This window comes from Neobacillus sp. 204, from assembly GCF_046562815.1.
Classification (GTDB): domain Bacteria; phylum Bacillota; class Bacilli; order Bacillales; family Cytobacillaceae; genus Neobacillus.
This window is the reverse complement of sequence record NZ_JBJORY010000018.1, coordinates 1-57671: the sequence shown is the minus strand read 5'-3', so window position 1 is coordinate 57671 and position 57671 is coordinate 1. Positions and strand designations below refer to the sequence as shown.

40 protein-coding genes and 1 pseudogene (1 of these 41 running past the window's edge) are annotated in these 57671 nt (G+C 40.2%); 3 read left to right on the top strand and 38 right to left on the bottom strand.

All coding sequences use genetic code 11. The features are described from left to right. The 24 genes and pseudogenes from glpK to ACJ004_RS26105 all read right to left on the bottom strand — a co-directional run. On the bottom strand, positions 1-435 hold the start of the coding sequence (glpK, locus tag ACJ004_RS26220; RefSeq protein WP_410896049.1) for a glycerol kinase GlpK. Its footprint begins 1056 nt before the window's first position; 435 of the gene's 1491 nt are visible here — the first part of the coding sequence; it begins with the start codon at positions 433-435; its stop codon lies off the left edge, out of view. Between the two features lie 24 nt (positions 436-459). Then, entirely contained in the window at positions 460-1284 is an 825-nt protein-coding gene (locus ACJ004_RS26215) for an MIP/aquaporin family protein (protein ID WP_410896048.1), read from the bottom strand. Positions 1285-1579: 295 nt separating this feature from the next. Next, positions 1580-2149 (bottom strand): glycerol-3-phosphate responsive antiterminator, encoded by a 570-nt coding sequence (locus ACJ004_RS26210; RefSeq protein ID WP_410896047.1) that lies wholly within the window; start codon positions 2147-2149, stop codon positions 1580-1582. A 124-nt stretch (positions 2150-2273) separates the two neighbouring features. After that, positions 2274-3491, bottom strand: a complete 1218-nt coding sequence (locus tag ACJ004_RS26205) for an anaerobic glycerol-3-phosphate dehydrogenase subunit C (protein ID WP_410896046.1) — start codon at positions 3489-3491, stop codon at positions 2274-2276. Further along, on the bottom strand, positions 3484-4635 hold the full coding sequence (locus ACJ004_RS26200) for an FAD-binding protein (protein WP_410896045.1): 1152 nt from the start codon (positions 4633-4635) through the stop codon (positions 3484-3486). Before ACJ004_RS26200 ends, ACJ004_RS26205 begins: the two co-directional genes overlap by 8 nt. Then, a complete protein-coding gene (gene glpA, locus ACJ004_RS26195; protein ID WP_410896044.1) occupies positions 4628-6247 on the bottom strand; it encodes an anaerobic glycerol-3-phosphate dehydrogenase subunit GlpA in 1620 nt (539 codons plus the stop codon). Before glpA ends, ACJ004_RS26200 begins: the two co-directional genes overlap by 8 nt. A 297-nt stretch (positions 6248-6544) precedes the next feature. Then, positions 6545-7582, bottom strand: a complete 1038-nt coding sequence (locus ACJ004_RS26190; protein WP_410896043.1) for a sensor histidine kinase — start codon at positions 7580-7582, stop codon at positions 6545-6547. Further along, positions 7579-8253, bottom strand: coding sequence for a response regulator transcription factor (locus ACJ004_RS26185; protein ID WP_410896042.1), 675 nt, complete (start codon positions 8251-8253; stop codon positions 7579-7581). Before ACJ004_RS26185 ends, ACJ004_RS26190 begins: the two co-directional genes overlap by 4 nt. A 23-nt stretch (positions 8254-8276) precedes the next feature. Next, positions 8277-10025 (bottom strand): ABC transporter ATP-binding protein, encoded by a 1749-nt coding sequence (locus tag ACJ004_RS26180; RefSeq protein ID WP_410896041.1) that lies wholly within the window; start codon positions 10023-10025, stop codon positions 8277-8279. Positions 10026-10211: 186 nt separating this feature from the next. Then, entirely contained in the window at positions 10212-11780 is a 1569-nt protein-coding gene (locus ACJ004_RS26175) for an ATP-binding protein (RefSeq protein ID WP_410896040.1), read from the bottom strand. A gap of 177 nt (positions 11781-11957) precedes the next feature. Then, on the bottom strand, positions 11958-13379 hold the full coding sequence (locus tag ACJ004_RS26170; protein WP_410896039.1) for a sigma-54 interaction domain-containing protein: 1422 nt from the start codon (positions 13377-13379) through the stop codon (positions 11958-11960). 128 nt (positions 13380-13507) lie between these two features. After that, positions 13508-14293 (bottom strand): 3-hydroxybutyrate dehydrogenase, encoded by a 786-nt coding sequence (locus ACJ004_RS26165; RefSeq protein ID WP_410896038.1) that lies wholly within the window; start codon positions 14291-14293, stop codon positions 13508-13510. A 43-nt stretch (positions 14294-14336) separates the two neighbouring features. Beyond that, positions 14337-15776 (bottom strand): GntP family permease, encoded by a 1440-nt coding sequence (locus ACJ004_RS26160; RefSeq protein WP_410896037.1) that lies wholly within the window; start codon positions 15774-15776, stop codon positions 14337-14339. A gap of 311 nt (positions 15777-16087) precedes the next feature. Next, positions 16088-16750, bottom strand: coding sequence for a 3-oxoacid CoA-transferase subunit B (locus tag ACJ004_RS26155; RefSeq protein WP_410896036.1), 663 nt, complete (start codon positions 16748-16750; stop codon positions 16088-16090). Beyond that, a pseudogene (gene atoD, locus ACJ004_RS26150) lies at positions 16747-17399 on the bottom strand (acetate CoA-transferase subunit alpha). Before atoD ends, ACJ004_RS26155 begins: the two are co-directional and overlap by 4 nt. Before the next feature lie 209 nt (positions 17400-17608). After that, a complete protein-coding gene (locus ACJ004_RS26145; RefSeq protein WP_410896035.1) occupies positions 17609-18331 on the bottom strand; it encodes an SGNH/GDSL hydrolase family protein in 723 nt (240 codons plus the stop codon). A gap of 319 nt (positions 18332-18650) precedes the next feature. Next, positions 18651-19886: a Zn-dependent hydrolase gene (locus ACJ004_RS26140; protein WP_410896034.1), complete on the bottom strand. Its 1236-nt coding sequence runs from the start codon at positions 19884-19886 to the stop codon at positions 18651-18653. Between the two features lie 315 nt (positions 19887-20201). After that, a complete protein-coding gene (gene mglC, locus ACJ004_RS26135) occupies positions 20202-21224 on the bottom strand; it encodes a galactose/methyl galactoside ABC transporter permease MglC (protein WP_410896033.1) in 1023 nt (340 codons plus the stop codon). Between the two features lie 12 nt (positions 21225-21236). Continuing rightward, a complete protein-coding gene (mglA, locus tag ACJ004_RS26130; protein WP_410896032.1) occupies positions 21237-22742 on the bottom strand; it encodes a galactose/methyl galactoside ABC transporter ATP-binding protein MglA in 1506 nt (501 codons plus the stop codon). Positions 22743-23143: 401 nt separating this feature from the next. Continuing rightward, on the bottom strand, positions 23144-24205 hold the full coding sequence (gene mglB, locus ACJ004_RS26125; RefSeq protein WP_410896031.1) for a galactose/glucose ABC transporter substrate-binding protein MglB: 1062 nt from the start codon (positions 24203-24205) through the stop codon (positions 23144-23146). A 236-nt stretch (positions 24206-24441) separates the two neighbouring features. Beyond that, the gene (locus ACJ004_RS26120) at positions 24442-26028 is read right to left on the bottom strand and encodes a response regulator (RefSeq protein ID WP_410896030.1); all 1587 of its coding nucleotides are present in this window, start codon (positions 26026-26028) and stop codon (positions 24442-24444) included. Continuing rightward, entirely contained in the window at positions 26003-27484 is a 1482-nt protein-coding gene (locus ACJ004_RS26115; protein WP_410896029.1) for a histidine kinase, read from the bottom strand. The genes ACJ004_RS26120 and ACJ004_RS26115 overlap by 26 nt, the downstream gene beginning before the upstream one ends. Next, a complete protein-coding gene (locus tag ACJ004_RS26110) occupies positions 27484-28473 on the bottom strand; it encodes a sugar-binding protein (RefSeq protein WP_410896028.1) in 990 nt (329 codons plus the stop codon). Before ACJ004_RS26110 ends, ACJ004_RS26115 begins: the two co-directional genes overlap by 1 nt. Before the next feature lie 199 nt (positions 28474-28672). After that, the gene (locus ACJ004_RS26105; protein WP_410896027.1) at positions 28673-31069 is read right to left on the bottom strand and encodes a beta-glucosidase; all 2397 of its coding nucleotides are present in this window, start codon (positions 31067-31069) and stop codon (positions 28673-28675) included. A gap of 396 nt (positions 31070-31465) precedes the next feature. Between ACJ004_RS26105 and ACJ004_RS26100 the strand changes: the two genes are divergently transcribed. Both ACJ004_RS26100 and ACJ004_RS26095 read left to right on the top strand, forming a co-directional pair. Beyond that, on the top strand, positions 31466-33820 hold the full coding sequence (locus ACJ004_RS26100; protein WP_410896026.1) for a glycoside hydrolase family 3 C-terminal domain-containing protein: 2355 nt from the start codon (positions 31466-31468) through the stop codon (positions 33818-33820). Between the two features lie 85 nt (positions 33821-33905). Next, a complete protein-coding gene (locus ACJ004_RS26095; RefSeq protein ID WP_410896068.1) occupies positions 33906-35195 on the top strand; it encodes a prolyl oligopeptidase family serine peptidase in 1290 nt (429 codons plus the stop codon). A gap of 98 nt (positions 35196-35293) precedes the next feature. On the opposite strand, the gene ACJ004_RS26090 is transcribed toward ACJ004_RS26095, so the two are convergent. From ACJ004_RS26090 to ACJ004_RS26025, 14 genes are all read right to left on the bottom strand, one after another. Next, positions 35294-36283, bottom strand: coding sequence for a LacI family DNA-binding transcriptional regulator (locus ACJ004_RS26090; RefSeq protein ID WP_410896025.1), 990 nt, complete (start codon positions 36281-36283; stop codon positions 35294-35296). Positions 36284-36286: 3 nt separating this feature from the next. Next, a complete protein-coding gene (locus ACJ004_RS26085; RefSeq protein WP_410896024.1) occupies positions 36287-37345 on the bottom strand; it encodes an aldose epimerase family protein in 1059 nt (352 codons plus the stop codon). 114 nt (positions 37346-37459) lie between these two features. Continuing rightward, on the bottom strand, positions 37460-38944 hold the full coding sequence (gene galT, locus ACJ004_RS26080; RefSeq protein WP_410896023.1) for a UDP-glucose--hexose-1-phosphate uridylyltransferase: 1485 nt from the start codon (positions 38942-38944) through the stop codon (positions 37460-37462). A gap of 11 nt (positions 38945-38955) precedes the next feature. Further along, complete coding sequence (galE, locus tag ACJ004_RS26075; RefSeq protein WP_410896022.1) at positions 38956-39945, bottom strand: UDP-glucose 4-epimerase GalE; 990 nt, start codon at positions 39943-39945, stop codon at positions 38956-38958. Beyond that, positions 39946-41127: a galactokinase gene (locus tag ACJ004_RS26070; RefSeq protein WP_410896021.1), complete on the bottom strand. Its 1182-nt coding sequence runs from the start codon at positions 41125-41127 to the stop codon at positions 39946-39948. It lies immediately after the preceding gene. A gap of 333 nt (positions 41128-41460) precedes the next feature. Further along, entirely contained in the window at positions 41461-43695 is a 2235-nt protein-coding gene (locus tag ACJ004_RS26065; protein ID WP_410896020.1) for an alpha-galactosidase, read from the bottom strand. Between the two features lie 94 nt (positions 43696-43789). Then, a complete protein-coding gene (gene lacZ / locus ACJ004_RS26060) occupies positions 43790-46822 on the bottom strand; it encodes a beta-galactosidase, LacZ type (protein ID WP_410896019.1) in 3033 nt (1010 codons plus the stop codon). Positions 46823-46859: 37 nt separating this feature from the next. Continuing rightward, positions 46860-47684 (bottom strand): carbohydrate ABC transporter permease, encoded by an 825-nt coding sequence (locus tag ACJ004_RS26055; protein WP_410896018.1) that lies wholly within the window; start codon positions 47682-47684, stop codon positions 46860-46862. After that, the gene (locus ACJ004_RS26050) at positions 47677-48528 is read right to left on the bottom strand and encodes a carbohydrate ABC transporter permease (RefSeq protein ID WP_410896067.1); all 852 of its coding nucleotides are present in this window, start codon (positions 48526-48528) and stop codon (positions 47677-47679) included. Before ACJ004_RS26050 ends, ACJ004_RS26055 begins: the two co-directional genes overlap by 8 nt. A 239-nt stretch (positions 48529-48767) precedes the next feature. After that, positions 48768-50057 carry an ABC transporter substrate-binding protein gene (locus tag ACJ004_RS26045; RefSeq protein WP_410896017.1) on the bottom strand — a complete coding sequence of 430 codons (1290 nt, stop codon included), beginning with the start codon at positions 50055-50057 and terminating at the stop codon, positions 48768-48770. Positions 50058-50302: 245 nt separating this feature from the next. Next, on the bottom strand, positions 50303-52066 hold the full coding sequence (locus ACJ004_RS26040; RefSeq protein ID WP_410896016.1) for a sensor histidine kinase: 1764 nt from the start codon (positions 52064-52066) through the stop codon (positions 50303-50305). 13 nt (positions 52067-52079) lie between these two features. Beyond that, on the bottom strand, positions 52080-53633 hold the full coding sequence (locus ACJ004_RS26035; RefSeq protein WP_410896015.1) for a response regulator transcription factor: 1554 nt from the start codon (positions 53631-53633) through the stop codon (positions 52080-52082). 261 nt (positions 53634-53894) lie between these two features. Then, positions 53895-54566 carry a hypothetical protein gene (locus tag ACJ004_RS26030; RefSeq protein ID WP_410896014.1) on the bottom strand — a complete coding sequence of 224 codons (672 nt, stop codon included), beginning with the start codon at positions 54564-54566 and terminating at the stop codon, positions 53895-53897. Positions 54567-54681: 115 nt separating this feature from the next. Then, entirely contained in the window at positions 54682-56055 is a 1374-nt protein-coding gene (locus tag ACJ004_RS26025; protein WP_410896066.1) for an alkaline phosphatase, read from the bottom strand. A 387-nt stretch (positions 56056-56442) separates the two neighbouring features. On the opposite strand from ACJ004_RS26025, the gene ACJ004_RS26020 reads away from it, so the two are divergent. After that, positions 56443-57645 (top strand): MFS transporter, encoded by a 1203-nt coding sequence (locus ACJ004_RS26020; protein ID WP_410896013.1) that lies wholly within the window; start codon positions 56443-56445, stop codon positions 57643-57645. Positions 57646-57671: the final 26 nt, after the last annotated feature.

Genomic DNA, 57671 nt, shown 5'->3' with positions numbered 1-57671 from the left:
ATCAAGAATCCATTTTACTTTTGTTCCTGAGAAATATGCATCAATTAAAAGGCCTGTTTTGTCCCTGAATAATTGATCATAACCTTTTGCTTTTAATTCTTCACAAATCTCCGCCGTTTGGCGGGATTGCCAAACAATGGCATGATATACCGGTTGACCTGTTTCTTTATCCCAGACAACGGCAGTTTCCCGTTGGTTTGTAATCCCGATTCCGGCCACTTGTTCTGGCTTTACGTTAGCCTCTGCTAAACAGGAAGCCATTACAGCAAGAATCGAACCCCAAATTTCATTTGCATTATGCTCTACCCAACCCGGTTGAGGGAAGAATTGTTGAAATTCCTGCTGTGCGACTTGGACAATCTTCCCTTCTTTATTAAAAAGAATGGCACGTGAACTTGTTGTACCTTGATCTAAGGATAAAATGTATTTTTCCATATTTAAACTCTCCCTTTAATTTAATTATGCACTGATTTTTTCTACGCCGACCATTTCTTGAGGCTTCTTTCCAATTACTGAAGCTGCTGCTAGAACCACGACAATTGCTCCTATTATAAACCAAAGACTCGTTTCTGTTTTACCGAGAAAGGCAGCTTTATAGAATAATCCTCCTAAACTACCTCCAAGGATGGGACCTACAATGGGAATCCATGAATATCCCCAGTTAGAACTTCCTTTTCCCGGAATAGGAAGAAGGGCATGTGCTAACCTTGGACCAAAATCACGAGCAGGATTAATTGCATATCCTGTTGTTCCCCCGAGGCTTAAACCGATACTAACAATCAAGAAGCCTACCACCAATGGATTTAGTCCATCAGTAAATTTATTTGCACCAATCGCTAATATTCCTAAAACAAGAATAAATGTACCAATGATTTCACTAATCAAATTTGCAAAAGTATGCGGAATGGCAGGACCTGTTGCAAATGTACCTAATTTTGCTCCTGGATCTTCTGTTACTCTCCAATGTGGGAGGTACTGGAAATATATAATCGTAGCCCCAATCATTGCACCAATTACTTGTCCGAAAATATACGTTGGGACTTCTTTCCACGGAAGATCACCGGTAAATGCCAGCGCCACGGTTAAAGCAGGATTTAGATGGGCACCACTAAATTTACCTACGGAGTACGCAGCAACAGCTACTGCAAATCCCCAACCAAACGTAATCACAATCCAACCGCTGCCGTTAGAAAGCGTTTTCTTCAGATTCACACCTGCACACACGCCAGCACCTAACGTAATTAAAATTGCCGTGCCAATTAATTCACCCCAAAAAGCTGTCATAATAAACCTCCTCTTTTATAAAAACATCTGAATCGGTTGAAAATAATCCTGAAAAAAGAAAAAAGACACACAGAAATATCCCCAAAAAAGGGAAATTCCGTGAGTCTCTCGCTCTTCTTCACATATTATCAACTTAATTACTAGTATAATGTGTACCTGAAAACGCTGTCAATACATTCACAAAATCTTCATATTTTCCTCCTTCATTTCTATTACTATAGCAGCTGAAAAACAACATAAAAAGGCATTCTCCATGTAATAAAGAATGCCTTTTGTGTTCCAAATTAGTATTCTATTATTTTTTCTTTTCAGGCTCAAAATGTTTCCATAAATCTTTTTTGGATGTTGTTACTGTAATGGCTCCTGCTGCAAATGCTTGTTCTACCTCTTCAATCGTATCGATAAATCCTCCGGCAAATACTTCCCTTTGGGTTCGATTGCGTATATCTTTAATAATTTTCGGCATTATGCCTGGTAACACTTCAATGAAATCGGGCTTGGTCCGTTCAATTAACGCGAAGCTCTTTTCGATCGAACTCGTATCTAATAAAAACAGACGCTGCACCGAAATAACTCCTTTTTGCCTTGCTTTCAGAATAACGCTCCCCTTAGTTGAAATCAGTCCAAATGGTTTAAATTCCTGACAAATAAATTCGGTGGAGTATTCATCACTTTTTAACCCATGAATTAAATCCATATGGATAATTAACTTTTTATGGTTGGCCTTAGCCATTTGAAAAATGGGTTTCAGTCTGGAAACATGCAGATCCAAAATAACAAGATATTCATAATTGCTTGACATCATTTTCTCGACATCTTCTATTTTTCGAATTGCTGGTAACACCTTTTGTCCAAAGAAGCTCATCCCCATTGTTCACCTTTCATCTTCGATCTCTTTTTCTATTATCTTATAACACTTTTATCCTTTGAAACAGTCTTTAGTTGGATTTACTTAGATTGGTATTGTCGAAACTGTGAAAAAGTGGATATCAAACCAATACTTTTGCCCGTTCATATGATTCTGCTACGATTTGCATAGGGTGTTTAACCGCTTTTTCAGTCAGTTGGTCGAGTTGATTTTTACACATTCCACATTCTGTAACGGTGTAATCTGCATTCAATTCTTCCACTGCCTCAGCCATCGGTTGGCCAATTTTCATCGAAACATCATATTTTTCCGTCTTAAAACCAAAAGTGCCACATTGACCACAGCAGCCTGCTCCTACGTCAGTAATTTTATAACCAGGAATAAGTTCTAAAATATCCATCGCCGGATTTCCGATTCCTTGTGCTTTCATATGGCATGGTGAATAGTAACCTGCTTTTGCATTCATTGGCGCTAAATTCATGTTCATTTCACCATTTTCCATTAGCATAAGCAAATATTCATCCGCATCATAGACATGTCCGGCCAGCTCTTTTGCTTCCTCTGTCTTTACATATGCTATATACTCTTTTTTAAGTGCAAGGGTGCAACTTGTACAGGTGACGACAATGTCATAGCCTTGTCGGGTATATTCTATAAAGCTATTAATATTATCGTTTGCATTTTTCAGCCCTTGTTTCATTTGTCCGTTCGCGAACATTGGTACACCGCAGCATTTTTGGTTGGGCTTAACCACCTCAATGCCATTATGCTCCATCACCTTAATGAAGCTTTCTGCCACTTCAGGTGCATTATAGGTTGCATAACAACCAACAAAATAGGCGACTTTCCGTTTGGTATAGGCGTACTTTCTGTTATAGACACGGTTAAAATTATTAAAACGATACTTGGGAAATTGCCGCTCTGCAGGAATTCCCATGACGATCTCCATCACTTTTCTTACAGGTTCCATTCCCATGGCAAGATTCGTAACAGGCGCAAATGCGGAAGCAAGTTTCCCTACCATTTCCGCATTACTTAGCACCAAGTCACGGAATTTGGTTCCCGACTGCTCCGAATGAATCGCTTTTAAATAAGCGGTCAATGTCGATACATGGACATTCTCCGGACAAGACATGTCGCAATTGCCACATAACGTACATAATTCGATTCGTTTATCGTCGATGAGTTGTTGATTGTCCATAAGCCGTTTTAACTCAGGACCTAAATGTTTAGGGCCGCCGAATTCCAATGACGCATTGGAAACAGGACAACTTGCAACACAAGCATTACATTTAAGACACTTATCATAGGTGGAATCAGCAAATTGCAACTCAAGCACTACGTGTCCCCCCTATCATCATTTGCTGGTGAAGTTGGTCGATCATTTCATGGATTGATAAAAGGGTAAAAATGCCTCCGGTAATACCATTTTGCGTTACCTGAATACCCCTGCTTGCTCCTACTTGGTAAAGGTTGGATAGACAATGAAGCAGTACTCCCTTTTCATCTGTCTCCAGCCGCAATGCCGTTTCCTTTAACCCTTCCGGTGTTACTTCCAACCCACCACCTAGAATCCCTCCGGTTGCGAGGATAAATTGTTTCCCGTTAAGATTTGACAATCTATTTGCGGTTTGAATAGTCAACGATTTGATATCTTCTCCGTCAATGGTGCATCCAGTAACAGTGGTGTCAGCATAAAATCTCACACCTAATTTCACTGCTTCTTTTTTCAAGCATTCATAGAGACGGATGGCTGTTGTATTGGGCGGCATGCCTGGAGCCTCGGTGATCTTTGCGTTTAACTCAAAAGAGAACTGATCCTTTGTCTCTTTCCAGTCTTCTACCCCAAGTGAGGCTGGAAAAATAAACATATCGAGCTCCCTGATATTTTTTTCAACAATAAGCCGTTTAATTTGTTTGATGCAGCTATTCCGAATTTCCTTTTGATCCAATAGCCGTGCAGCATCTAATTGTGTCATTGTCCGTTGCGAGCGATTTCCTAACTTAATTTTTAACACATCAATGGTTAACTGAGGTCTTGCCTTTTGTAAATTCCCTTTAATGTAAGCGGGCTGAAAATCAACTACTTCCTCGAAACCAACGATCACAATATGACCTTTCTCTGGAAGGGGAGAAATGGTCTCCGGAAAAAGTGCTGTCTTTTTCACATGTCCGGAGCCGGTAACAATAGAAGAGAGTTTCTCGATTTCACCCTTGTAAGGATACCCTATTTTTTTCGTTAAGGCTTTAAATTGTTCGATAACTCCTGTCAATTGTCCTAGTTGTAAATGACTCATTTGATAAAGCTCAACCCACTCATTTAATCCTCCGGCTGTTCCAGGAATGAGGTCCATCACCCCGGTTGATTGAATAATTTTCCCTGTTCCAGTGGCTACTACTGCTGTACTATATCCATGTTCTTTTGCCCAAATGGCAGAAAGCAATCCCGATAACCCTTGACCAATAACAATCACATCATACATATTGATTCTCCCCCTCTCCGAGTCCTAAAGAAACTTTATAAATCGTTTCCATTAGCTGCACTTGCTTCGCGGTTTCACCCGTAGCAACCACGTCCATACCTTTTTTCCTTTCAAAAACAGCATGGTGAATTGCCCATTGTGCTTCCTCAATCGTTGCCTTCCCTTTCTCAACAGCTAGCGCCGCTGCCCGGTGATTGCAAAAGGTTCCTTGACATGGACCCATACCTAGGCGAGTTCTCCGCCGAATATCTCCTAGATGAAAACGGCCCTCTTCCGGTATAACTGACTCAATTTCTGCCCAGGTTACTTGCTCACACTCACAAACGACAACATTCGAATCCTTCTCTTTCAAGGCCGATTCGATTTTCTGTGCTTTCGTACCAGCCCAATGAAATAATTTGTGTTTCGCAGCAGGAGCCATATCCACTTCTTTGAAAAACTCATCAACTTTTCGATGTGGAACCATTTCCTGGTCCGTGGTGCATGTTGCCTTTACCCCGAGCTTTTCGCAAATTAAATCGACTGTTTTTTCCGCCATAAAGCGGAAGGTCGTTAACTTCCCACCTGTAATCGTGACTAATCCATCCATACCATCCCGTATATGATGGTCTAATAATGCAACTCCACGGGTAACATTTCTCCCACTTGTATCAGCCACATTCGATTCTTGATATAATGGACGGCTGCCGCTAAAAGCGCGAATCAACCTAAATTCATTAATCTTTGGAATTAGCTTCTTCCCTTCTGCTAACATACCCTCAAGTTCTTGTCGGTTTAAGGAAAAATCATTTGGATCATCGATATTCATTCCAGTTGTACCAAAGATTGTCACATTATGGGCTGGAACGAAAATGTCAGCATCTCCAGGCATCCGCAACCTATTAATGACTTGCATATTGATACGATGGCTAAATATCGCGAGCATCCCTTTATTATTAATCATTCTTAAGGGAATGCCTGCTAGCTGTGCAATTTCCGCCCCCCAAGGGCCTGCTGCATTGACAACCAATTGAGCGAAAATTTCCTTTTTCTCCCCTGTAAAAACGTCACGAACCTGTACACCAATGACCCGGTGTTGTTCCGTTAATACATCAACCACCTCATGATAAGTCAACGCCTTTGCACCATGTTTTACCGCGTCGGCCACCACGTCAACCACCATCGTAAAACAGTCGACCGCACCATCTGGGACTCGATACACAGCTTGCAAGTCCTTATTTAAATAAGGTTCCTGATGTAAGGCCTGGGCAACAGGGATTTCTTCAACAGGAATCCCCACCTTCTCACAAGATGTCAGCCATTTTTGAATATATTGATCATCATCTTCAGGTACTTTTACGAATAAACCACCCGTTTGCTCGATTGAACCTGGAATTGTTTTTTTTAAAATTAGGTTTTCTCGATAACTTTCAATGGCTGCTTCCTCATCACGAACAGCATACCGTGCACCCGAATGAAGCAAACCGTGATTTCGTGTGGAGGTTCCATGGCCTAAGTCCTGCTGCTCGATTAATATCGCTTTTATGCCACGTAAGGAAAGATCCCGAAGCACTCCTGCTCCCGTCATTCCTCCGCCTATTACAATTACTTCTGTTTCTAGTTTTTGTCCCATATCCTAATTCCCTCCCATCCTCATTCTTAAGGGTTATTTTTGCACACAAAAAAGCCATAAAAACGCATAGGAATAGTAACAACCATTCCCCATGGTTTTTATGGCTTTCTCCAAGTCTCTAAGCCTGCTATTATATTTTCTACTTAAGCATATACCAAAAATTTTCCTTTGCACAGGTAAATAGCATGTCTAAATTGTGAATTTTAATAGAAGTATCACATAAAGGGTGTCAGGCACCGTTCGTGGACATTTGTCCACGAGCGGTGCCTGACACCCAAAACAACACCAATATGGTTTTTATAGTGTAATGGTGAAGGTGGTTCCCTTTCCTTCTTCGCTTTCCACACAAATGGTTCCTTCGTGCATTTCGATGATTTTTTTTACGATGGAGAGTCCTAAACCGCTTCCCCCTTTAGATCGGTCTCTTGCCTTATCGGCTTTGTAGAAGCGTTCAAATACATGGATTTGGTCTTTTTTTGAGATGCCAATCCCCGTATCGGAAATTTTCACGATCGTTTTGTCATCTGCCTTTTCTAGCTGAACACGAATCATCCCTTGGTTTGGAGTAAATTTAATACTATTGTGAATGAGATTGGTCCAAACCTGGCTCATCAAGTCTTCATCCGCAATGATATGGGCCTTCTCTAGGGAAACATCCAGTTCCAATTCCTTTTCCATCCAAGTAGGTTCACAGGCCAGAATAATCGTCCGTAGTTGCTGATCTAACCGATAGCTATGTCGCTCAAAAGGATGATGTTGCGATTCTAGTGAGGTAAGTTTTAGGAGATTATCACTTAATTTCGATAACCTTTTACTTTCCGTTTCAATAATACTTAAGTAATGGTTTCTTTCCTCACTGGTAAGTTGGTCATATTTTAGTGCCCTCGCAAAACCCATGATCGACGTCAGCGGCGACTGAATTTCATGAGAAACATTAGATATAAACTCCTGGCGCATCTCTTCCAATTGTTTTAACTGCTTGGCCATATGATTGATATGATCAATCAGTTTGGTAAATTGATTTTCTCTCCCAACATTTAAATCGAGGTACACATTAAAATCTCCTTTAGCAATCCTGCTTAATGCTTCAAGTACTTCATGAAAGAGATTACGACGCCTAGAGTTCATCAATAACGACATAAGAAACCCAACTATCACCATAGTTAATACACCACAGATCACAGAGGCCAAATGTCGAAAATAATCTGATGTATGAAAATTGTATATTTCATAAGTCTTGGAGACAATGAAATATCCTGCAGAAAAGCTAAGCGAAACAAATGTAAGAAAAAAGACAACTCCAAATAGATGCTGAAAAAAACGTTTGATCTTCATTGTTTTACCTCAAAGCGGTAACCTAATCCCCGAATCGTCTGAATCCGAAACGGGAATTCTTCTTCTGAAAACCTCTCTCTTAACCTTTTAATATGAACATCGACCGTTCGTTCGTCGCCTTCATAGTCGTAGCCCCAGATATCTTCAATCAGTACCTCTCTGGAAAACGTTTTTCCTGGATAACTTGCCAATTTAAACAACAGATCAAATTCTTTCAACGGAATTGTAAAATCCTTATTTTTAAAAGAAATCTCATGTGTTTTTCGATTCAACATAAATTCGTCAATCGTTATTGTTTGGGAGACCGTTATTTTATACCGTTTTAATACGGCTTTGACTCGTGCCGTTAACTCCATTGGATCAAAAGGCTTAACCAGATAGTCATCCGCTCCAAGTTCAAAGCCTCTTACCTTTTGGGATGTTTCCCCTTTAGCGGTCAACATTAAGATTGGCATATTGCTGAACTCCCGAATCTCGCGACATAATTCCCAGCCATCCATATTTGGCATCATAATATCAATAATGGCTAAATCAACCTTTACTTTTTCGAGCAGCTGTAATGCCTTCAAACCATCAGCTGCTTCATAAAGTTCAAATCCTTCCTTTTTTAAAAAAAGCAGGACCAGTTCACGAATATTGGAATCATCATCAACAATTAGAATCTTCGTCATCTATCCTCATCCCTTTCCATCTATTAAACAGGTTCGTTAATCCGTAATTGCTGTTCGGCAAATTCACGATATAAGGAGTGAGTGTGTACAAGTTGTTCATGTGTGCCGCTTCCGGTAATTTTCCCTTTGTCTAAAAAGATAATTTGATCAGAATCAATCACGGTGGACAGACGATGGGCAATCACTAGTGTGGTTCGTCCCTTCATTAAATTCTGTAATGCCTGTTGGACAACGTGTTCAGATTTGCTATCAAGACTGGAGGTTGCTTCATCTAACATTAAAATTTTCGGGTCCCTTAGAAAGGCACGAGCAATCGCAATCCTTTGCCGTTGACCACCCGATAATTTAATGCCTCTTTCACCCACCTCTGTATCATATCCGTTCGGCAGTTCCGCAATAAATTGATGAGCAAAAGCCATTTTCGCTACCCTTTCGATCTCTGTATCCGCAACAATTTTATCCATTCCGTAACCAATATTATCACGAATGGTGCCCGCAACGATCGGGCTTTCCTGTGATACATAGCCAATTTGGCTTCTCCAAGAAAACAGGGAGAAATCATTAATAGGTTCCTGCCCAAGGCGAATCATTCCCTGTTGCGGTTGATAATACCGTTCCAATAATGAAAATAGTGTCGTTTTCCCGCTGCCACTTGGACCGACAATCGCTGTCACTTTACCGGCTTCTGCGGTAAAGCTAATATCCTTTAATACTTCTTCCCCATTTTTATATGAATAATGTAGATGCTTCACCGTTATCGGTTGATCCATGTTTTGGACATCCTTCATGGAATCATCTTGTTCCCCGGTCATATCCATAATTGCGATAATTCGTTCTGTTGCACCGGTTGCCTTTTGAAATTGGGTAAAGAAGGCGGCTAATTGTCCCATTGGCATGACGATTTGAAAAAGATACATGATAAAGGCCACTAAATCGCCCGCTTTTAAGGCGCCTGATGATACTCTCATCCCACCGAATCCTAGAATGACAACTAGTAATACCATGATCACTACACCTATTAACGGAGTGATTAGCGCTTGAATTTTCGCTTCCTTCAGCCCATATTGAAACAATTGGGTAATACCGTTTTTACCGTTCTTATATTCGACCGCCTCTGCATTCGAGGCTTTGACTAAGCGTATTTCTGATAACACTTGCTGAACGACTGAGGTAAACTGTGCAGTCTCCGTTTGCATCCCTTTTGACACCTGATGCATCTTTCTTCCCAATGTCATTAATATGACTGCTGCCAGTGGCAGGGCGATAAACATTAATAATGCCATTTTCCAATCCAATAGCAGTAAGACAATAATCGAACCAATGATGGAAATGGTCCCTGATAGGAAATTGGCGAGATGGTCGGTGATTAAGCCTTTGACCACAGCTGTATCATTAGTCATTCGACTGACCGTTTCACCTGTTTGATTTTCATCATAGAACGGAATCGTTAAGACGAGCAGTTTTTTCCATAAACGGTCTCGAATCCCGGCAACCACCGATTGACCGATATGATTTAATAAATAGATTGATATACCGCTGGCTACCGCTTGGATTAAGATGGCGGAAACAAGGAGAATGATTCTTCCTGTACTTAAGGAACTAAGGGAAAAATCATTAATAAGATTTTTGGTGAACAGTGGGACTAATAGCCCCACTAAGGTGGTCCCTACACTTAATAAAAGGGCAATACCCAGGAGCAATTTAGATGGTTTGGTATGTTGAACCAATCGAATAAACTGGCGCCACCCCTTCTCGTTCTTCACAGCTGACATATTTATTGACATCCTTTCTATCAAACACAAGCTTCAATAACGTTTCACTAGTACAAAATCGATTATACAAAGAATATATGAATTGTATATGAACTTCTACTATAAATAAAAAAGGGTGTCAGGCACCACTCGTGGACATTTGTCCACGAGTGGTGCCTGACACCCAAATCACTAAAATCACTATTCTCAACTTGCCATTGGGAGTTTTATTTCGACTTTGGTTCCTGCGTTTTCTTTGCTGGTAAATGTAATGCTGCCATGGTGTTGTTTGATTATTTTGTGGCTAATCATTAATCCAAGGCCGGTGCCTTTTTCTTTTAGTGTATAAAATGGTTCACCTAATCGAGGAAGCAGTTCTTCCGGGATTCCACAGCCTTGATCTTGCACAGAAATAATACACTCATCTTCTGATCCCCTGCGAAGGTTGATTTGAATTTCTCCCCCGTCTTTCATAGCCTCCATGGCATTCTTTAATAGATTAAGGAAGACCTGCTTTAATTGATTTCTCTCACAGGTAATAAAGTATGAGGGCTCCTCAAAATCCAGTTTAAATTGGATATTACTCATTAAAGCCTCTGGAGCTAGAAGTTCAAGCGTACCTTCAATTATTTCAAGGATATTCGTTCGGATAAGTTGAACTGCTTGTGGTTTCCCCAAAGTAAGCAGCTGGCTGGTTATGGTTTCAATACGCCCCAATTCGTTAAGAAGCAATTCATCAATCGAACTATCCTCTTTTTTATAAAGCTGCATGAAGCCTTTTAGGGTGGTGAGGGGATTCCTAATTTCATGGGCCACACCTGCCGCTAACTCTCCAACAATTGATAATTTTTCCGATCGGAGGAGAATTTCTTCTGCCTGCTTTCGTTCAGAAATATCTCTGCTAATAATAACAATATTCCCGATAAGTTCATTCTCTCGCTTTACTGGCACACAGCGTGACTCAAATTCAATCCAATGCCCTTCTTTGTGTTTTAATCGAAATTCCATTGATTGTGATTCTTTATTATCAAACATCAATTTAATGGTACTTCGAAACCCTTTCACATCCTCAGGATGAATGAACTTGCATAATTCTAAACTCTCAAGCTCACAGCATTGAAACCCTAAAACAATCTCGTGCGAAGGAGAAAAGTAACTGACCGCCTGTTTTTCATCCATAACCATAATCAAGTCCGACGTATTCTCAGCAATAAGGCGGTATTTTGATTCACTTGCTTCAACCATCCTATAAATATCTGTTAATCTAGTATTTAATCTATGTAACTTCATATATGACTCAATCAGAAATGCGCCAATGATAACCCCTAACATCACAAATAATATATATTGGATATGAAAGACAGGTTTATCCACTAATATGTTAAAAGTAAAGACAGTTATTCCGTAAATCACAATATAGGCAGCAAATAATATGAAACTTCTTTTAATGGCAGTGAGGCGTTTTGTATAGAAGTAAATGACTGAAAAACCAAGCATCAAGAATCCCCATCCAGTAATAGCTGGGTACCATTGACCACTTGTGTATAATCTTGTAAGTAATGAAAAAAGACCAGTAATTAAACCCGCCGTTGGTCCAAGATAGGCAAAAGTGAGAATAATAGGGGCATACCTGATATCATATGAATATCCCTGTTGTTGGAATGACAGCATAACAAGGATAACTGAAACTACACCCGCATATAAAGAAGACCAAAGGTGAATCAGCTTAATGGGTCTAAATTTGATAAATGAGATGACGACTAAAGGTGTACTCACCAAAAGCGAAAAAATTGCGAGATTAACAATATAGTCTAACAAGATCAACTTACTTCCACCCACTCTGAACGATATTCGAAATATTTCCTCTTATCATAAACTAGAGTCGTTACTATTACCATATAAATAATTTTCTTTTCTAAATGGGAGTGCCCCCCTCTAAAATAAGTAATTTTGCTATTTAATAGCATACAATTTGCACTTTTCATAGAAACTTGTTTTCCCAATTCCCAGCACCTTAGCGGCTTCCTGCTTATTGCCATTTGTTATGTCTAAAGCATGTAAAATGGCTTCCTTTTCCGCACGAGCAAGAGTTTCTTTCAATGAGTCGATTGGTAATTGCGCTTTTGGTGCCGGCATTTTATTCGGCGATAGGGGAGTATTAACAAAACTAGTCTCGGATTCCATGTCACGTAAATATAATGGCAGGTGAGCCACTTCAATTGTTTTGCCATCTAGAACATTGATGGATCGTTCCAGTACATTCTCAAGTTCACGAATGTTTCCTGGCCATTCATGCTTCATTAGTCTTTCTTCTACTTCAGCCGATAGCTCAATTCCTTTACGGTAAAATTTTCTTTCTAATTTTTTTAAGAGACTTTGAGAGATTAGTGGAATATCTTCTTTTCTTTCTCGAAGAGGGGGAATTTCTATTTTAATCACATTTAATCGGTAGTATAAATCCTGGCGAAATTTTCCTTCCTCCACCAATTTCTCTAAATCCCGGTGAGTTGCTGCAATGATTCGTACATCTATAGAAATAGACTTTTGACCACCGATTCGCTGAACCTCTTTTTCCTGCAAGACCCTTAAAAGTTTACTTTGCATCGAGAGTGGCATGTCTCCAATTTCATCTAGAAAAAGTGTCCCATTGTTGGCAATTTCGAACTGCCCCTTCTTGCCACCCTTTTTTGCTCCTGTAAATGCACCGTCATCATATCCAAATAGCTCTGATTCTAGCAAATGTTCAGGTATGGCAGCACAATTGATCGCAACAAGGGGCAAGGAAGAACGCATGCTACTATTATGAATGGCATGGGCAAATAATTCCTTGCCTGTTCCAGAATCGCCCATCAATAAAACGGATGAGTTGCTACCAGAGATTCTTTCTGCAAATTTTTTGGTTGCTAGAAAAGTAGAGCATTTTCCAATTAAATCGCTGAATCGGTACTTACTTTTCAGCTCTTTTTCGAGTTTGGTTTTATAATACTTTAATTCTTCGACTAGTCCTTGTATTTTTGTTCGATACATCCGCCATTCCTCAGGGGAACGAAACATGACTGTTCCCACCGCTCCGACTATTTTCCCATCCTCAATGATAGGGAAACGGTTTGCAATCATTTCACTGCCATTAATCGGATGAAGAGCCGCAAGTTCTTTTTGTCCTGTGTTGGCGACGATGTGCATGCGTGTATTTTCAATGACATCCTGTACAGGCCGGTGGACGGCATCTTTAACGGTCGTTCCTAAAAACTCGCAATATGCCTCATTTATGTAAAGAATAATACCATCATGATCGACTACGACAATTCGTTCAGCTAATAGATTAATAATTTGTTCTTGCCAATTATCAGGGATTCCTTTTAATCCTTGGTACATTCTCCCCCCACCTTTGCACAATAGATTTTATTATTATACCAAATGAAGGCGTCGGTTTGAATGAATGGAAGCATTTTCATACAATATGAAAATCCTATTCGAAGACTCGAATAGGATTCTATTTGCAATTATTGGGCCGTGTATCCGCCATCTAGAATGACTGCTTGACCTGTGACTCCTCTTCCTTTATCACTTGCTAAAAAGACAGCGTAATCCGCAATTTCATTTACCGATAATAGCCTTCTTTGCGGAACCAGTGGAAAGATCACCTCTTCAATAACACGATCTAAACTAACATTCCGTGTTTTAGCCAGATCTCCCAATTGGTTTCTTACAAGCGGTGTATCGACGTAACCTGGACAAAGAGCATTTACGGTGATTCCATCCGCAGCACCTTCTAATGCTGCCACCTTTGTTAAACCAATGACTCCGTGTTTCGCACTATTGTAGGCAGCCTTGCCGGCAAACCCGATCACACCATTAATGGAAGCCATATTGATGACTCTTCCATAGCCTTGTTTCTTCATGATTGGGAAAACATTTTTAATCCCGATAAACGGAGCCGTCAACATGATTTTAACAAGTAGTTCAAATTTTTCAGTAGGAAACTCTTCGATCGGAGATACATACTGCATTCCTGCGTTATTGACTAAAATATCAATCCGGCCGAATGTTTTATATGCTGACTCAAGACTATCTTTAAAGGCTTTCTCGTCGGTAACATCACATGGCGCCGATAGTGCCTCGAATCCTTGCTCCCTTAATCCAGCGGCTACTTCTTCGCTTTTACTAGCATTTAAATCGGAAATAACCACTTTTGCTCCCTCTTGTGCAAAAGTCTTTGCAATTTCTAATCCAATACCACTTGCCGACCCTGTAATAAATGCTGTTTTTCCTTCTAATAACTTGCTCATACGAGCATCCTCCTTAGTAACTAGAAAACTATTTTTCAATAATTTAGACAATCCCAAATAAAGTGTAGAGACCAATAATAAAGAAAACAGCTACTGTTTTAATGATCGTTACAGCAAAAATGTCGCGGTACGATTGTTTGTGAGTTAATCCTGTAACAGCAAGCAAGGTAATGACCGCTCCGTTATGTGGAAGTGTATCCATACCACCTGATGCCATAGCGACAACACGGTGCATGACTTCTGGTGGAATATTGGCTGCGGTAATCGCCTGATTGTATTTATCAGCCATCGCGCCTAATGCAATCCCCATACCACCTGAGGCAGATCCAGTAATCCCTGCAAGGGAACTAGTTGTAACCGCACCGTTAACGAGTGGATTTGTAAAGGTACTGGAAATTCCATCACTAATTTTTGTAAAACCAGGAAGGGCGGAAATAATTCCACCAAAACCATATTCAGCCCCTGTATTCATCGTTGCAAGCAAGGCCCCGGCAATACTTAGGTTTAATCCTTCTTTAAAGTTTACCCTTACTCGCTTCCAATCAAAGGCGAGTGAAGTGATAATCCCCACGACTAGCGCCATTTCAATCGCCCAAATCGCTGCGACAGTCGGTACATCAACTGTATATGCCTTTAAGCCAATCGCAGAAAAATCGAACCCATTCGGATACCATTCTGGTATATAAGTAATAAACAGTTTATTTGTAACCCCTACCAACACAAGCGGCACAAACGCCAGAATTTGTTTAAAAACAGATTGATTAGTCGTTAAATCTGGAACCAATACATCCTTTTGCTTTGCTTCAGCCAATTCCAAGGCAACAGCAGTCTCTGATTCGAATCCATAATAGCCTTCTCCAGCTTTTGCCGCCTTCTTCCTTCTCATCTCTAAATAAATCAAACCGAGTGTAAAGACGAAAATTGCACCAATAATTCCAAGAGTTGGAGCCGCATAAATATCTGTTTTAAAGAATGGAATGGGAATAACGTTTTGAATCTGTGGTGTTCCTGGTAAAGCATCCATTGTGAATGTGAACGCACCAAGGGCGATCGTTCCTGGAATTAGACGTTTAGGGATATTAGCTTCTCTAAACATTTGTGCTGCAAATGGGTAAATAGCAAATACCGCTACAAATAAGCTTACGCCGCTATAAGTTAAAATAGCTCCCAATAAGATGATCGTCAGCATAGCACGTTTTGCACCAAGCCAGCGGACAATCGTCTTCGCAATTGATTCAGCAATCCCTGACATTTCAACCACTTTCCCAAAAATCGCTCCTAATAAGAAGACCGGGAAGTACGATTTAATAAATCCGACCATCTTTTCCATGAACACTCCGGAAAAGAACGGTAATACGTGGCTCGGGTCAACAAGTAAAACCGCTAAAAGTGCACAAATTGGAGCAAATAAGATAACAGAAAATCCTCGGTAGGCAACAAACATTAACAGCCCAAGTGACAAAAGAATAATAAATAATTGCATGTAAATCCCCCTTTGTTTTTTATGGAAGCTTCAGAATCCCCCCCATAGGTAAGCGTTTACAACCTAAAGCTCACTTTATAAAAATGCAAGTTCCATGCCAAATTGGTTATTAAATTCAAAAAAATATAAATTTTCTTTATTATCATACAAGTATTATACTATACCCTTCAATTGTTATGATTCGTCAATGCAAATCTAGTGTGTTTATTCTCGTTTATCCATTCCGGAAATTCGGAAATTTACTATTTTCTGATTCCGCAAATGCGGAATTTTCCGTCTTTTCGGAAAATGGATTCCTTCTGATTTAATAATTAATTTGTTGCTTCTAAAATGGTTGGGTTTATTTTGAATGCAGCATCTGTTTTTTCCTTTACCGTTTCAAGTCCGACACCAGCTTGGAGTTCTTCTAGTACCAATCCTTCTGGTGTTACACGAAAAACGGCTAGTTCTGTCACAATCAGGTCAACAACACCTTTCCCAGTCAACGGCAATCGGCATTGTTCTAGTATTTTTGATGATCCATTCTTTGCGACATGTTCCATTGCGACAATAACCTTCTTGGCGCCGGTAACCAAATCCATGGCCCCACCCATGCCAGGCACCATTTTTCCAGGAATCATCCAGTTAGCCAGGTTGCCCTTTGCATCAACCTCTAATCCTCCCAGAACAGTTACTTCCACATGGCCTCCACGGATCAATTCGAAAGAGAAGAGGCTGTCAAAGAATGCCCCGCCAGGATTAATTCCAGATGGCTGCCCGCCAGCATTGACCAAATCCGGATCAATTTCTCCATTTAGAGGGCCAAGACCGATATAACCATTTTCCGATTGAAGAATGACCTTAACATTTTCAGGAAGGTAGTTCGGTACCATAGTTGGCAGCCCGATCCCTAGGTTTACGACATCCCCATCTTTCATTTCCTTTGCCACACGAGCAGCGATTACTTGTTTTGGATTAACTAACGTTTTAATCATGGTCGACTGCCTCCCTGAACGAAAATTTTATCTACCAAGATTCCTGGAGTCATGACTTCATCTGGATCAATTTCTCCAATCTCAACGATCTGTTCTACTTGAACAATCACGAGGTCGGCTGCTAAGGCCATCAACGGGTTAAAATTTCGTGCAGAACGATGATAAATCAAATTGCCGGCTTGATCCGCTTTATATGCTTTAAGAAGGGCCACTTCAGCGCGAAGAGGTTTTTCGAGTAAATATTCTCGACCATCAACGGTGATTTTTTCTTGCCTTCTTCGACAACGGTTCCAACACCAGTTGGAGTCAACACACCGCCAAGACCAGAGCCTCCCGCCCGAACACGTTCAGCAAGTGTCCCCTGTGGAACTAGTTCCACTTCCAGTTCACCCGCAATCATTTGTTTGCCTGTTTCTGGGTTGGTACCTATATGGGAGGCAATGACCTTCTTTACTCGTTTGTTTACAATCAGAGGGCCTACACCCGATTCCGTGAAGGCGGTATCATTCGCAATCAAGGTTATATCCTTCACATTTGCTTCAAGCATGGCAGTTACGAGCTCTTGTGGTGTACCGACCCCCATAAACCCGCCGGCCATTATTGTCATTCCATCTGTCAGAATGGAGGAAATTTCCTCTAATGAAATCATTTTATTCACTTAAAAAGCACCTCCTGAATGAATGTTACCTACATCTTTTTAATATGCAAGAAGTATGCCAATAAGAGTGATTTTCATGAATCTCACGAAGACCCCTTACAACCACTAAAAGTTCCCAATAAAAAAAGAAGCATCAAAGATAAAACTGTTCTTTGATACTTCATTTTTATTTATGAAAGTGTTTATTTACTATTAGTTTCTTAATCCTTACTTTTATCAATATTTTTCCAAAACTCTTTTGCAACTAGTTGATATCCTTCTAAGCTTAAATGGACATTATCTTTTGGAAGATATGTTTCATAGTCCTTTGCGATGATTTCGGCTGTGGGCACATAGGTATTGCCATATGCGTTTGCACTTACTTCAATTATTTGATTCAATCTATTCAACAACGGTAATATAGCTGCTTGTTGTTCTTGTGACCTATATGGAAATGGATTATAATAACCCATCACATAGACTTTAACGCTTGGATTTAGCTGTTCAATGGCAGCTAAGATCGTTTGCAAATTCACTGCAACTGAATTAAATGCAACTGGAATTCGTGCAGGATTATTCATTACTTGAAATAAATCATTTGAACCAATATCAATTGTAATAAACTCCGCCTCTTTAATTTTTGTTTGTACATCATTTTTTGTAAGAACATCCTGTTTTAATTGTTCTGAGGTATAACCGGGAAAACCGTAATTCTTAAAACCCACAGTATATTGTGATTGTTCAAACCGGTTAACAAGGTAATCAGTATAACTTAAATCTCTAGTCAGACCACCCTCAGGTGTTATCCCGTACGCTAAAGAATCACCAAGCGCAACATAATCTATGACCTTTTTGGCTGGACCATTGGCAAAAGTGGACATCGGCAAAGAAACGAGTAAAGCACCAGTGAGTACTAAACTTGAAAATTTTCTACTAATTTTCATACAACCATTCATCCCCCTTTTTGTTCGTTATAACGACCAAATTAATCTTAACAAAGAAATTTCATTCTGTAAATGATTTTTCTGAATATTCATGCACCTTCCTATGAGGACAGTTTTCACAAACAACAAGCACTTTTTTTCCTCATAGGTGTGCATAAGGACAGATCTCACATACAACAGGCACTTTTTGTCCTCATGAACTACTAATTAAAATAACATCCACCAGCTTCCCATAAATTAGCTCCACTAAATAAAAAGAGACCCTTCCGCATTGCGAAAAGGTCTCCCTTAAAATCTACTCATCTATAATTCATATTAACTATTTTGACAGCATGGTTAAAACGGTATCTAATAAAACATTGATTCCCTTTTCGCAGTCATCCCAAGTCGTTAATTCTTCTTCACAGTGGCTTTTTCCGTTAATACTAGGAACGAACAGCATCGCCGTAGGAACGAAGCTAGCAATGAACTGGGCATCATGGCCTGCTCCCGAGACCATTCTTTTATTGGAATAACCAAGCGATTGGGCGGATTCTTCTAGTGCCTTGCAGACTTCAGGTTCAAACCAGACGGTGTCCCGCTCCCATAATTTTGTTGTTTTTACCTCACAGCCCTCATTTAATGACGTTAAACTTGGGAGTGCTTCAATGAAGTTTTTAACCGTGCGGACAATTTCCATGTCTTTATGGCGTGCTTCAAGAGTAAAAACAACTTTATTCGGAATGACCGTATGGATGCTTGGGTACACGTTCACTCTTCCAATCGTGAAGACTAACTCCTCATCCAATCCGCTTAACCGCCTGCGGATTTCATTGATTAAGTTATTGGTAGCAAACAGAGCGTCTTTTCTCATATTCATTGGGGTGGTGCCGGCATGGTCGGATTCACCCGTTACTTCAATTTCATAACAGGCCATACCCACTACACACTCTACCACACCAATTGAGAGCGCCTCTTTTTCAAGGATTGGGCCTTGTTCAATGTGAAGCTCTAAAAGGGCCGTTGCCTCTTTCAATCGATTCTCCACTTCACCTTCATAGCCGCTCGCCTTTAAAGCTTCCCCAAAAGTAATTCCCTCTGAATCTACCTTTTTTAACATAACTTCCTTATCAAATTTACCAGAGAGCACCCCTGATGCCATCATGGATGGTTCAAACCTAGCCCCTTCTTCATTCGTGAAATTAACAATTGTAATTGGGATTTGTGGTTTAATTTGATTCTCAACCAATGTTCTGACCACTTCTAAACCAGCCACTACTCCTAAGACACCATCGAAGCGGCCGCCTTTTTTCACCGAATCCAAGTGAGAGCCAAGTAGAATTGGCGGCTTATCTTCAGTGCCAGCTAATGTCGCATACATACAGCCCATATCATCAACCGTGACGGACAGCCCTAAATCCTCGCAGCATGAACGGAAATAATCCCTTACCCGGATATCTTCCTTTGATAAGGACAGCCTTGTGACCCCATTGTTCTCAGTCCGGCCAAAGTTTGCAAATTGTTCTAAAGTCGTTTTCAGTCTTTCCCCATTAATCACTAACTTTTGTCGTTGCATGATTAAACACTCCCCTTTTTATAAATGAGATGCAGGTTATCTTGTTTAATAGATCACATGGAGGATAAAAACGTAGAGATTTGCCGGTGTTCGATGGTAAGCAGCTCTTAGACCCAAAGGTAGCTACTATGAGATTTATGCAAATATTCAGTCAATATATTTATTATACACCACTGGCATGGTCAGTCATTAGACAAAACATCAAATCCTGCCCATAAATTATTTGATAGTTTGTCTATAAAATATAAGCGAAAAAAAGGTGTCAGGCACCCTTCGTGGACATTTGTCCACGAAGGGTGCCTGACACCAACTCACTTATTTTTTCTTTGCGTGTTTACGCATGTCGAAGGCTACTGCTACTACGATGATTAATCCTTTTACGATGAATTGGATGTATGGGCTTACTCCAAGGAAGGCTAGACCGTAGTTGATGATTTGGAATATTAATACCCCTGTTACTACGCCTGGTACAGATCCGATACCACCGGATAGTGATACACCACCAACTACGCAGGCTGCGATAGCATCAAGTTCGTACATGTTTCCTGTATTGTTTGTCGCACTACCAACACGACCAGCTTCAAGCGTACCAGAGAAGCCATATAAAAGACCTGCAATCATATAGATAATAATCAGGTTTCTTGCAACGTTAACACCAGATACTTTTGCAGCTTCTGGGTTCCCCCCAATTGCATACATGTTTTTACCTAATTGGGTTTTATTCCAAATAACCCAGATAACCACAGTTGCAACAAGTGCATAAATAACTAGATATGGAAGTTCATATGATCCAATGGGAATCCCACGTTGGGCAAATGTTGTAAATTTTTCGCTTAATCCACCGATTGGCTGTGCACCATATGGCGGGCGGTCAAAGTAAATAGAAGTGATTCCGTACACACCAATCATCATACCTAATGTAGCAATGAACGGTGGCACATGTAATTTAGCCACAATCACACCATTTAATGTAGCAATTAAACCTGTTGCAAGCATTGCAATCAAGATTGGTATAATCAATGGTAATTCTGGAAGGTTAGGATACATTTTATAGGCATAATCACCAGCCTGCAGCATAGACGCTGATACAACGGCTGCAAGTCCGACCATCCGTCCAGCGGATAAATCTGTACCAGCAGTAATCAGAATCCCTGCCATCCCGAGTGCAATAATGATCCGGGAAGAGGACTGACTTAAGATATTGATAAGATTGGTTACTGATAGAAAGTCAGGAGAAGCAATTACGATTCCAATGACAAGTAGGATTAAAAATACATATATCACATTATCAAATAGCAATTTGGTTATACTGCTTTTTTGTGTAGCTGAATTTTTCATTTGCATCTCCTCCTAATACAAAGCTGCTAAGCGCATGATTTCTTCTTGGGACGTTGTTGCGGTTTCCACAATCCCAGCTGCTTTTCCATTACTCATAACTAATATTCGATCAGAAACGCCTAGAAGTTCTGGCATTTCTGAAGAAATCATGATAATTCCTTTTCCTTCAGCAGCTAACTCGTTAATTAACTGATAAATTTCAAACTTTGCTCCAACATCAATTCCTCGTGTTGGTTCATCAAGTAATAAAATTTCTGGTTTTGTTAACAACCAGCGCCCGATAATAACCTTTTGCTGGTTACCACCTGAAAGACTGCCGATGGAAGTTTTTTGCGAAGGGGTTTTTACGTTCATAGAATCAATAACCCATTGCGTATCGTCGGCAACTTTACGGTCTGATAAGAACCCGCTTTTTGTTTTGTATTGTTTCATGTTCGAAATGATCGAGTTAAAACTGATACTCAAATCTGGGAAAATCCCAGTCGATCTTCTTTCTTCTGTCACAAGTGCAAAGCCGTTTTTGATGGCATGCTGCGGCGTATGGTTTTTAACCACCTTGCCATTTAATTCAATCGTTCCAGATGATAATGCCCTAATTCCAAATAATGCTTCCACAACCTCAGTCCGCTTAGAGCCAACCAAGCCAGCAATCCCTAATATTTCGCCTTTTCTTAGTTCAAAGCTAACCTTTGAAAAAGAAGGTTGAGTTTCTGCTGTCAGATTAGAGACTTTCAAAATGACATCCCCTGGCTTGTTTACCTTAGCAGGGAAGCGCTGTGATAAGTCACGGCCCACCATCAGTTTGATGATTTCGTCAGTGGTCAAGTCTTTCGCACTTTTGGTTGCGATATACTGACCATCACGCATGATGGTTACTTCATCAGAAATTTTTAAGATTTCTTCCATCTTGTGTGAAATATAGATAATTGCTACATTTTCACTTTGAAGCCTTCTGATGATTCGGAAGAGATGATTTACTTCAGTCTCTGTTAGAGATGAGGTTGGTTCGTCCATGACAATAATTTTTGAATGGTAGGAAACAGCCTTTGCAATCTCCACCATTTGCATTTCAGAAACGGATAGCGACCCCACTTTACTACGAGGGTCAATATTAATGTCAAGACTTTTAAAAATGGCTGCTGTATCCTCATACATTTTCTTTTCATCTATGAAAATACCTTTTTTCGGATAACGGCCCAGCCAGATATTATCCATAACGTTCTGTTGACGAACCTGATTTAGTTCTTGGTGCACCATCGAAACGCCGTTTTCAAGTGCTTGCTTTGAATTGGCAAAGGAAACCTCTTTTCCATCAAAAAGAATTTTGCCCTCATCCATCGAATAAATTCCGAATAGACATTTCATTAGTGTCGATTTTCCGGCACCGTTTTCGCCCATTAAGGCATGTACCGATCCGGGTTTTACTTTAAGGGACACATTATCTAATGCAAGTACCCCAGGAAATCGTTTAGTTATGTTTAGCATTTCAAGTAAATTGGTAGTACTGGATTCTGACATGAGCGAACCTCCTTGTTAAACCATTTGAAGATATAAGACACTGCTTTAGGCGTGTCATCTGAATTTGTTATAAGTAATTATAAAAAGAACGGTGTCCAGCTCCAGTTTCAGGTGGAGTCATCCTCCGAACGAAAGAAAAGCGATCCCTTTTCCTTCGTTCGAAGAGCGCCCAGGGACTGATTCCAGCCCCTAGGAAAAAATGAATTCCCTGGACAAGGCGCTTCGACTACTGCTTCTTACTGTCCTGCTCAAGCTCCTAGGGGCTCGGGGTCATAAGCCAATCCGTCAAGAAGGTTAAAGAGCAACCTTCTCGCCGGCTCGTCTTATGCCTGTCGCCCCTGGACAAGGCGCTTCTGCTTTTCTTACTGTCCTGCTCAAGCGCCTAGGCGCTTCCACTTTTCTTATTTATAAGCGTCTTTACCAACTTGGATATTATCTTTTGTTATTTCAATGTAAGGAACACGAACCGCTTTATTGTCGTCAAGTTTCCAGTCTGTTCCGTCTAATACGTCTTTACCTTTTGCTGCATTTGCTGCAAGATCAATTGTTGCTTTACCTTGGTTTTTAGCATCGTTCAAGACTGTACCAACCATTTTGCCTTTTTCAATCATTTCAAGTGCTTCTGGAATCGCGTCAACACCTACGACTGGCATAAACTTGTCTCCAGAGAAGTAGCCAGCTTTTTCAAGAGAAGCAATCGCACCTAATGCCATTCCGTCGTTGTTAGCAATTACAAATTCAATCTTGTCGCTATACTTAGCTATCCAAGCATCCATTTTTTCAGTAGCTTTTGTTGCATCCCACATCGCAGTATCCATTGCTAATTCTTCCACTTGGATACCTTTTTCTTTTACAGTGTCCACTGCATATTTTGTACGTGCTTCTGCATCTGGGTGTCCTGGCTCACCTTTTAATAATACATATTGAAGTTTGCCATCTTTATTTTTGTCATATTTATCTTTGTTAGCTTCCCAAGCTTTTGCAATCAGTTGACCTTGAAGAACACCTGATTCTGAAGATGTTGTTCCTACATAGTAAGCCTTATCATAGCCTTTTAATACGCTGGCATCTGGCTCTTTGTTAAAGAAGATAACAGGAATATTTTTTGGTTTCGCTTTGTCAATAATTGTTTGTGCTGCTTTTGGATCAACTAGGTTAATCGCTAGAGACTTAGCTCCTTTGGCAATAAGTGTATCCACTTGCTCAATTTGTTTTGCCTGGTCATTTTGAGAGTCATTCAGCATAAGCTTAACGCTGTCTTTAGCTGAAGTTTCCATGGCACGGCGCACATAGGACATGAAGTTGTCATCAAATTTGTAAATGGTGGCACCAACCGCTGGAAGACTGCCGTCCTTGCCTGACCCAGAATCCTTACCGCTTGTTGAATCACTGCAGCCTGTTGCTAATAGAATACTAGATGCAACTGTCAAAGATAGAATTAACCCTTTTTTCTTTTTAAACATGTTGTCATTCTCCTTTTACTATTTAGTAAAGACTCTGGTAAGCTTCAAATCTGCTTAACATAGCCTCCATGTAAGCCCTTACCTTTATGTTAGCACCGGACGGAACTTTGCAATAGTTCAAAACTCTAGCACATATTTGTGATTATCTAGATTATTTTGCAAACGTTTGCAAAATAAATGTAATAATTGTAAAAAAGAGACCAACCCGCATTGCGGATTGGTCTTATCGTAAATTATTAACCTACAGACGCCTTACGGAATTCAGAAGGCGATAAACCAGTATGCTTTTTAAAAACACGGCTAAAATAATTCGGATCTTTATAACCGATTGAATAGCAGATTTCCTTTAAGCTTTTTCCGGGGTCTGCCATTTCCGTTTTTGCCTTCGAAATCCTTATCTCTGTCAAATAATCGATAAACGTCAAACCGAACCGATCCTTAAATAATTTACTAAAATAAAAAGGACTAAGTTCCACATATTCGGCAACCTGTTCCAATGTAAGAGAATCGGCATAATGAATTTCGATATATTCCTTTGCTTTATGCAGCATTCCCTTAGCATGATCGTTACGCCAGACCTGTACATGCTGAACTACCGCCAACAGATGGGCTTTTCCCTTTTCTAGCATCTTCGTTACTTCTTCGGTTTCATCGATGGATGGTAGTTGTTGATAGCTTATCCCTAAATCATGGAGCATTCGAGATATCAGAACAAACAATTCATCAAATGACTTTTTAAGCAATGGAGCTTTTAATTCTTTATTTCCCGTAGGCATCCTGACAAACGAATCGAAAGTTAACAGGACTTGATTCACATCTCCCCGCCGTAGGGCATCAAGAAGCTTTTTCTCAATCTCAAGAATCCCTGATTGATCTGACCGTTTCATTGATTCTTGTTTGTCCGAAAAAAAGTACCTTTGGTTCGGACTTTTTAGCAGTTGTTCTAATGCCATGACTGCTTCATGATAGGATTGATTCAATTCATGTGCATGATGGTAAGGGCGGCCAATTCCAATCCGCAGTTGACCTTTGAAAGATTCTTTATTAAAAAGCGTAAATAACCGTTCGAAATTGGTCCGTGTGCTTGATTTAAACTGACTTTTTTCGATTGTTTTTTGGGATAGGAATATAACAGGAACTTGGTTGTCCGTCAACGGGCCAAAAATGGCCTCCTTTTCTTTCACCAAAGATTTTACGGTTTCCTTAAGCCACAAATACCAACTTTGTTTATCGTTTGCAGTTGTTTCGCTTTCTTGTAATGGCTGAAAGGAAAACAGCACCATATATCCGCTTGTAATTTCTACTCCCAATAATTGGCCCCACTCATCAAATGTGATGTCCTGTACTTGATTTACCAATAGCGACGACACCCATTCCTTTTGGGCAATGGAAACTGCACGGTTAAGATTTTCCCTCAAGTTTTCGTGCTCTTCTCTAAGCTTCCGTTCTTCAAAGATTTCTCCTGACACACGGTTTAAGCTTTCAAGAATATCTTTTTTACTGCTCGGCTTTAGGATGTATTCCTTAACTCCCTGCTGCATGACTTCTTTAGCATACTCAAATGTATTAAACGCCGAAACCATGATAAACCGAATACCGGGGGCGAATTTTCTAATGGCTTTTACTGCTTGGACTCCATCAATTCCAGGCATTTTTATGTCCATAAACATAATATCAGGCTGATGTTCTCTAGCCATTTCAATCGCTATTCTTCCATTGGGAGCCTCTCCTATGACCCTAACAGTATCCGAAGAGCTGTTAATGATTTTCGTTAATGCCTTCCGTTCCAGAATTTCGTCATCTACTATAAGTAATTTCAACAAACTCTTTTCCCCCTTTAACTACGTCAGGAATGGTGAGTCTAAACTTGGTCCCTTTCTTTAACTCTGATTCAATTTCCACTACGTCGTTTCGCTGGTAATAGAGCTGCAGCCTTCTAATCACATTTTTTACTCCAATCCCGTTAGAATGGCCTTTTGATTTTTCAGGCTCAAAGGACTCTGTTGCTGCTGTTCCTTCCATAAAATTAAGAAATCTATTTTTAGTGGCTTCACTCATACCTGCACCGTTATCGATTACTTCTACATAAATTCGGTCTTTGTACCGATAAACATTCAGCCGGATCACTGCATTTTCTTCGTATTCCTCAACCCCGTGAATGAAGGCGTTCTCAATGAGCGGTTGCAGAATTAAAACTGGAATCTCAATATCCAAACAGTCTTCCTGTATGTCTGTAATAAATTGGATCCGCTCTCCAAATCTCGTTTTTTGAATAAAAAAGTATTCACTTACAATTCTCACCTCATCACGAAGGGTTGAGGCCTTATTTACATCTCCGAGATTGTACCGCAGTAATGCCGCAACAGCTTCAATCAATCTGGACGTTTGTTCTGCTTCCTCTAAATATGCCATTTTTGAAACCGTATTCAATGTATTGAATAAAAAGTGTGGATTGATTTGATTTTGCAGACTCCGCAGCTCCAATTCCTTTAACAGCTTATCCAATTCCGATTTTTGTTTGATTTCCTTTACCAATTGCCTTAGATTCGTGCGCATTTGGTTAAAGGTTTCCGTTAGTGGCTTTAACTCGTCTTTTGTGGTAATTTTTATATCTTCCCCTGATAGATTCCCTTTTGAAATTTCCTTTGCCGCTTTTGAAAGCAGACTAATTGGCTTTGTAATCCCGCCGGAAATCCATAACGCTAACAAGGTGCTAAGGAAAAAAGCAGCCGCAAAAAGTGAAATGGACATCAATTTATAATAATGTTTTTGCTGCTCCATTTGGCCGTAAAATTTTTGATAGTCTGTCAGTTTATTATTTAACAAAGCCAGTGTGCTTTCCTGAAGAAAACCATTAATTTTTAAAACTTCATTAAAATGATTCGAATATTTGTTAATCTCATCCTTTTTAAAGGCCCCTAGAGTTGCATCACTTTCATCTATAAAGCTATCGATCATATTTTTATAATTCGTGAGCTTAAATTCATTTGTATGAATCACCTCATACAATCTGTTTTGATCATCGATAAGGTTCAGCTTTTCTTTTTGATAATCTCTTAGATAGGAAGGCTGCTTATCTAAAATATATGCATGCAGCTTTTCCGTCATTAAATTAGTTCTTTGGGAGATATCATTTAACAATAGAAAGCGTTCAAAGCTGTCGTCATATTCTGTTACTAGTTTTTCACTGCTGTTAAAGAAAAAGAAACCGACAGAAGATAATAAAACAACAAGGACAATAAAATATAAAAGCAGCTTCGATCTGATTCGAAATAACATCACTTGACCCCCATTCCACTAACAGGAAGATCCTCTACTCTTATAATTCGCGTATTTGTATGGACGATAGGAGGTACCTTTTTTCCCTCAATAATATTAATCATCATTTCCACGGCACCGTAGCCCATTTCATATGGCTCTTGAACGACCGTTGCTTTAATGGTACCCCGCCGAATGTATTTTATTGTTTCAGGAAGTGTATCGAATCCGATAATGTATATTAGATTCTGCTTTTTATATTTTTCTACCACATGTGCTATTTCGATGCCATCCAGAGCGCTAGTTCCAAAAAATGCATTCACCTCAGGGTGTTCCTGAATGATTTGGTTAGCCTTTTCTGCAGCTTTCACCCTGCTAATCTCTGATTCTTCCAAAGCAATAATATGAATCCCTTTTTCGGCTTGAACGGCATCCTTAAAGCCTTGGACCCTTTGAATCTGGTGGTTCCTAGTAAAGCTGCCGGTAATAATAGCTACATTTGCTTTTCCATTTGTATCTTTAACTAAGGCTTTTCCTGCCAAAAATCCAGAATAATAATTGTCTGTCCCAATATAGGCCTGTCTTCTGCTATTTGCTGCATCTGTATCAACGGTAATGACAGGTATTCCCTTTTCAACTACCTTGTTGATAAGTGGGATAAATTGGTTATCGCTCAATCCCTGTGTCATAATTCCGTCAACCTTGGCTGCCGCCGACATTTCAATTGTTTTTAAATGATCGTCCAGATTGGATTGCTTTGGTCCAGCATATTCCAAAAGCACATCGTAATTTTTAGCAGCGGCCTTTGCCCCTTCCTCAACAAGCTTCCAATATTCGTTATCTAACTCTTCGGGAACAAGAACAAGATGGTAGTTATACTTTTTTACTACCCTTTCCTCTTCAGGTAAATGATGGGTAATTACCTTATAGCCGTAAAATATTGCAAATGAGCAACTTACAAGAAAAAACAAACTTCCAACTGTGTAGGCAACGATGGATAACCTGCTCATATAACATCTCCAATCCCAAAGCATGGTTAAGCCTATTATACGGAACTTGCCATAAATCGACAATCTCCAAAAAATGAAAATATTTTGATCCATTTTAAGTAAAACTTTAATCATAGGAACCTCATATTTAACCCTTTTACCATTAAAAAAACAGCCTTCACTTTCAATGAAGGCTGTTCATCCATGTCTTTTTTCTGATTTATTTGGTAAGTAATTCAAAATCAACTTTAGGTGCCAATGCCTCGTTAACCTTTTCAACGACCATATCGTGATCTACCGTAAACGTTGCCGTTCCTTTAATGTTTTCTGAAGACGCCCCAACTTTTACTGTATATGTGCCTTTTTCAAGTACCCATGCATTTTTGTCTTCATCGAAGGAGGCAAGGTCTTTGGCATTTAAATCGAATTGGAGCAGCTCACGTTGAAGTGGCTTAAGTTCTTTTGTTTTACCAAAGGCCTTTAGTTCTAAAGCAGGCTTCACAAGCTTTCCATCCGGGGCGGAAACATAAACTTGGACGACCTCTCTTCCAGAAAGCTTGCCCGTATTTTCGACCATAGCGGATACCTTAAGCTTGTCCTTAAATTTCTTGCCTTCGCTAATATTTACATGGCTAATGTTGAAGCTTGTATACGACAAGCCATAACCAAATTCATAAGCAGGCTTTACATTAAAAGTGGTATTGTAGCGATAACCGACATAAATGTCCTCGTTATAGACCACCTGTGTTGGGTTCACTGCAGGTGTTCCAGGGAAACTATTTGCCGAAGCAACATCGCTGTATTTTACAGGGAGGGTCGTTGGCAGTTTTCCTGACGGATTAACTTTACCGGAAATAACATCAGCAACAGCATAACCTGCTTCTTGGCCTGGTTGCCATGCTAATAGGATAGAGTCGACTTTATCCCGCCAGCTTGCTACCTCGATAGGTCCGCCAATATTCAAAATAACAGCTACTTTTTTACCCTGCTTATGGTATTCTGCTGATACTTTCGAAATCATGTCTTGTTCAACATCACTTAATAGGTAATCCCCTTTTACCACTTGACGGTCTGCACCTTCTCCAGAATTACGGCCGATAACGATAATACCAATATCCGATTCTTTCGAAGCAGCGGCAATTTCATTATCTGCCAGAGGCTTTTCAGGAATAGCAGGGATTGACTTACCAAAATCTTCACCCCATGGACTTGGTTTAATTTTATACTGTTCCTGCGAGCGTAAGGTATCGATATATGTCTGGTATTCCTGAAATTCAGTTTGATTTAATTGGTATCCTGCACTCTTTAAGCCATCTGCAATCGAGGTAGTGTAAGCGGCATTCACATCACCGCTTCCTGTTCCACCTTTTACCGTTTCGATTTGTGTATTGCCAAATAACGTGACTTTCTGATTTTTGCTGATCGGTAGCGGCATCTTGTCATTCTTTAAAAGAACCATCCCTTCCGCAGCTGCTTTTCGAGCTGTTTGTGCATGAGCAGCTAAATCAGGCATATCAGAGTTTTGGTACTTTTTAAACTCAGGTGTCTGTATGACGATCTGGAGAATATTCTTAATATTGCGGTCTAGCACCTTTTCGTCCAAATTCCCACCTTCAACAGCTGTTTTAATTAAATCGGATTGGTACGATGCACCCGGCATAATCATGTCATTGCCAGCCTTCATTTGCTCTACCGGATTATCTCCGCCAAACCAGTCTGTCATGACAAACCCAGTGTACCCCCAGTCCTTACGCAAAACAGTTGTTAACAAGTCAGCATTTTGGGAAGTGTATGTTCCATTAAGTTTGTTATAGGAACTCATAACAGACCATGGATGGGATTCCTTAACAGCAATTTCAAAGCCTTTTAGATAAATTTCCCTTAATGCTCGCTCAGAAACTACGGTATCAATGCTATTCCGGTTTGTTTCCTGGTTATTAGCAACAAAGTGCTTGATTGTTGCGCCAACACCGTTCGATTGTACCCCATTCACCATCGCCGCAGCTATTTTCCCTGAAATTAAAGGATCCTCTGAATAGTATTCGAAATTTCGCCCATTTAATGGATTACGGTGGATATTCAGTGCCGGTGCTAATAAAAGGTCGACACCATATTCTTTTACCTCATTTCCCTGAGCTTTACCTACTGCTTCTGCAGTGGCAGGATCCCAAGTGGATGCCAGCGCGGACGCAATCGGGAAAGCGGTTGCATAATAAGTTTGAGTTTGTCCAGGTCTGGTTGGACGAATCCGCAGTCCTGCCGGGCCGTCGGCAAAACGCAGTTCAGGGATCCCTAACCGAGGAATTCCGTAGGTGCCGCCTACTGCTCCGGTAACTTCAAATGAAGGCATACCCCCAAATCCAGGCATTCCTACCCCGACAACAAATTTAGCTTTTTCGACTAAGGTCATCGCTTGAATTACACTGTCAATAGATGCTGCGTCTGTTAAGAAAGGTGCTGTTGTCTGTACTGTAGTAGTTTGGTTTTTTTGTACGGTTGTTGGATTTTGAGTCTGAGCGGATGCAATATCAAAGGTGAGTCCTGAGAGCAGTAATGAAGATGTGAGAGTAATAGCTAGTAATTTTGACTTCTTCTGTTTCCTTAGTTTTTTTAACATAATTCTAATTCCCCCTCAAATAGTTTTAAACTCGTAAATTGAAACGCTTTCATTTGCTAGTTTAACTTAAATAAAGTTTCAGACTATTATTAATTTTCTGGATTATATTGCGAATATCTTCACTATTTTGTTTTGATTAAAAAAACATTTAGAACCGATTGAAAAGAGTTCCTTTACAGTTCTAATAAACCTATATCTTAACTCCATGTCGGATAATGTCTAAGGAATGTGTATAATTCCTCTTGATTTTTTAATAATTAATTGAATATTCAGTCTACAACAAATTAATCTAGTAAATCACAATTTAATGCTACCTCTTGTAACTTATCGGATTACACTCTTCATGTTACCTTCATGAATGTAAGGGTTTTCATTTAAATAAAGGGGTTGTTAGGTATGAAGGGTTATTACAAAGTTCTAAGTTCCTCGATGTTTAGTCTATTGCTATTGTCATCAGGTACTTCAGGAGTTCTAGCAGCAGAACAGCCACAATCGCAAGTTAATGCAACGGCTGTTGCTACAGACAATAGTAGTGCACAAACTGGTGCTGTTGAGGAGCAAACGCCGATGTTAGTCGACCAAGCTTCCATTCCAGCAGTTATTCGGGCCATGACGCTGGACGAAAAGGTAGATTTGATTGGAGGATCTGGAGCGGCAGTAACTGGGGCTGCGGGCGGAACGTTTCTTATTCCACGGCTTGGAATACCGAAACTTACTTTTGCCGATGGTCCAGCCGGGCTCAGGTTTGGATCAACAGCAAAAAAGTCGACAACTGGTTTCCCAATTCCTTCGGCGTTATCTGCTAGTTTTAATAAGAAATTAATGTACCAGGTTTCAAGTGCGATGGGAAAAGAAACTCTTGATTATGGAGTGGATGTTATATTAGGGCCAGCCTTGAATATCCACAGAGACCCAAGGGGCGGAAGAGACTTCGAATATTATTCGGAAGATCCATACTTAAGTGGTGAAATGGCAGCTGAGTTTACAAAAGGCGTACAAGACCAGGGTGTTGGCGTAAGTATGAAGCACTATGCAGCAAATAATCAGGAAACAAACAGACAGTCAGTAAACGAGATTATTTCTGAACGTGCCTTAAGAGAAATCTATTTATCTGGATTTGAGAGGGTGGTTAAAGAAGCGCAACCATGGACAGTGATGAGTTCCTATAATTCTATTAATGGACCTTTCTCTGCTCATAATTCTTGGCTGCTAAATGATGTTTTAAGAAGTGACTGGGGCTTTAACGGAATGGTTATGACAGACTGGGGCGGCTCGAAACAAAATGGAATAGCTATGTTAAACGGCGGAAATGATTTGTCGATGCCAAGCTTGAATGCTGCTGGGAAGGCAGCTGTAAAAGCAGCCATTTTGGACGGTTCATTAAACGAGGAAACACTTGATACGGCAATTGAGAACATTCTTAACTTAGTAGTCAAGTCCCCAACATTTAAAAAATTAAGTACCGTTGACAATACGAAACTAAGCGTAAGTTCTGACCTTGCTGCTGCCGATGCAAAACTTTCACGAGAAGCAGCACCAGAAGGCATGGTTTTATTAAAGAATGAGAATACCACGCTTCCTTTCGATAAGAAAGTGAAAAAGGTTGGAATTGTTGGTAACTCATATACGATGCCAAGCTGTGGTTTTGGTACTCCTGCTTCTGCGTGTACTACAGATAATGCTGCTTCAAAAATGTTCTTGATGGGAACCGGAAGTGCCTATGTAACACCAACTCATACCGTTCAACTTCCAGAAGGCCTGAAAAATGGAGGATATATACCTGTTAACACGAACGCCAGCGGTTCTGAAATTAATGAAAATCTTACCGCTGAAGATGCCGCATATATGGCACAGAATTCAGATATTGGTGTGATTGTGATTGCTAGAGGGTCTGGAGAAGGGGCAGATGGAAATGCAACAACCTTTGAACCGTTAGCAAAAGAATCAGAACTAATCAAAAAAGTTACTGATGCCTATCACGCTGTTAATAAAAAGGTAGTAGTAGTCTTAAACGTTGGTGCTCCGTTTAACACCGTAAGCTGGAGAGATTCTGTAGACTCCATTTTATTATCTTGGCAGCCTGGGATGGAAGCAGGTAACGCGCTTACAGATGTTCTTTCCGGTAAAGCTTATCCATCTGGTAAACTTCCGGAAACCTTCCCGGTCCGATTAGAGGACGCGCCAAGTTATTCGAACTTCCCAAGCTCGGACGGCAATCCAAACTTAGTAAATTATAAGGAAGATATTTACGTCGGTTACCGCTACTATTCTACCTTCAATAAACAAACAGCTTACGAGTTTGGTTACGGACTCTCCTATACTACGTTTGATTATAGCGACTTTAAATTAAATAAAGATACCTTATTAAATAAAATCAAAGTCTCATTTAAAGTAACCAATACAGGTTCCTTTGTTGGAAAGGAAGCTACGCAGCTTTATGTAAGTGCGCCTGACGGCAAGTTAGAAAAACCAGCGATTGAGTTGAAAGGGTTCGGAAAAACTCGTGAGCTTAAGCCAGGTCAAAAAGAGACGTTCAACTTCTTTATTAATCCAAAGGATATTGCTTCATTTGATGAGTCTACTTCCTCTTGGATTGTTGAAAAAGGAACCTATAAATTTAAGATTGGAGCTTCTTCTTCCGATATCAGAGGGACGCTGGATTTTAAAGTCGACAAAGAGATAATTGCAGAAGTTGACAATGACTATGGACCAGATGTGCAATTAGAAACACTATCAAAGTTCAATCAATAGAGAATTATTGACTTTCCTATAAATAACATTTTGGAGGTAAAGGAAAATGCTTAAAAAAATGAAAAAAAGGGCTATATTGGCCACAATGGCTGCAGCTATGACCTTATCTCTCAATACAAACGTTTTCGCTAAGGAAATCAATACACAACCGACATCCTATCAAACCGTGACAGAGATTGAAGATTGGGGAGCAGTTACCACGAAAATAATTGTCAACGTTGGAAAACCAATACCAAAGGACTCTGTTACAACAGATACCTTCAAAGTACATGTGGCCAGAATCGATAAACGGTTAAAAACACCGTTTCTAGAGGAAGGCGACCGCACAATTACTAAGGCATACGTATCAGATAAAGACGGTAATCATGCTGTCCAAACAGGTAAATATGTCGTCTTAGAAATGAAAATTGGCCCTGATGTATCCCTAGGTTCACCTCTTAACTATGATTGGGCTACTACTGGTTTTAATGATTGGATTGATATGAAATATACCATCACACAGCAAAAAGATATTGAAACAAGTGCAGGAACGATTTCAGGATTAGTTGTCGACCAATTCGCAGGGGAAGCAAGAGAACTAGTAGATGATTTTTCAACGGGAAAGGGAATCTATGACAATGTTAATTTAACATATGCGGACTATTCCCCAGCAAAAGACAATCATAAAAACCCATTAATTATCTGGCTGCACGGAGCCGGTGAAGGCGGCACAGATCCAACCATTCCAATCTCAGCCAATAAAGCAGCAAACTTTGCTTCAAAGGATATTCAATCCTACTTTGACGGTGCCTACGTTCTGGCCCCTCAAACTCCGACTTTTTGGATGGACGGTTTAAACGGATTTGGAGATGGAACCTCCAAATATGAGAATGCTTTAATGTCTTTAATTAAGGATTATGTAGCTAATCACAAAGACGTTGATACCAGCAGAATTTACATTGGCGGTGACTCTAACGGCGGATATATGACCATGCTGATGGCGAGGGATTATACAAATTACTTTGCCGCAGCGTTCCCAACATGTGAAGCCTTAAGGGATAACATAATTACAGATGGACAAATTCAAAAAATGAAGGATCTCCCAATGTGGTTTATTGCCGCTAAAGCCGATCCAGTAGTTATCACAACTCAATATGTTGAACCTACGTATAAACGCTTAGTCGAAGCTGGAGCAGATAATGTCCATTTATCATTATTTGATAAGGTAGTCGATACATCCGGTTTATATACCAAAGCAGATGGTACTCCATATGAATACAACGGACACTGGTCTTGGATTTATGTATACAATAATGCGCCAACAGACATGATCAACGGAAAAACATCCACCATCATGGAATGGCTGGCAGCACAAACCAACCCAAACACTAAGTAAACGGTGACAAATAAATGGTGTCAGGCACCACAAAAAGACAACAGGCCGATTTGTCCACCTCAGGTGGACAAATCGGCCTGTTGTAATTTTTTCTTATGTTAAAAGCTGCTGTTACGAATGATTAGTTCTGTGGCGATGAATATTTTTTTGGCTGTTTTTCTACCAGCCATTCTCTCCAAAAGGGTGTCGACGGCCGTTTCCCCCATGATTTCGGTATATACCTTAACCGTGCTTAAAGATGGAAAGACATATTTGGAGATGCTGATATCGTTGACACCGATGATATTAACACGATCTGGAACAGAAATTCCTTCCTCTAACAGGGCCCTTAATGCGCCAACTGCCAGTGAATCATTAGCGGCAAAAAAGGCCGTAGGCAATTGATTGCCCAGTTCTTGGATCGCTTTTTTCATCAAGGCATGCCCATCATCAGCTGAGAAAGTGCCCACATACATACAGTCTTCATGGGACACCCCTTTTTCTGTTAAATAGCGCTTGAAGGTCAATTCCCTCGGGTCTTCTATAATGGACGTTTTATCTTTAAACACTTCTCTGCCACCAATATAACCAATTTTCTCATGACCCTTTTTGATAAAATGATCAAGGACTTTTTTGGTGGCTCTTTCAAAGTCAATAACGATTGAGTCAAACCGATCTTCATCTGGCGAGGTGTCCACAAAGACAATATTTTTGGTAATTTTAAGCAACTCACTCACTTGCTTCTTGCTAAATTTCCCAATGGCAATAAGCCCTTGTATTTCGTTTTCCTTCAAATCCCCATAGTTGTCTTGAAAGTACTTATCAACCTGAATCCCATGGTGCCGGCATTGGTTTTCAACACCCAGCCGAATCGACATGTAATATAAATCTTCCAGTTCTTCTTTTTCGGTATACCACTGCAAAAGGGCAATCTTACCCGACTCCTGTTTGCGGGCTGGCTTCTTTTTATATGATAGTTCCTCTGCCACTTCGAAAATTCTTTTTTTGGTTTCATCACTGACAGAAAGGGTTGTATCATAATTTAAAACACGGGATACAGTAGCAATTGATACCCCGGCGATTTGTGCAATATCTTTGATGGTAGCCATGAATCAGTCTCCTAATGTATTAGCAAAAAAACGATACACTGTTTTGGAATAGTATACTTCCTTTGGATTTAAAATGACAGAGGGGAACTCTGGATGGTGGATCGCATCAGGAAATCCTTGCGTTTCCAGACAAACACCTAAATAATTCTCAGCCCTGACCCCTGAAATAGAAAAAGGACCTGCTAATTGATTCCCCGTATAAAGGACGACACACGGCTGATCGGTCGTGACAAAGAGCGAGCGTCCACTTTCTTCATCACTTAGGATAATTGTATTTTCCCCCTCTTTTGTAAATACAAGCGGGTGGTCGTAGCCATTACCTACAAGTACATTTTGAGGATATGACGAATTTAGCCCCGAACTCAACCTTCTGCCATGTTTAAAATCAAATGGGGTATTTTTAGAATCCAACAACCTACCCGTAGGGATGAGAGCATCGTTCAACTCTAAAAATCGATCACTTTCTAATTTAAGAATGTGTTCTGAACAATCTCGTTTAATATTCCCACTTAAGTTAAAATACGAGTGATTCGTTAAGTTGACTAACGTTTTTTGATCCGTATTACTTTCATAACTAATTTCGAGTTCATTTTTATTATTTAGAATGTACGTAACAGTGGTGTCTAAATTACCAGGATAGCCTTCTTCTCCGTCTGGACTATGATAGTAAAACTTCAAACCGATAGCATTTTCATCTTCAATGATTTCGGTTTTCCAAATAACAGAATCAAAACCCTTCTTGCCTCCATGGAGATGATTAGGATAATCATTGTCTGCAAGATGGTATTCTTGTCCATCCAACTCAAAGCTCGCACCTTTTATTCTTCCGGCTACACGTCCACAAACTGTTCCGAAATACGGTGACCATTCTGTATATTCTTCGAAGGTATCAAATCCAAGTACAACATTTTCAAAGTTTCCTTGGCGGTCAGGGACAACGATTTTTGTAATGACACAACCATAATTCAGACAAGAGACCATCATACCGTAATCATTAACTAGGGTATACTCAGTAACGGTCTCACCTTCGTAACTGCCGAATATTCTATCTAATATTTTCATCGATTTATCACTCCATATTTTTCAGAAAGTAGCTAAACTTGCGGTTGATTGAAGCGAAAGGCGCTCCAATCAACCTAGGGCCAAAGTCAACAATAAGCTTTACATTGCGATTTTTTATAAAGCATTGATAAAACGCTGGAACCCTGCTGCTCCTGCTTCATTCCGCTTAAACACACCAGCATCTTCCAAAACCCTTAAAAATTTCTTTCCTACTTCTTCTCTTACCAGGCCTTCCACATTCACTTCATTGGCAACCTCTTGATAGCGGGCTTTTAGTGATTCCGCCCAGTCTAAATGATAGTCCGCCACATCTGATGGTAACCCGCGGATGTACTTTTCCACTTCCACCAGTTCCTCTTTTAGCCGTGCTGGTAAAACCGCCAGCCCCATTACTTCAATAAGACCGATATTTTCCTTCTTGATATGATGAACGTCAGCGTGAGGATGAAAAATGCCCAGCGGATGTTCATCGCTTGTTCGGTTGTTACGGAGGACTAAGTCAAGTTCAAATACATCCACATTTTTCCGGGCAATTGGCGTAACTGTATTATGTGGTGTCTCTCCGGTTTTCGCCAAAATATCAAGCGTCTCATCACTGTAATTTTTCCATTGCTCAAAAATGTGTGAACCAGCTTCTACGAGCGCACTCACTTGATGAGAGCGAAGGCGAATAACGGACATGGGCCATTTAACAACGGAACACTCTACATTTGGATAACCTGCCATTTTAAAGGTCCAGTCATCCCCAGCCTTCGCCATCGCAAATTGATAATTCCCGCCTTGGTAATGATCATGGGATAAAATCGAGCCGCCCACAATCGGCAGATCCGCATTCGAGCCCACAAAATAATGTGGGAATTTCTCGACAAAGCTTAACAGCCGTAAAAATGACGTGGCACTAACGGCCATATCGGTATGTTTTTCTGATAGAACAATACAATGCTCATTGTAATACACATATGGTGAATACTGGAGGTACCATGGCTGATCTAATAGATTGACTCGAATCATTCGGTGATTGGAGCGGGCTGGGTGGCCGATTCTACCTGCATATCCTTCATTTTCAATACATAGCAAGCATGTCGGATAATCCGTTTTCTGGACCGACCGCTCGAGCGCAATACTTCTGGGATCCTTTTCAGGTTTTGATAGATTAATTGTAATGTCAAGTTCACCATATTCTGTGGCGGTTTTATACTCGATATTCTTACGAATGCGCTTCATTTGAATGTAATTGCTATTTTTACTTAACTCATAAAAATACTCAGTTGCTGCTGTTCGATCCTGTTGATATTTTTCATAAAAAAGCTGATTGACCGTCGATGGCCGCGCGATAAAACAGTTCATAATTTTACTTGAAAAAATCTCTTTTTCATCAAATAATTCTTCAATTACCCCTTGATTGCAGGCATAGTCCACGATTAAATCGAGTAAATCAGGGATATCAAACTGACTGATCTCAGCTAGATCTACTTCCTTAAACTCGGTTAGATTGAGCAAGGACAGAATTTGATTACGCGCATAGATTTCATCATCCCGCTCGATTAATTGAGTGGTAATAGCTTGATTGATTAATTGTTGTATTAGTTGATAAATCATTATGATCCCCTCTATTTCTGATATCCATTAGGGTGACGCTGATGCCAGTTCCAAGCATTGCTAATAATTTGATGAATCGATGTTCTTGTTGGATTCCATCCCAATACCTTTTTAGCTTTTTCCGAAGAAGCAATTAATGTACTCGGGTCTCCCGAACGACGTTCACCGATTTTTACCGGGATATCAATCCCTGTCACTTCTTTCGCTGTCTCAACAATTTCTTTTACCGAGAAACCTTGACTTGAGCCTAGATTGAAAATATTACTCTCCCCGCCATTTTGCAAATAACGTAAGGCTAAGAGATGAGCATCAATTAAATCTTCGACATGAATATAATCGCGGACACAGGTACCATCAGCGGTATCATAATCTTCCCCAAATATCGTCACTGCCGGTCTTTTTCCTAATGCCGCTTCGAGGACAACTGGGATCAGGTGTGTTTCCGGATTATGGTCTTCTCCGATTTTTCCGTCACTTCTTGCTGAAGCAACATTAAAATATCGAAGGGAAACATAGTTAAGATCAAACGCTTTTTCACACCAGGCCATCATTTTCTCCATTGCCAGCTTGGTTTCACCATACGAATTCGTAGGGATCGTTGCTGCATCCTCGGTAATTGGAACTACCATTTGCTCCCCATAAACAGCTGCTGTGGAAGAAAAGACGATGTGCTGGACGCCAAATTCTTTCATCGTTTCAAGAACTATTTGAGTTCCGTATACATTGTTATCAAAGTATTTTAATGGCTCAACCATTGATTCCCCGACAAGGGAATTGGCAGCAAAGTGCAAAATAGCTTCGATGTTTTCTTTTTCAAAAACAGAACGGATAAACTCACGGCTGCGGATATCCCCTTGATAAAAATTAGCCTGTGGATGAACGGCATCTGCGTGGCCTGTTTGCAAGTTATCAATGACAACGACCGAAAACCCCTGATCAATTAACTGATAAACAGCGTGTGAGCCAACATACCCCGCGCCGCCTAATACAAGGATACTCATTTATATCGCTTCCTCCATTTGAATTTCTTTTGCACCGTCACCAATACTCGCTACATAAAATTCTGCTTCATAGCCAATTTTCTCTAGGTAAGCTGCGCCAACATTCTCAATAAAGTTCTCAACCTCTCCATTTGCAACAATTGCGATCGCACATCCGCCGAAACCTGCACCAGTCATTCGCGCACCAAGAACTCCCGGCTGTTTCCATGCAGCTTCTACTAAACTATCAAGCTCCACGCCAGTCACTTCATAATCATCCCGTAAGGAAACGTGTGATTGATTGATTAGTTGTCCAAACACTTCTAGATTTCCTAACTTTAGCTCTTCTAATGCTTTAATGGTTCTCATGTTTTCATAGACAGCATGCTTTGCTCGTTTGCGAACCGTTTCATTGGTAATAAGGTATTGATTTTCATCGAACTCCGCTTCAGATAACTGACCAAGAGCCTCGATCGGCAGCTTCTGTTGAAGCTGTGCCAATGCCTCTTCACATTCTCCTCTTCTTTCGTTGTATTTCGAATCAGCTAATTCCCTGCGTTTGTTCGTATTCATGATTAATATTTTGTAATCTTCCAGATGAATAGGCGCATACTCATATTTAAGAGTCTGGCAATCTAGCAAGATTCCCGCATCTTTCATTCCCATACCAATCGCAAACTGGTCCATGATGCCGCTGTTTACGCCAATAAATTCATTCTCCACTTTCTTGCCAAGCTTGATGAGATCAAGTCGGGGAATTTCTAATTGAAATAGGCCATTTACAAGCACTCCAGTTAACAGCTCAATCGAAGCTGATGAAGAAAGACCTGCTCCATTCGGAATATTGCCTTGAATGACACAATCAAATCCAGAGGAAATCTCATAGCCTGCCTCGATGATGTATCGAATCATTCCTTTTGGATAGTTAGCCCAATTGTGTTCTTTCTTATAATCAAGCTCGTTGAAGTTAAATTCGAGGATTCCTTTTTCAGGGAAGTTGGTTGAGTACAAGCGAACGACTTTGTCTTCCCGCTTCCTTGCTACTGCATAGGTACCATAAGTAATCGCACATGGAAAAACATGGCCGCCATTATAATCGGTATGTTCGCCAATTAAATTAATCCTTCCAGGAGCAAAAAAGGCTTGCTTCGGTAAAACCTGAAACAGATCTAAAAATACTTTATTAAGTGTAATAACGTTCATTTCAAATTCCTCCAGAAGTCATGTGTCTTGTAAGTTAACTACTTTAAATTTTACTCTCTCTAGTAAAAACTTTCAATATTTTTACTAAAATTTTACCTAAATAATTTATAAAAAATAGCGCATGAAATATCATGCGCTATCACGTGTTAATAAAAGCTGTTGTGTTGTCATTTAACCCGCAGCCCGAATACACTTCTACAATGTTTTTCATTCTACTTCAGTACAATATACCTTTAGAATACTGCCCAATAAAAAAAGGTATACTCCCCACCTAATAAGGTGAGGTACTATACCTTTTTTCGTCTGGACTTCTTCAATGGCTAATAGAATTCATTATCCCTCGATCTGCTGCAAGTAAAATACTTGTGATTGGAAATCCCCGCCACGCTCAGCACTCCCGCCATTAACACCATTAAACTCCGTTGGGAGCGGCAGTCCCACGTTCATGAGTTCATCACCATAATAAGTCCGCTCGCTGCCAGCCACTTTATACATGTTCGATGCAGTTATTCCACTAAGACGAAGGGTCTGCTGCTTTTTTGGATTCGGTGTCGCCAAAACCTTATACCAGCCAATCAAGGCTTCCGATTGGTCTTGACTCACGACCATCCACGCCGTTTCATTTTTCGAAAACGGACTCAACAGGCGATAAAAGTGACCATCGCGTATTAACTCACGATGCTGTTTATAAAAAGCTACCTGCTCTTTAATTTCAATGCGCTCTTCTTCAGTTAATTTTACTGGATCTAATTCATAGCCAAATGTCCCAAAATAAGCCGTATTCGCCCTCGTTTGTAATGGCGTCGTCCTTAATGTTTGATGGTTCGGAACAGCCGATACATGAGAACCCATGCTATAAACAGGATATGCAAAGGATGTGCCGTATTGAATCTTTAACCTCTCAATCGCGTCTGTATCATCACTTGTCCATGCTTGCGGCGCATAATACATCATCCCTGGATCGAACCGTCCACCGCCGCCTGCACAAGATTCAAATAACACATTCGGGAACTCACTTGTTAACCGGTCGTAAAGAGCATAGACTCCTAAAATATACCGATGGAAGAACTCACCTTGCTCGTGAACGGCTAGTTTTTGCGAGAATGCTTCAGTAATGTTCCGGTTCATATCCCATTTAATGTACGCAAGATTTGTCTGTTTAATAATAGCGGACATTTTTTCATACAGATAATCGACAATTTCTGGTCTTGAAAAGTCAAGAACCAGTTGATTACGTCCCAAGGTGTAGTGCTGCCCAGGTATACCTACCGCCCAATCTGGGTGCTCCCTAAATAACTCACTATTCGGACTAATCATCTCTGGTTCAAACCAAAGCCCAAATTTCATTCCAGTCTCAGTTATTTTCATGGCTAAGCTTTCCAACCCATTGGGAAGCTTATTTAAGTCGACATGCCAATCACCAAGTGAGGAAGTGTCATCATTCCGTTTTCCAAACCAGCCATCATCAAGGACAAGCAGTTCGATTCCTAATTGACTTGCTGATTTCGCAATTTCCACGAGTTTTTCCTCATTGAAATCAAAGTAGGTCGCTTCCCAGTTATTAATCAAAATCGGACGCACGGCCTTTTTCCATTGACCTTGAATTAAATGCTCGCGGTAAAGGGTATGAAACGCCTGACTCATTCCATTTAAACCTTGATCGGAATAGACCATCACGACTTCCGGGCTTTGAAATGAAGCTTGTGGCTTTAGATTCCACTTGAAACCAAACGGATGAATCCCAACTGTCAGTCGGGCCATATCATAATGATCGACTTCTATTTGCATAAGGAAGTTACTGCTATAAATAAAATTAAAGCCATAGACCTCACCTGTATGTTCCGTCGCCTCAGGTCGCTGTAGTGCCAAGAACGGATTATGGTGATGAGAACTCACTCCCCGCAAACTGAAAATAGATTGAATCCCTGTTTCAAGCTTTCTTTCCTTAACATGTCTCTCCCTTGACCATGTTCCCGCTAAATGAATCATCGTAAAATCCTTATCAGGCAGGTCTAACGATGCTCCCATGAATCGATCAATAACTAATTCTCCTGTACCAAGGTTTTTCAAGGAGGCACTTCTGGTTATCGCAGGTTTGTCACGAAAAATCGTGTAATTTAACAATAACTCCGCTTGCAGGAACTCATCTTTTAAGGTGATTTGCAGTGTACTGGCCTCATGTTGTTCTTCTGTATAGGTTGCTGGAAGACCTTCAAGACGAGGTTTTCCGTCTAGCAGTTGATACGAATCATAGGTGAAATGGGGAACATGATTAGCGGTCGTTTTACTTACACTGATTGCTGGCTCGCGAAAATCAGAATTGCCGTAGGCAGGGTATTCTTGACGCAGTGTTTCCAAGCCAAAGGCAGGATCATCCGCGTATACGTGTGTAGTCGCCCCGGTTGGAACATCATACACTTGCAAGTGGGAAAAATCATCTCGATTCCGCAATGCTTTTCCGTAATAAAGATGGCCTAATTGGCCATTTTTCATCACGTGAAAAATATAACTTATTTGGCCATTTGTTAAATGAAACTGTCTGTCCTCTTGATTAACATGAATTAGCATAACCTTCTCCTCTACAAAAATAGATTGTTTTAAAACTTATAAGGAAAGAGCCTGGCTACTTCAGGCTCTTTCCTCGTATATGTTCCTTTTCAGATTAGATTCTATCGATGTTAAACTCGAATTCCATGTCTTTGTCTGCATGAATTAGATGTTCATCATGTACTGGTGCACCCCAGCTGTCGTCTCCGCCAACACCCATTTGTCTGCCTGCCACGGTGACAACGGTATAATGGACGCTCGGAAGTTCAAAAACATGCTGGGCACTTTCAAGCTCGAATGCTGTGTATGGCGAAAAGTTGCACTCTAACGGTTCACTAACGGAAGAAATTCTAATCCCTTGGCCGTCTCGGTTCGTCAGGTTCACGCGTCGGACTCCCGTGCGGTTACCTGACTCCTGCGGCATCACGTAGCCTGATAGATTATCTGCTACTTGGTTTTTAAAGATTCCTAGTCTTGCACCCATGTTACGGTCACTGTAATTCTCTTCTGGTCCCATTGCATACCACTCAAGTTGGTCATAAACCGCCGGAACCTTGAAGGACACTGCAAAAATCGGCAACTGCGGCAGATCTTCCGCCCCTTTATATTTAGATTTCACACGGACACTTCCATCAGGATACACCGTGTAAACCGTTGTAACGGTTACGTCATTATGAATTGAGAATTTATACGTAAAAGCAAGATCAACTTGACTTCCCTTTTCTGCCACTTGGATATCCACACATTTCCTGGCTAAGCTAGCCGCATACCAGAGACCAGAGTGGAAGCTTTGAGAATAACCACGATCATTGTCAGTAGTCGCCCTCCAGAATAATGGGGCCGGAGGAAGGGCAATCATTTCTTTTCCTCCATAATTCAACGAAACCAGACTTCCCACCTGCTTAGAGAACATGACCGTGAAATCTCTGCCGTGAACGCCAATATTTACATCCCCATGAGCAATCCGCAGTTCTCCCTTTGCGGCCATAGTTTCCCTCGAACCCACCTGGTAGACATATTGACCAAATGCAATCTCATAACCGGCATCTGCCCATAGCGTGTTTTCCTTCAGCTTTAGTGAAGTTTGAATAGAATACTCGCCGGATTTGGCTGCGATGTTTTCAGGCAAGGTAAATTCAAAACGTTGCTCGTTTTGCGGTTCAACAGCTGCTACAAGGGTATTTTTGTACAATTCCTCCCCTTCAAGGAGAAAGGAATATTCCAGCTCATAATCCGCGGGATTCGAGAACAAGCTTTCATTTTTAACGGTAATACCTGTTGGGTCTGGTAGGAGCTTGAAGTTTTGATATAGGAATTTCACTTCCTGCATTTTTGGTGAAAGCTCACGGTTGGCATATACAATACCGTTTGTACAGAATCCGTAATCAGTCGGACGGTCGCCAAAATCTCCTCCGTATGCAAGGAACTCGTTTCCATATCGATCCTTCTTATAAATGGATTGATCAATATAATCCCAAATAAAGCCGCCCTGATACATTGGATACTTTTGCTCTAAATCCGTATATTTGTACATACCGCCAAGTGAATTCCCCATTGCATGCATATACTCGCAGCTAATGTATGGCTTGTCTGGGTCTTCAGATAAATATTTTTCAATATCAGCAGGCTTCGCATACATGCGGCTTTCCATATCACTTGTCGCATTATAGTCACGGTTATGAAAAACACCCTCATAATGAACAAGTCGGCTCGGATCAACCTTTTTAAAATATTTAGAGACATTAAGAATGACTTCACCTGCGTATGATTCGTTACCGCAAGACCAAATCAAAATAGAGGGGTGATTCTTGTCACGTTCAAACATAGAAACAGCCCTGTCCATGACAATGTCTTCCCACTCCGGCTTATTCCCAGGAATGTTCCAAGACGGCTCAACCGCGCCCATTTTCTGCCACGAACCATGTGATTCTAAGTTCATTTCATCAATAACATAGACACCATATTCGTCGCACAACTCGTACCAATAACTCTGATTCGGGTAATGGGACGTCCGGACAGCGTTAATGTTGTGCTGTTTCAGCGTTTTAATATCCCAGAGCATATCCTCTTTAGTTATTGCACGGCCTGACCGGCAATTAAATTCATGGCGATTCACACCCTTGAAGACAATCCGTTCACCGTTTAGTTTCATAATTTTATCGACGAGTTCAAATCGTCTGAAACCGACCTTCTGCGGAATCACCTCTACCAATTTACCTAACTCGTCATATACCTGAATATAAAACTTATACAAATAAGGATTTTCTGCACTCCATAGCGCTGGTTTATCAACCTGCACGGTAACTTTCCACTTTCCGTCAGAGAACTCTCCATTTTGTGTTGCCATAATACAACCATCAGCATCATACAATTCAGCTACTATTTTTGAAGGAGAAGCGATGGCAGGTAAAAGCTTAAGATCGGCTTGAAGTGTACCTTTCGTAAAAGTTGAATCCAATTCCGCGCGAACAGCAGCATCATAAACGTGAATTTCAGGTACTGTGTAAAGGTAAACATCACGAAAAATACCAGAAAAGCGCCAGAAATCTTGATCCTCCAGCCAACTGCCTGTGCTTCGCTGGTAGACCTCTACGGCTAACTTATTTTCACCTTCAACCAGAAAAGGGGTAAGCTCAAATTCTGCTGGAGTAAACGAGTCTTCACTATAGCCAACAAACTCCCCGTTTACCCACACATAAAAAGCCGACTCTACACCTTGAAAGGATATATATACAGGTTTGTCTTCCATGTTTTCCGGCACCGTAAACATCTTCACATAGCTGCCCACTGGATTATGGTCAGTCGGAATCTCAGGAGGACGGATCTCGTTATGTCCGTCCCATGGGTACATTGTATTCACATATTGTGGTTTTCCATAGCCCTGAAGCTGGATATGTCCCGGTACTGTAATGTCTCCCCAGCCCAAACAGTTAAAATCAAGTTGGTAAAAGCGCTCCGGACGGTTATTCGGATTGACGCTATAGGTAAATTTCCAGTTTCCGTTTAATTCATGACGCAGCGGCATGGGACCATCACTTTTAGCCTCCTCTAACGTCTCGTAATATAAGTGATCTGAATGTGCAGGCATTCGATTAACGGCAAACACATTCACATCCGTAAGCCAATTTATGTTTGGAACTGTTGTCATCACAAACCCTCCTTCTATTTCCATTTTCAAAAATTCACTATTTAACAGACCCCATCATACCGGCAACAAAATGCTTTTGCATAATGAAGAAGATAAGGGCAGCTGGTAAAGTTGCAATTACAATTGCTGTCATAATCATTCCAAAGTCAGGTGAGTAGCTGGATCCGAGATTAGAAATTAACAATGGAATGGTTTGGTTTTCAGGTGACTGCAACACAACAAGCGGCCAGAGATAACTGTTCCAGCTAGCCATGAAGGTAATAATCGCAGCCGCTGCATAGGTCGTCTTCATCGTAGGGACGTAGATTCGGAAAAATACCCCCCACTCAGTTAGACCATCAATCCTGCCAGCTTCAATAATTTCCTTCGGGAACATCTTTGTACTTTGTCTAAAGAAAAAGATGAGATAGGCTGTTGTAACCGTCGGCAAGATTACGGCTGCAATCGTATCAATACCAATGATCGGAAACGATTGAGAAATGGTCGCAAACATTCTAAATAGTGGTACCATTAATGCCGCAAATGGAATCATCATTGAAACTAGTAAAATGTTGAACACAAAGTCCTTCGACTTACTTTTATAAATCTCAAATCCATACCCTGCCAATGAGGCGATAAGTAACGCAAGGACAGTAGTGAGAATTGAGATCTTTGCTGAGTTTAGTAATGCAGGTATAAGGTCAACTTGGCCAAGTAACTTGTCAAGGTTTTGCATAAAATGAGTGCCTGGCAGCATCCTTCCTTGCGTTACATCCACAGACTTGTTTGTGGAGCTTACTATCATCCACAGAAATGGAAAAATAGAAACAATGGATGCGATGATAAGGACTGTATAACTGAATGTACGTTTAAGGTTATTCATTTTTATCACCTGCCACTTTAAACTGAATGATAGAGAAGATGACGATCATAATAACAATGGCATAAGAAACGGTGGCCGCATAGCCAAAGTCAGGGGTATATTTAAACGATAAATTATAGATGTACTGAGAAATCGTCATGGTCGCATTTCCTGGTCCACCCTTGGTAATATTCATAACCTCATCAAATAACTGAAGCGTACCTATCGTTGAGGTAATAGATGTAAATAGGATAATTGGCTTCAACATTGGGATTGTTATTTTGAAAAATTGTTGTATGGATGAAGCACCATCTATTTTTGCCGCTTCATAGATCGATTCATCAACATTTTGAAGAGCGGATAAATAGAATATCATGTTATAGCCGGTCCAACGCCATGTGATAGCGACAATTATCGCTATTTTTGCCCAAAAGGGGTCGGTAAGCCATTGAATGGGTTCTGAAATTAGTGAAACTTTCATTAACATGATATTAATAATGCCATCTTGACCAAACAAATATTTGAAGATAACGGAATAGGCAACAAGAGAGGTTACACATGGCAAGAAGATGGCTGTTCGAAAAAATCCCTTGAACTTCAACGTTTTATTATTTAATAAAACCGAAAGAAACAAAGCGAGTAAAATCATCACTGGTACTTGAATAATCAGATAGATCACGGTATTTTTTACTGTTGTAAGGAAGGTAGGATCCTTAAATAACCGCGTATAATTATCGATGCCTGTAAAGGTTAGATTCGCACCCACACCTGATTTAAAAGATAAAATAAGTGCCTGAACCATTGGGTAGAAGTAAAACAAAAAGATCATTACGGTAGCGACGATAACAAAGGACCAGCCTATGATATTATTTTTCGCACGAACCTTTCGGCCTGAATTTGTTTTCGGAAGGGCTTGAGGGTGATTTTCTTTCGCTGTTATCAATTTAAGTCAACTCCTTACATTTTTAGTTCAAGAAAAGAAAAGAGCCTCAGAATATCGCCTGACACATCAGATGGCTCCAATAAAGGATAATAGAAGCCGGCGAATTCCTAAGGCATAATTTCTTTTAAATAAAAGATGTGTTACTTTCTAACTTTCTTTATCTATTTAATTTGTTCTTCAGCTTGCTTTTGAGCATCTTCTAGTACTTTATCAATGTCTTTACCTTTTAGGTAATCCTGCATTCCAACCGCTAATATATCCTCAATTGCATACGTATGCATACCATAGTTTACTTGAGGGATTTTTTCTGTCCAAGCAGCAAAGTCAGAAACTACCTTTTGACCTCCGAAGAAATCATCCGCTGCCTTATAAGCTTCCCCTTCAGCAGCTGGCTTGTAAGTACCGATAGCTCCCATTTCCTTATTCAATGTTTGATAAAAATCAGCATTAGAACCAAAGGTTTTTCCTAAGAAGTCAGCAGCCTTTTCTTTACCTGGGACATTAAGCACGTACCAAGAACTGCCTCCTAAGTTTGAAGCGTTCACGGAGCCTGCAATTCCACCTTGTCTTGGCATTGGAACAACTGCCCATTTGCCTGCTTGTGATGCTTCGGCTTTAATGGATGGTGTAATCCAGTTACCTGTTGGAACAGTTGCAACATCACCGCTGTTAAAGCCTGCAACAAATTGGCCCCAGTCAGAGACAGGTTTCACTAGGTCAGCATCAAGAATCGCTTTATATGTTTGGAACGCTTCCTTTAAAGCCGCGTTGCCTGCAATATCAGGAGTAACCCCGTCGTTCTTTAAATACCATGAACCACTCGTTTGAATCATCATTCGAATCAGACCAAGGTCCTTTGGATCCTGTGTAAGCATTTCTTTACCAGTTGCTTCTTTTACCTTTTTACCGATTTCAATGTATTTGTTCCAGTCAATGTCTTTTAAATCTTCAACTTTGTAGCCAGCTTTTTCTAAATAATCCGTTCTAACGTATAGTCCCGTAACACCCGTATCGAATGGAAGGCCGTAGTTCTTGCCATCTAGGCTAGTAGGGGCAATTTTATACTGAGCGAAATCATCTGCTTTAAAGGATCCCGTTAATTCATGGAACATGTCTGGATACGCCTTAAGGAAGCTTTGCGCACGATAGTCTTCAATTAGGACGATATTTGGCAAGCCTTTTGTAGTACCAGAGCTTAAGCTGGTATTTAGCTTTTGAATAATATCATCTTGAGCGTTTTCAACTACTTTAATATTTACATCTGGATTTTCAGACTTATAAACATCTTTAGCAATGTTCATTGCTTTAATGTTAAAATTCGGGTCCCATGCCCAGACTGTTACTTCATTGGTATCTTTGCCGTTTTCGGAAGCATCTTTATCTTTGGATCCCGAAGAACAGGCTGTTAGCATCAATATACTAACTAAAAAGAGTGCTAGTATTTTTTTCATTGATATTCCCCCAACATTCTTATTTTGTAAGCGTTATCCACCTTACAAATACAATGTTATCATTTGCTTGAATGTAACAGTTAGGACGATATTTTTAATAGATTGTAATATTTTTATAACATGAACACGCTTCCATTGAATTTATTTGTACTATCTTTGGTTTCTATGATTATTTTTAGGTAGGCTGTTTGCTATTTATCCCGTAGCCCGAAAACACTTCGCTTTCCGCGGGCACCAAACAGCCTTTAGGTAACAGAAATTGGAAGGGTGATACGGACTTTTGTCCCTTCTCCCAACTCGCTCGATATTGTCACCCCATATGGTTCCCCGTAAATAAGCTGGATCCGGTCATGGACATTCCGAACACCGATCCCCGAGAACAATTGTTGTTTGCGCTTCGTTCTCGGAAGCTTGCTCTCCGGCGATACTTCCATTCCGTCTCCGTTATCAACTACTTCACAAATTAGATTGTCCCCCTCTTTCCAGACGAGAACATTAATGTAACCTTCACCTTTGCGATTAAATCCATGGAAGAATGAATTTTCCATAAATGGCTGCAAAATTAGTTTGGGTACGTGATAATCCAGACAATCTGGAGCAATGAAATAGTTAACCTTAATCCGATCTCCATAGCGTTTTTGATTAATGAGCACGTAATTTTTTAAATTATCGACTTCCTGCACAATCGAATTGGTCTCGCTGACATTGCCAATCGTATTCTGAAGCAACGAAATCAACGCATTAATTGTCGCCTCCGTCTCTGCTTTTTCACCCATCTGAACCATAAATTTTATGGAGGTCAGTGTATTGTATAAAAAATGTGGATTAATTTGCTGCTGAAGTGCAGCCAATTCCGCATTGCGCTGTTGCTTTTGAGATTCTACAAGCTGTTCGACATACTCATGCAGTTCATCGAGCATGGAATTGAAGGTATTGCCAATTTTCATGGTTTCATATGTGCCAGTTTCAGACACATACTGGTGAAAATCATGTTTCGACGCATTTGCAATTTGCTTTACCAGCCTTGATAATGAATTGGTCAATCTCCTCGTAGCAAGGAACACAATGATGAGCGCCACAAAGACTATCCCCATAGAAATGAGAATAATATCTTTTTTATCAATTAAATCTCCAATTGCTCGTTGTTTGTCAATTACATTGAAAAGATACATATCAAATGATGGAAGGTATTCCATCGAGATAATCTGATCCTGCCCCATAAAGTTTTCAATAATATAGTGGTCGGAACTCGCTTCAATTTTACCAGCGTAATGAAGAAGGTCTTTTGCTTGTTTTCCAATGAGTTGAGACTGGTTGCTCGATACTATGACCCCCTGCTTGTCAACGACAAAAACATTATTCCCAGGACTTGTGTAGTTTGTGAAGAACTTTCTAAATTCACTTTCATCTATGGCAAAAAACATCGCTCCATAGATTGTTCCTTTGATTCGTTCCATTATCACCTTGGATGCAACAATGAACCTGCTATTCTTCTTATCGTTTCGGTGATCGTATTGATACATAAGTTTCTTTGGTTGTTTAAACGTATTACTCATAATGGTACTTGTCTTCAACTCTTCGTCCGATATTGGCCAGTATGCACGATCCGTCGCGAAACTGAAGCCGTTTTTCCCCATGACAAGAATCCCTACCTCGTAAGCATCTAAATTAGATTTGACTCTCTTCATCTGCTGGCCCATATAATAATAAGCACTAAATCTCTCTTTATTGGATTGTTGTTCCTTTGTAAGGATACTTTTCACCGTTCCACTTTGAAGAAGGTTGTTTGAAGATAGGACGATTGAGTAGTTAAACGTCTCAAAGCTTTCCTTTACCTGATTCATTACTTTGGAATTTGTAATGCTAAACTTTTTAATAAAGAACTGTTCTGACATACGAATGGTCGTCCAGGTGATGGTGATGGATACAGTGATAATCATCAGAACGGTAATTAGAAACATAATGATAAACAATCCGTTGTGTTTAAAGCGTTCAGGAATAAATCTCATAGTTTACCATCTCTTATCTTAGTTTTTGCTTTCTTTTGTATTGGCTTGGAGATGATCCCTTTATTTTCTTAAATACTTTACAGAAATAACTATGATCAGAATAACCCACCAAGCCACTGATTTCAGAAATTGATTCTGTCCCCTGAATTAATAGTTTGGTGGCTTCTTCTATCCGAATTCTATTCAAATATTCGATAAAGCTCTCTTTATTGTGAGTGGAAAAATAGCTAGAAAGGTAAGATGGATTAAAATGAAAATGCTTGGCCACCTCTGTAAGGGTAAGCGGCTCTGCATAGTGCTCGCTAATATATTGCATTAGCTTTTTCATATTTACACCTTCCGGCTGATTTTTCATAGCGAATATGCATTTTTTTGCCTCTTCTGTAAAACGGTTCATAAGTTCGACTGCTTCGCTCGCTGACCGTGCTTCATCAATCGATCTAAAGTACGAATACTTGGCATTTTCCAATTCTGTAACGTCATATTCCATATTACTTAAAAGGATACTTATGTTAAAAATGATGTTGCCTAAAAAAGCTTTGTATTCAAAAACATCTTTTGTATAACAATTTGACATTGCTAAACAATAGCTCTGTAGATATTGGAAAGTCACCTCAAAATGTTTGTGTTTTAATTCTTCAGTAAACCAATCTAAATTGAAATTTTCAGGTTTGGGCGGTACTTGGGGAAGATTCGCTTTCAGTAAAAACGGTTGATTGGGAAAATAAAAACGATAACCCAGCAATTTTACGAGACTCTCTTTGTAGATGCTTCCTAGTTGAGAAAGGTCGGTAAACTCCTCCGTCAACGCAAGACTGATTCCCTGAATGGACTGGGCAAGTTGGCCGGTAAATGAGATGACTGTTGGAAGATCCTTCTTATTTAGATTAAGTAAGTACCCAATGATATTTGCTTCATCGATTAAAGACTCGTAGACTGCTTGTCCTAGGTTATCCTGAAATGCCGCTTCCATTTTCCCTTTGATATTGGTTTGAAATTCTTTGCTATTTTTGGATTGGTGGTTCCTTAAGTCCGCACCGATTAAACAATAATGGCTGTTTGGAAAAGCTTGAGATACTACATCTGGTTCATAATTTACTTCATAACCTGAAATGAGTTTATCGATAATCTGCCCGATTGGGAGATTGCCATTTAATCTATTCATTTTCTGAAAGGAAGGAATGCGGCTTGCTGCAGTTTTCAACGCCTTTAACAGCACGTCTGCGTTAAGTTTTGGCTTTAAAATATAATCAACAACACCACTTTGGAAGGTGGAACGTACATAATCGAATTCTCCAAAACTACTCAAAACAATAATTTCAATTTGAGGATACTTATCCTTCACAATTCTTGTTAATTCTTCCCCATCCATGATGGGCATCACGATATCGGTGATGATGATATGTGGTTTGGTCGCTTCAATTAACTCAAGGGCTTCTTGACCGTTCGAAGCCTCACCCACAATCATAAACCCCTCTTGTTCCCAATGGATATAGTGCTTAATCCCTTGTCTGATTAACATTTCATCATCTACAATAAGTGTTCGGCATAACTCCCCGACTGTCAAAATAATCCCTCCAGAGGATGACATGTACAATTAATAATTTCAATATTTTAATTATACTATATCTATTCTGAATACTTTTTCATTAAATTGTTCGATTAGTTGCAGAACTGAGAAAACCAAATAGGGCCCTATCCAAACAAAAGAATAGGACCCCGTACTTTTTATTTATAACCAATACGCTAAGAGAAAGGGACATAGGGTGTCAGGCACCGCTCGTGGACATTTGTCCACGAGTGGTGCCTGACACCCTTTCATTCGGTATTAAAAATTTAATTGGATTTTTTGTGCCTCTTCCAGCCTTTCATGTTTTTCATTAAATACATCGCTGGTTAGGATTTTTATCCATTCAATCTGTTTATCGTTTGCTTGGTCGACGATGAAACCTAAACTACCACGCTTTATTTGGCTTCCTTCGATTTCCCCATTTAAATGTTCAAGATACATATCCTGTTTCCAATCCTGTTTTACTCCCGTATTTGTTTCAAACAGGGCGACTGGGGCAAAATTTCGTTTTTCTTTGGCGTGATTTTCAATATCCACACTTATTTTAATAAAATCAAATTCCTCTTCTTCCGTTAACGGGTGGAAATAATCAATGAGACTGTAATCAGGCCGGTAGTGCAGTAATTTTATTTCTTTGATCGTGTACTCGATATCCCCAAAATGATATGCCTTATTTATTTGTTTTATCGATTTTAAGGTAGCCTCTCCTTTTTCATCCGTAACCGACTGGCCTGGGTTTTGTAACGTCGAATCATCAGTAACCTGAGGGCTATTATAATAGGCAGTGTGATCATCTTCCGATATATTTTTGGTTTCCGTGGAGGTTTTCTCCATGTTTGAACCGGTTTTTTCATTAGTTGGTAGTATTGAAACGAATGAGCAGCCAGTTAACAGGAAAACAAATAATAAAATTATCATGGCCTGTTTCACATCGATTCCTCCCATCAAGTAAAAATGCCTTTTTTAGCAAGTGATCCCATTGCTTAAATTACAACGGGATCTACCATTGCCAAATCCTTCGTCCTCATTATTTTGAAACCCTATCTTACTTGTCTTCAATGACTGTTTTTCTACTTCCTTTTTCAAGAATGTCAAAGATGATTTTTGCATTGTCTGTATTATCAATTTGTCCAGCGAAGCGTTCGCTTGCAGGGCCGAATGCATATACATTTACATCTTCACCCGTATGTCCGCCCGTCGTCCATCCTGTGAATGAACGGGTATCAATAATTTGTTCAATTGCATTATCAATATCCACCACTTTCTTTGCAGCAGCGGCATCTTTAACAGATTGAATCTCTTTCTCTGTTAAAGGAAGATTGATAAATTTATTTAACGTTTCTTTCACATCTGCACCGTTGGCAATTTGCTCTGCCATATAATCTGGCGTACGTTTAGCAGCATTGATTGGGGCACTAAACCAGTTGTACTCGCCGCGGGCACCTATGGAGTAACCGCCAGTCGAATGGTCTGCTGTCGCTACAACCAGTGTATGTCCATCCTTTTTAGCGAAATTAATCGCTGCTTTGAACGCCTTTTCGAAATCTTCCATTTCACTCATTGCGCTAACAATATCATTATCATGGCCAGCCCAGTCGATTTGACTTCCTTCCACCATTAAAAAGAAACCCTTTTTATTTTGATCTAAGCGCTCAATGGCAGAGTTCGTCATATCTGCAAGCGAAGGCACCTCTTCTGTGCGGTCAATCATTTTTGGCATGCCGCGTTTCGCAAATAAACCGAGTACCTGATCGTTCTTATCCTTTTTCAATTCTTGAAGAGTAGAAACATAGCTGTAACCGTCTTTTTTGAATTCATTAGTAAGGTTACGGTCTTGACGGATAAATAAATCGGAGCCGCCTCCTAAAAGGACGTCAATTTTGTGTTGACCATTAACCTTTTCATTATAATAATCATCAGCAATAGCATTCATGTTATTTCGGTTTACATCATGGGAGCCGAATGATGCTGGTGTCGCATGTGTAATTTCAGACGTAGCAACAAGACCTGTTGATTTCCCTTGCTCTTTTGCAGCTTCAAGCACTGTTTTAACTTCAGATTTGTCGTTATCAACGGCGATGGCAGCATTATAAGTTTTAACCCCAGCAGCCATTGCTGTTGCTGCAGAAGCTGAGTCTGTTACATTTTGCTTCGCATCCTCCGGATAGGTAGTTTGTTGTCCAACCAGAAATTTATCAAACTCAGTTGGCTCTACTTTTTTCGTAGCAGGATTGTCCTTTAAATAACGATAGGCCGATGAATAAGAAACACCCATCCCATCACCAATTAGAAAAATGACATTTTTAATTTCCGCATTGTTATTAACTGCTGTTTCCGATTGTGCGTTTGCAGTACTAACTCCTGTAAGATTGCTAAACGCTATGGTTGAAAGGACAGCAACTGGAAGCACCTTTTTCATTAATTTTTTCTTAAACAATTGGATTTCCCCCTCGATTACAGATGTTATTACGATTTCCATTATAGAAGGGGTTTATTAAGCAAATGTAAACAAATGTAAAGATGTAATTCATTGCATTACGCAAAATATAGGAACTTCGTATTATAGGCAATGGAATTTTGACTAAACTAGTTTTTCAATTATGATTACGGATAAACTTCTCCTGAAAATGGCATATTTTTCTTTATATTTTCTTAACAAAAATGGAACATTTGCTTAAGAGTAATCTTCAAGATAAACAAAAGATGCCATTAGTTCACTAGTGGTGCCTGACACCTTTTTCTGTTACTATTTTGAATAGAATTATATTTTCGTATAGATACGAGATTAGGATTAGGAGTACAACTTATGTTGAGGAACAAGAATGTTTGGATATTGTTAACAGGGGAATTTATTGCCGGCCTCGGTTTGTGGCTTGGTATTATTGGTAATTTAGAATTCATGCAGGCGAAGCTGCCTTCGGACTTCTTAAAATCACTTCTTCTGGCTGCAGGATTGCTTGCAGGAATTGCGGTTGGTCCCTATGCAGGCCGGCTTACTGATCAGGCAAGTAAAAAAACAGTCATGCTGTTAGCCGGATTTGTAAGGGCTATCAGTGTCATTTTTATGTTAATAGCGATTGCCACTGGCTCGATCTGGTGGATGGTCGTATTTTTAGTCTTGCTGCAGATTTCCGCAGCGTTTTATTTTCCAGCCCTTCAAGCGTCGCTGCCGCTGATTGTGGCTGAAAAGGATTTGCTCCAATTAAACGGTATTCATATGAACGTATCGACGCTGTCTCGCATTATCGGAACTGCGGTGGCAGGGATATTGTTGGTGATTCTGCCATTATCAATGCTATATGTCAGTTCTTTGGTCGCGTATATCGGACTATTTATCCTTACTTGGTTCTTGGATATCGATGAATCGAGGGAGCTGCAACTTGCAAAGAATACCCCTACTGAAAAAACTAGTTTTAAAGACGTTTTTCCAATTATTAAAAGTTTGCCCATAGTCTTGATGACGCTGATCATGACATTGGTCCCGGTCCTATTTCTGGGCGGATTTAACCTAGTAGTTATTAACATTAGTGAACTCCAGGATAGTTCGGCCATAAAGGGCTGGATTTACACAGCAGAGGGAATCTCCTTCATGCTTGGCGCTTTTTTCATTAAATTAATCAGTGACAAAACTTCACCCTACATCATCTTATTTGCCTGTTCGTTTATGATTGGAGGATCCCAGCTGCTTCTCTATTTGGCTGACATTCCTGTGTTGACCATTGTTGCGTTTGCGCTTTTTGGATTTTCTGTCGGCTGTTTTTTCCCAACAGCTGCCACCATTTTTCAAACGAAGGTACCGAAGGAATTTCATGGCCGCTTCTTTTCATTTCGGAACATGCTTGACCGGATCACATTTCAGATCGTCCTGCTCATTTCAGGCTTTCTTCTTGACCTCATCGGCCTTCAGCTCATGTGCGTATTGTTCGGAGGTATATCCATCATCATGACAGCTATCTTTTATACCAGACATAAATACCTTCAAACCCGGCCAGCCAAACAAAATAACTAACCTTAAAAGGCACCATCCACAAATCG

Coding starts and splice junctions, on each gene's coding strand:
- ACJ004_RS26210 (WP_410896047.1), bottom strand. CDS start 2,149: ATGAGCTTCTTTGGACAAAAGGTGTTACCAGCAATTCGAAAAATAGAA.
- ACJ004_RS26095 (WP_410896068.1), top strand. CDS start 33,906: ATGGCTGCAGCTATGACCTTATCTCTCAATACAAACGTTTTCGCTAAG.
- ACJ004_RS26190 (WP_410896043.1), bottom strand. CDS start 7,582: ATGAAGATCAAACGTTTTTTTCAGCATCTATTTGGAGTTGTCTTTTTT.
- ACJ004_RS26025 (WP_410896066.1), bottom strand. CDS start 56,055: ATGAAAAAGGTGCTTCCAGTTGCTGTCCTTTCAACCATAGCGTTTAGC.
- ACJ004_RS26145 (WP_410896035.1), bottom strand. CDS start 18,331: ATGAAAATTAGTAGAAAATTTTCAAGTTTAGTACTCACTGGTGCTTTA.
- ACJ004_RS26115 (WP_410896029.1), bottom strand. CDS start 27,484: ATGTTATTTCGAATCAGATCGAAGCTGCTTTTATATTTTATTGTCCTT.
- ACJ004_RS26170 (WP_410896039.1), bottom strand. CDS start 13,379: ATGTACCAAGGATTAAAAGGAATCCCTGATAATTGGCAAGAACAAATT.
- ACJ004_RS26110 (WP_410896028.1), bottom strand. CDS start 28,473: ATGAGCAGGTTATCCATCGTTGCCTACACAGTTGGAAGTTTGTTTTTT.
- ACJ004_RS26085 (WP_410896024.1), bottom strand. CDS start 37,345: ATGAAAATATTAGATAGAATATTCGGCAGTTACGAAGGTGAGACCGTT.
- ACJ004_RS26070 (WP_410896021.1), bottom strand. CDS start 41,127: ATGAACGTTATTACACTTAATAAAGTATTTTTAGATCTGTTTCAGGTT.
- glpA (WP_410896044.1), bottom strand. CDS start 6,247: ATGGGACAAAAACTAGAAACAGAAGTAATTGTAATAGGCGGAGGAATG.
- ACJ004_RS26020 (WP_410896013.1), top strand. CDS start 56,443: ATGTTGAGGAACAAGAATGTTTGGATATTGTTAACAGGGGAATTTATT.
- ACJ004_RS26160 (WP_410896037.1), bottom strand. CDS start 15,776: ATGCAATTATTTATTATTCTTTTGTCACTTGGGCTGTTAATGTTTGTT.
- lacZ (WP_410896019.1), bottom strand. CDS start 46,822: ATGACAACAGTTCCAAACATAAATTGGCTTACGGATGTGAATGTGTTT.
- ACJ004_RS26165 (WP_410896038.1), bottom strand. CDS start 14,293: ATGAGCAAGTTATTAGAAGGAAAAACAGCATTTATTACAGGGTCGGCA.
- mglA (WP_410896032.1), bottom strand. CDS start 22,742: ATGTCAGAATCCAGTACTACCAATTTACTTGAAATGCTAAACATAACT.
- ACJ004_RS26065 (WP_410896020.1), bottom strand. CDS start 43,695: ATGCTAATTCATGTTAATCAAGAGGACAGACAGTTTCATTTAACAAAT.
- mglC (WP_410896033.1), bottom strand. CDS start 21,224: ATGAAAAATTCAGCTACACAAAAAAGCAGTATAACCAAATTGCTATTT.
- ACJ004_RS26055 (WP_410896018.1), bottom strand. CDS start 47,684: ATGAATAACCTTAAACGTACATTCAGTTATACAGTCCTTATCATCGCA.
- ACJ004_RS26185 (WP_410896042.1), bottom strand. CDS start 8,253: ATGACGAAGATTCTAATTGTTGATGATGATTCCAATATTCGTGAACTG.
- ACJ004_RS26100 (WP_410896026.1), top strand. CDS start 31,466: ATGAAGGGTTATTACAAAGTTCTAAGTTCCTCGATGTTTAGTCTATTG.
- ACJ004_RS26215 (WP_410896048.1), bottom strand. CDS start 1,284: ATGACAGCTTTTTGGGGTGAATTAATTGGCACGGCAATTTTAATTACG.
- ACJ004_RS26105 (WP_410896027.1), bottom strand. CDS start 31,069: ATGTTAAAAAAACTAAGGAAACAGAAGAAGTCAAAATTACTAGCTATT.
- ACJ004_RS26200 (WP_410896045.1), bottom strand. CDS start 4,635: ATGTATGATGTGATTGTTATTGGTCAAGGGTTATCGGGATTGCTTTCT.
- ACJ004_RS26040 (WP_410896016.1), bottom strand. CDS start 52,066: ATGAGATTTATTCCTGAACGCTTTAAACACAACGGATTGTTTATCATT.
- galE (WP_410896022.1), bottom strand. CDS start 39,945: ATGAGTATCCTTGTATTAGGCGGCGCGGGGTATGTTGGCTCACACGCT.
- ACJ004_RS26180 (WP_410896041.1), bottom strand. CDS start 10,025: ATGTCAGCTGTGAAGAACGAGAAGGGGTGGCGCCAGTTTATTCGATTG.
- ACJ004_RS26090 (WP_410896025.1), bottom strand. CDS start 36,283: ATGGCTACCATCAAAGATATTGCACAAATCGCCGGGGTATCAATTGCT.
- ACJ004_RS26155 (WP_410896036.1), bottom strand. CDS start 16,750: ATGATTAAAACGTTAGTTAATCCAAAACAAGTAATCGCTGCTCGTGTG.
- galT (WP_410896023.1), bottom strand. CDS start 38,944: ATGATTTATCAACTAATACAACAATTAATCAATCAAGCTATTACCACT.
- ACJ004_RS26140 (WP_410896034.1), bottom strand. CDS start 19,886: ATGCAACGACAAAAGTTAGTGATTAATGGGGAAAGACTGAAAACGACT.
- ACJ004_RS26045 (WP_410896017.1), bottom strand. CDS start 50,057: ATGAAAAAAATACTAGCACTCTTTTTAGTTAGTATATTGATGCTAACA.
- mglB (WP_410896031.1), bottom strand. CDS start 24,205: ATGTTTAAAAAGAAAAAAGGGTTAATTCTATCTTTGACAGTTGCATCT.